The organism is Thioclava sp. NS-SX20, assembly GCF_057380695.1.
This window is the reverse complement of record NZ_JBXXRY010000002.1, coordinates 388968-446638: the sequence shown is the minus strand read 5'-3', so window position 1 is coordinate 446638 and position 57671 is coordinate 388968. Positions and strand designations below refer to the sequence as shown.

The 57671-nt window shown below is 63.1% G+C and carries 50 protein-coding genes (2 of these 50 cut by a window edge); 23 read left to right on the top strand and 27 right to left on the bottom strand.

From position 1 onward, the window contains the following. The 4 genes in view from pqqB to pqqE are tightly spaced (each overlapping or abutting the next) and all read left to right on the top strand, a layout consistent with a single transcriptional unit that may run on beyond the window. On the top strand, positions 1-81 hold the final stretch of the coding sequence (gene pqqB, locus AC2ISB_RS15660; protein WP_330629619.1) for a pyrroloquinoline quinone biosynthesis protein PqqB. It extends 816 nt beyond the left edge of the window; 81 of the gene's 897 nt are visible here — the last part of the coding sequence; the start codon falls outside the window, past its left edge; it ends in the stop codon at positions 79-81. Then, positions 78-824, top strand: a complete 747-nt coding sequence (gene pqqC, locus AC2ISB_RS15655) for a pyrroloquinoline-quinone synthase PqqC (RefSeq protein WP_330629618.1) — start codon at positions 78-80, stop codon at positions 822-824. Before pqqB ends, pqqC begins: the two co-directional genes overlap by 4 nt. Next, on the top strand, positions 821-1096 hold the full coding sequence (gene pqqD / locus AC2ISB_RS15650; protein ID WP_330629617.1) for a pyrroloquinoline quinone biosynthesis peptide chaperone PqqD: 276 nt from the start codon (positions 821-823) through the stop codon (positions 1094-1096). Before pqqC ends, pqqD begins: the two co-directional genes overlap by 4 nt. Next, on the top strand, positions 1093-2235 hold the full coding sequence (gene pqqE / locus AC2ISB_RS15645) for a pyrroloquinoline quinone biosynthesis protein PqqE (protein ID WP_486576929.1): 1143 nt from the start codon (positions 1093-1095) through the stop codon (positions 2233-2235). The genes pqqD and pqqE overlap by 4 nt, the downstream gene beginning before the upstream one ends. Before the next feature lie 118 nt (positions 2236-2353). Here the strand turns inward: pqqE and AC2ISB_RS15640 are convergent, their stop codons facing one another. The 4 genes from AC2ISB_RS15640 to AC2ISB_RS15625 form a co-directional block, all read right to left on the bottom strand. Beyond that, the gene (locus tag AC2ISB_RS15640; RefSeq protein ID WP_330629615.1) at positions 2354-3127 is read right to left on the bottom strand and encodes an L-iditol 2-dehydrogenase; all 774 of its coding nucleotides are present in this window, start codon (positions 3125-3127) and stop codon (positions 2354-2356) included. Positions 3128-3226: 99 nt separating this feature from the next. Continuing rightward, the gene (locus tag AC2ISB_RS15635) at positions 3227-3949 is read right to left on the bottom strand and encodes an EI24 domain-containing protein (RefSeq protein ID WP_330629614.1); all 723 of its coding nucleotides are present in this window, start codon (positions 3947-3949) and stop codon (positions 3227-3229) included. A gap of 10 nt (positions 3950-3959) precedes the next feature. Further along, entirely contained in the window at positions 3960-4565 is a 606-nt protein-coding gene (locus AC2ISB_RS15630; RefSeq protein ID WP_339109817.1) for a nitroreductase family protein, read from the bottom strand. Beyond that, the gene (locus AC2ISB_RS15625; RefSeq protein WP_486576928.1) at positions 4562-4750 is read right to left on the bottom strand and encodes a hypothetical protein; all 189 of its coding nucleotides are present in this window, start codon (positions 4748-4750) and stop codon (positions 4562-4564) included. The genes AC2ISB_RS15630 and AC2ISB_RS15625 overlap by 4 nt, the downstream gene beginning before the upstream one ends. 15 nt (positions 4751-4765) lie before the next feature. On the opposite strand from AC2ISB_RS15625, the gene AC2ISB_RS15620 reads away from it, so the two are divergent. The 7 genes from AC2ISB_RS15620 to AC2ISB_RS15590 all read left to right on the top strand — a co-directional run bounded on the left by AC2ISB_RS15620 (position 4766) and on the right by AC2ISB_RS15590 (position 12142). After that, on the top strand, positions 4766-6925 hold the full coding sequence (locus AC2ISB_RS15620; RefSeq protein ID WP_486576927.1) for a YjbH domain-containing protein: 2160 nt from the start codon (positions 4766-4768) through the stop codon (positions 6923-6925). Beyond that, positions 6922-7599, top strand: coding sequence for a YjbF family lipoprotein (locus AC2ISB_RS15615; RefSeq protein WP_486576926.1), 678 nt, complete (start codon positions 6922-6924; stop codon positions 7597-7599). The genes AC2ISB_RS15620 and AC2ISB_RS15615 overlap by 4 nt, the downstream gene beginning before the upstream one ends. 130 nt (positions 7600-7729) lie before the next feature. Beyond that, the gene (locus AC2ISB_RS15610; protein ID WP_330629609.1) at positions 7730-7933 is read left to right on the top strand and encodes a hypothetical protein; all 204 of its coding nucleotides are present in this window, start codon (positions 7730-7732) and stop codon (positions 7931-7933) included. Between the two features lie 296 nt (positions 7934-8229). Next, the gene (gene iolB, locus AC2ISB_RS15605; protein WP_486576925.1) at positions 8230-9024 is read left to right on the top strand and encodes a 5-deoxy-glucuronate isomerase; all 795 of its coding nucleotides are present in this window, start codon (positions 8230-8232) and stop codon (positions 9022-9024) included. Between the two features lie 203 nt (positions 9025-9227). After that, positions 9228-10460, top strand: a complete 1233-nt coding sequence (locus tag AC2ISB_RS15600; protein ID WP_486576924.1) for an NAD(P)/FAD-dependent oxidoreductase — start codon at positions 9228-9230, stop codon at positions 10458-10460. Positions 10461-10590: 130 nt separating this feature from the next. Further along, positions 10591-11349 carry an IclR family transcriptional regulator gene (locus AC2ISB_RS15595; RefSeq protein ID WP_330629606.1) on the top strand — a complete coding sequence of 253 codons (759 nt, stop codon included), beginning with the start codon at positions 10591-10593 and terminating at the stop codon, positions 11347-11349. Between the two features lie 352 nt (positions 11350-11701). Then, positions 11702-12142, top strand: coding sequence for a hypothetical protein (locus AC2ISB_RS15590; RefSeq protein ID WP_330629605.1), 441 nt, complete (start codon positions 11702-11704; stop codon positions 12140-12142). Positions 12143-12346: 204 nt separating this feature from the next. Here AC2ISB_RS15590 and AC2ISB_RS15585 read toward each other — a convergent pair whose 3' ends face one another. From AC2ISB_RS15585 to AC2ISB_RS15570, 4 genes are all read right to left on the bottom strand, one after another. Then, on the bottom strand, positions 12347-13024 hold the full coding sequence (locus AC2ISB_RS15585; RefSeq protein WP_330629604.1) for a type 1 glutamine amidotransferase: 678 nt from the start codon (positions 13022-13024) through the stop codon (positions 12347-12349). A 76-nt stretch (positions 13025-13100) separates the two neighbouring features. Then, positions 13101-14591: a Na+/H+ antiporter NhaC family protein gene (locus AC2ISB_RS15580; protein ID WP_330629603.1), complete on the bottom strand. Its 1491-nt coding sequence runs from the start codon at positions 14589-14591 to the stop codon at positions 13101-13103. 119 nt (positions 14592-14710) lie between these two features. Further along, complete coding sequence (locus AC2ISB_RS15575) at positions 14711-16021, bottom strand: NAD(P)/FAD-dependent oxidoreductase (protein ID WP_486576923.1); 1311 nt, start codon at positions 16019-16021, stop codon at positions 14711-14713. Next, a complete protein-coding gene (locus AC2ISB_RS15570; protein WP_341486019.1) occupies positions 16021-17370 on the bottom strand; it encodes a glutamine synthetase family protein in 1350 nt (449 codons plus the stop codon). Before AC2ISB_RS15570 ends, AC2ISB_RS15575 begins: the two co-directional genes overlap by 1 nt. Positions 17371-17501: 131 nt before the next feature. On the opposite strand from AC2ISB_RS15570, the gene AC2ISB_RS15565 reads away from it, so the two are divergent. Further along, positions 17502-18215 (top strand): GntR family transcriptional regulator, encoded by a 714-nt coding sequence (locus tag AC2ISB_RS15565; RefSeq protein ID WP_330629600.1) that lies wholly within the window; start codon positions 17502-17504, stop codon positions 18213-18215. A gap of 138 nt (positions 18216-18353) precedes the next feature. Continuing rightward, positions 18354-19853 carry an aldehyde dehydrogenase gene (locus AC2ISB_RS15560; protein ID WP_330629599.1) on the top strand — a complete coding sequence of 500 codons (1500 nt, stop codon included), beginning with the start codon at positions 18354-18356 and terminating at the stop codon, positions 19851-19853. A gap of 181 nt (positions 19854-20034) precedes the next feature. Here the strand turns inward: AC2ISB_RS15560 and AC2ISB_RS15555 are convergent, their stop codons facing one another. Genes AC2ISB_RS15555 through AC2ISB_RS15545 form a run of 3 tightly spaced genes read right to left on the bottom strand, consistent with a single transcriptional unit; the run spans position 20035 to position 23889 of the window. Further along, positions 20035-21378 carry a c-type cytochrome gene (locus tag AC2ISB_RS15555; RefSeq protein ID WP_486576922.1) on the bottom strand — a complete coding sequence of 448 codons (1344 nt, stop codon included), beginning with the start codon at positions 21376-21378 and terminating at the stop codon, positions 20035-20037. Positions 21379-21390: 12 nt separating this feature from the next. Further along, positions 21391-23160 (bottom strand): GMC family oxidoreductase, encoded by a 1770-nt coding sequence (locus tag AC2ISB_RS15550; protein ID WP_330629597.1) that lies wholly within the window; start codon positions 23158-23160, stop codon positions 21391-21393. Positions 23161-23163: 3 nt separating this feature from the next. Continuing rightward, entirely contained in the window at positions 23164-23889 is a 726-nt protein-coding gene (locus tag AC2ISB_RS15545; RefSeq protein WP_330629596.1) for a gluconate 2-dehydrogenase subunit 3 family protein, read from the bottom strand. 478 nt (positions 23890-24367) lie between these two features. Here AC2ISB_RS15545 and AC2ISB_RS15540 point away from each other — a divergent pair, with 478 nt between their 5' ends. The 7 genes from AC2ISB_RS15540 to AC2ISB_RS15510 all read left to right on the top strand — a co-directional run bounded on the left by AC2ISB_RS15540 (position 24368) and on the right by AC2ISB_RS15510 (position 37821). Continuing rightward, positions 24368-25768: a Glu/Leu/Phe/Val family dehydrogenase gene (locus AC2ISB_RS15540; protein ID WP_486576921.1), complete on the top strand. Its 1401-nt coding sequence runs from the start codon at positions 24368-24370 to the stop codon at positions 25766-25768. A 12-nt stretch (positions 25769-25780) separates the two neighbouring features. Continuing rightward, positions 25781-26689 carry a LysR family transcriptional regulator gene (locus AC2ISB_RS15535; protein ID WP_339110047.1) on the top strand — a complete coding sequence of 303 codons (909 nt, stop codon included), beginning with the start codon at positions 25781-25783 and terminating at the stop codon, positions 26687-26689. Then, a complete protein-coding gene (locus AC2ISB_RS15530) occupies positions 26679-27605 on the top strand; it encodes a glutaminase (RefSeq protein ID WP_330629593.1) in 927 nt (308 codons plus the stop codon). The genes AC2ISB_RS15535 and AC2ISB_RS15530 overlap by 11 nt, the downstream gene beginning before the upstream one ends. Before the next feature lie 164 nt (positions 27606-27769). Further along, the gene (locus AC2ISB_RS15525) at positions 27770-29113 is read left to right on the top strand and encodes a Hint domain-containing protein (RefSeq protein ID WP_341486023.1); all 1344 of its coding nucleotides are present in this window, start codon (positions 27770-27772) and stop codon (positions 29111-29113) included. Positions 29114-29183: 70 nt separating this feature from the next. Continuing rightward, entirely contained in the window at positions 29184-29690 is a 507-nt protein-coding gene (locus tag AC2ISB_RS15520; protein WP_330629591.1) for a GNAT family N-acetyltransferase, read from the top strand. 15 nt (positions 29691-29705) lie between these two features. Further along, positions 29706-36569, top strand: a complete 6864-nt coding sequence (locus tag AC2ISB_RS15515) for an SDR family NAD(P)-dependent oxidoreductase (RefSeq protein ID WP_486576920.1) — start codon at positions 29706-29708, stop codon at positions 36567-36569. Continuing rightward, positions 36562-37821, top strand: coding sequence for a glycosyltransferase (locus AC2ISB_RS15510; protein WP_330629587.1), 1260 nt, complete (start codon positions 36562-36564; stop codon positions 37819-37821). Before AC2ISB_RS15515 ends, AC2ISB_RS15510 begins: the two co-directional genes overlap by 8 nt. A 100-nt stretch (positions 37822-37921) precedes the next feature. Here the strand turns inward: AC2ISB_RS15510 and AC2ISB_RS15505 are convergent, their stop codons facing one another. Continuing rightward, positions 37922-38806 carry a LysR family transcriptional regulator gene (locus AC2ISB_RS15505; RefSeq protein ID WP_330629586.1) on the bottom strand — a complete coding sequence of 295 codons (885 nt, stop codon included), beginning with the start codon at positions 38804-38806 and terminating at the stop codon, positions 37922-37924. Between the two features lie 97 nt (positions 38807-38903). On the opposite strand from AC2ISB_RS15505, the gene AC2ISB_RS15500 reads away from it, so the two are divergent. Next, the gene (locus tag AC2ISB_RS15500; RefSeq protein ID WP_330629585.1) at positions 38904-39404 is read left to right on the top strand and encodes a lactoylglutathione lyase family protein; all 501 of its coding nucleotides are present in this window, start codon (positions 38904-38906) and stop codon (positions 39402-39404) included. Positions 39405-39470: 66 nt separating this feature from the next. On the opposite strand, the gene AC2ISB_RS15495 is transcribed toward AC2ISB_RS15500, so the two are convergent. Then, positions 39471-40112: a TetR/AcrR family transcriptional regulator gene (locus AC2ISB_RS15495; RefSeq protein ID WP_486576919.1), complete on the bottom strand. Its 642-nt coding sequence runs from the start codon at positions 40110-40112 to the stop codon at positions 39471-39473. A gap of 237 nt (positions 40113-40349) precedes the next feature. Here AC2ISB_RS15495 and hpbA point away from each other — a divergent pair, with 237 nt between their 5' ends. Then, entirely contained in the window at positions 40350-42386 is a 2037-nt protein-coding gene (gene hpbA / locus AC2ISB_RS15490) for an N-methyl-L-proline N-demethylase HpbA (protein ID WP_486576918.1), read from the top strand. A gap of 67 nt (positions 42387-42453) precedes the next feature. On the opposite strand, the gene AC2ISB_RS15485 is transcribed toward hpbA, so the two are convergent. The 12 genes from AC2ISB_RS15485 to AC2ISB_RS15430 form a co-directional block, all read right to left on the bottom strand. Then, on the bottom strand, positions 42454-42840 hold the full coding sequence (locus AC2ISB_RS15485) for a (R)-mandelonitrile lyase (protein ID WP_330629582.1): 387 nt from the start codon (positions 42838-42840) through the stop codon (positions 42454-42456). Between the two features lie 42 nt (positions 42841-42882). Continuing rightward, complete coding sequence (locus tag AC2ISB_RS15480; protein ID WP_486576917.1) at positions 42883-43746, bottom strand: aldo/keto reductase; 864 nt, start codon at positions 43744-43746, stop codon at positions 42883-42885. A 140-nt stretch (positions 43747-43886) separates the two neighbouring features. Then, positions 43887-44777: a LysR family transcriptional regulator gene (locus tag AC2ISB_RS15475; RefSeq protein ID WP_330629579.1), complete on the bottom strand. Its 891-nt coding sequence runs from the start codon at positions 44775-44777 to the stop codon at positions 43887-43889. Between the two features lie 151 nt (positions 44778-44928). Beyond that, the gene (locus tag AC2ISB_RS15470) at positions 44929-46944 is read right to left on the bottom strand and encodes a TonB-dependent receptor (protein WP_486576916.1); all 2016 of its coding nucleotides are present in this window, start codon (positions 46942-46944) and stop codon (positions 44929-44931) included. Between the two features lie 90 nt (positions 46945-47034). Further along, positions 47035-47847 carry a heme ABC transporter ATP-binding protein gene (locus tag AC2ISB_RS15465; RefSeq protein ID WP_339110036.1) on the bottom strand — a complete coding sequence of 271 codons (813 nt, stop codon included), beginning with the start codon at positions 47845-47847 and terminating at the stop codon, positions 47035-47037. Positions 47848-47849: 2 nt separating this feature from the next. Beyond that, entirely contained in the window at positions 47850-48953 is a 1104-nt protein-coding gene (locus tag AC2ISB_RS15460) for a FecCD family ABC transporter permease (protein ID WP_445268744.1), read from the bottom strand. Beyond that, the gene (locus tag AC2ISB_RS15455) at positions 48950-49819 is read right to left on the bottom strand and encodes a heme/hemin ABC transporter substrate-binding protein (protein ID WP_486576915.1); all 870 of its coding nucleotides are present in this window, start codon (positions 49817-49819) and stop codon (positions 48950-48952) included. The genes AC2ISB_RS15460 and AC2ISB_RS15455 overlap by 4 nt, the downstream gene beginning before the upstream one ends. Further along, complete coding sequence (locus tag AC2ISB_RS15450) at positions 49816-50877, bottom strand: hemin-degrading factor (RefSeq protein ID WP_486576914.1); 1062 nt, start codon at positions 50875-50877, stop codon at positions 49816-49818. Before AC2ISB_RS15450 ends, AC2ISB_RS15455 begins: the two co-directional genes overlap by 4 nt. 179 nt (positions 50878-51056) lie before the next feature. Further along, positions 51057-51503: a hypothetical protein gene (locus tag AC2ISB_RS15445; protein WP_339110033.1), complete on the bottom strand. Its 447-nt coding sequence runs from the start codon at positions 51501-51503 to the stop codon at positions 51057-51059. A gap of 148 nt (positions 51504-51651) precedes the next feature. Further along, on the bottom strand, positions 51652-51840 hold the full coding sequence (locus tag AC2ISB_RS15440; RefSeq protein WP_330629571.1) for a hypothetical protein: 189 nt from the start codon (positions 51838-51840) through the stop codon (positions 51652-51654). 275 nt (positions 51841-52115) lie between these two features. After that, positions 52116-54185, bottom strand: coding sequence for a TonB-dependent receptor domain-containing protein (locus AC2ISB_RS15435; protein WP_339110032.1), 2070 nt, complete (start codon positions 54183-54185; stop codon positions 52116-52118). A 104-nt stretch (positions 54186-54289) separates the two neighbouring features. Then, complete coding sequence (locus tag AC2ISB_RS15430) at positions 54290-54697, bottom strand: hypothetical protein (RefSeq protein WP_486576913.1); 408 nt, start codon at positions 54695-54697, stop codon at positions 54290-54292. A gap of 214 nt (positions 54698-54911) precedes the next feature. On the opposite strand from AC2ISB_RS15430, the gene AC2ISB_RS15425 reads away from it, so the two are divergent. Then, positions 54912-55997 carry an AbrB family transcriptional regulator gene (locus AC2ISB_RS15425; RefSeq protein WP_486576912.1) on the top strand — a complete coding sequence of 362 codons (1086 nt, stop codon included), beginning with the start codon at positions 54912-54914 and terminating at the stop codon, positions 55995-55997. A 19-nt stretch (positions 55998-56016) separates the two neighbouring features. On the opposite strand, the gene htpX is transcribed toward AC2ISB_RS15425, so the two are convergent. Continuing rightward, positions 56017-56994 (bottom strand): zinc metalloprotease HtpX, encoded by a 978-nt coding sequence (htpX, locus tag AC2ISB_RS15420; protein WP_486576911.1) that lies wholly within the window; start codon positions 56992-56994, stop codon positions 56017-56019. Positions 56995-57310: 316 nt separating this feature from the next. Further along, positions 57311-57671 carry the 3' portion of a hypothetical protein gene (locus tag AC2ISB_RS15415; RefSeq protein WP_330629566.1) on the bottom strand. 50 nt of this gene lie beyond the right edge of the window, so 361 of the gene's 411 nt are visible here — the last part of the coding sequence; the start codon falls outside the window, past its right edge; it ends in the stop codon at positions 57311-57313.

The following is a 57671-nucleotide window of genomic DNA, read 5'->3' as shown; positions in this document are numbered from 1 at the left end:
GACCCCGCCTCGCCCCAGACCGCCATCGCTCAGGCGCAGGGCTGGATCATCGGACGGGACGGGATGGAGGTGTCCTTATGACCCAGACACGCGAAGAGTTCGAAGCCCGCCTGCGCCAGATCGGGGCCGAACGCTATCATGACAAACATCCCTTTCACGACCTGCTGCATGGGGGCCGGTGCACCCCCGATCAGGTGCGGGCATGGGTGATCAACCGCTATTACTACCAGCACACGATCCCGATGAAGGATGCCGCGTTCATGAGCCGTGTCGAAGATCCTGCCCTGCGCCGCGCTTGGCGCTCGCGCATCGAAGATCATGACGGGCATGGCGAAAACGAGGGAGGGATTGAACGCTGGCTGCGTCTGGCCGATGCCGTCGGCCTCGACCGCGCCTATGTCGCCGCGCGGGAAGGGGTGCTTCCGGCGACCCGCTTCGCCTGCGACGCCTATCTGCGCTTTGTGCGGGACAAGACCCTGCTGGAGGCGGTGGCCTCTTCGCTCACCGAACTTTTTGCCCCGAAAATTCACGCCAACAGGATCGAAGGGCTTCTGCAACATTATGATTTTGCGGATGAACGCGCCCTGTCCTATTTCAAGCGCCGCCTGTCCGAGGCCCCGAAAGACGTGGCCTTCGGGCTGCAATGGGTGCTGGACCATGCCGACACGCAGGAAAAACAGGATGCGGCGGCGGCGGCGCTGGAGTTCAAGACGGATGTGCTCTGGGCGCAGCTGGATGCGCTTTATTCGGCCTATGTCACGCCTGCGCGCATCCCCCCCGGCGGCTGGCAGCCCGGCACATATCTGCGGGCGGTGGCGGCATGATCGCGGCGACAGCCGTGCCGGTGATCCCGCGCGGTGTGCGCCTGCACCGTGACCGCGTGCGCGACCGCTGGGTCCTGCTGGCACCGGAAAAAACCATTGCCTTGGACGAGATCGGCCATGCCATCCTGACCGAGATCGACAACCACACAGATTTCGCAACCCTTGTCGGGCGGCTGGCCACGAAATACGATGCGCCAGAAGACGAAATCGCACCGGATGTGGCGGGGTTCATCTCCACGCTTGCCGCGCGCCGTATTCTGGAGGTTGCATGAGCCAGATCCCGCCCCCGATGGCCATGCTGGCCGAACTGACCCATCGGTGCCCGCTTTCCTGCCCCTATTGTTCCAACCCGCTGGAACTGACCGCGAAAGACCGCGAGCTTGCGACAGAGGACTGGCTGCGTGTCTTCCACGAGGCCGCAGATCTGGGCGTCTTGCAGCTGCATCTCTCCGGTGGAGAACCCGCCGCGCGGCGGGATCTGGCCGATCTGGTTGCAGGGGCGCGGGCAGCGGGGCTTTATACCAACCTCATCACCTCGGGGATCGGCCTGACCGAAGCGCGGCTGACCGCGCTCGCAGAGGCCGGGCTGGACCATGTGCAGCTCTCGTTGCAGGGAATGGATGCCGCCACAGCCGACAGGATCGGTGGTTATCGCGGCGGGTTCGACCGCAAGATGCAGACGGCAGAATGGATCGGTGCGCTTGGCCTGCCGCTCACGCTGAACTGCGTCTTGCATCGTCAGAACCTGCACCAGCTGCCCCGTGCCCTGGAGATGGCCGTCGAACTGGGCGCGCGCCGGATCGAGGTGGCCATCGTGCAGTTCTATGGCTGGGCCATGCGCAACCGCGCCCCTCTCATGCCCACCCGCGAACAGGCCCGCGAGGCAGAGCGCCTTGTCCGCGAGGCGCGCATCAGGCTGAAAGGCACGCTGGTTGTGGATTTCGTACCCGCCGATTACCACGGTGACTTCCCGAAACGCTGCATGAATGGCTGGGGCTCTGTCGGGCTGAACATCACGCCGGAGGGCACCGTTCTGCCATGTCATGCGGCCCAGACCCTGACCCATCTGACCTTCCAGTCGGTCAGGGACCATGGGCTGCGGGAGATCTGGTATGACAGCCCCGCCTTCAACGCCTATCGCGGCACCGAATGGATGCAGGAGCCCTGCCGGTCCTGTGAACACAAGCTCAAGGATCTCGGTGGCTGCCGGTGTCAGGCGCTGGCCATCGCCGGAGATGCGGCCGCCGCAGACCCTGTCTGCCAGAAATCTCCGGCCCATGCACAGATGCAGGCCCTCGCGGAACAGTATTCCACACAGGCCCCCTCACCGGCTTCCTCACGGGCCGCAGGCATGGCAGACCACACCGATCTGGTCTTTCGCGAAAACGCGGCCAGCGTCACGGTATCCTGACGCGCCCCGAGGCGATCGGTCTGCGCGCACGCGGCCCCGAACGCTTTCGGGAAACGCAAAAAGGCACGACATGCAGAAGGCCTGCCGTGCCTTGGATGCGCCGCAGCGCGTCAGAGCCTCAGCTCATCCACTGGCCACCATCGACATTATAGGTTTGCGAGACGATGTAATTCGCCTCTTCGGAGGCCAGAAACACCGCCATCCCCGACAGATCCGACGGTTCTGCATAGCGGCCTGCGGGCACACCGGCCTCGACCTCGGCCTTTTTCTGGCCAAGCGGCTTGCCCTCCAGCTTGGCAAACATCGCATCCACATGCGCCCAATGTTCGCCATTCACCACACCGGGGGCGATGGCGTTGACATTGATCCCGTGCTTGATGAGGTTCAGCCCTGCCGATTGCGTCATCGAGATCACCGCCGCCTTGGTCGAACAATAGACCAGCACCAGCGGCTCGCCACGGCGTCCCGCCTGCGAGGCCATGTTGATGATCTTGCCACCATGCCCCTGCGCGATCATCTGCTTTGCCGCCGCCTGCATGGTGAACAGGGTCCCCGCGACATTGACGGCATAAAGCTTGTCATAGCTTGCGCGGGTAATATCAACCGTTTCCGCCGCATCGAACAGCGCGGCATTGTTGATCAGGATATCCAGCTTGCCCGCCGTCGCCACGACAGCGGCAATCGCGGCGTCGATACTGTCCTGCGAGGTCACATCCAGCTCGACCGCATAGGCCTGCGGCCCCAGCTCGGCGGCGGTCGCCTCGGCGGCGGCCAGATTGATATCGGCAATCGCCACCCTTGCGCCTTCGCGGATATAGGCTTCGGCAAAGCCCCGCCCGATGCCGCGCGCCGAGCCGGTGATCAGGGCGGATTTGCCCTCGAGTCGTTTCATAGATGATCCTCCAAACGGGCCCAAACCGCCCCTTGGCGGCCAGTTTTATGCGACCGCCAGAAAATGGCAACATGGCGCGGGCCCCTGCCGTGAAGGCAGCTAGAGCGAGGAGAGAACCCGCGGCCTCGGCACCTGCCCTGTCAGGCGGTGATAGAGATGGGTAAAGGTCGCCGCCCCGAGCACCGGCACCACCAGATTGACCACCGGAATGGTCAACACCACGGCCATCAGCGCGCCGGTCATCCAGACCGTCCAGCGATGCTTGAGATACAGGGCCTGCACCTGTTCCTTGCGCAGACGGCGCGCCGCCGCCATCTGGAAATATTCCCGCCCGAGCAGATAGCCGTTCAGCCCGAAAAACAGCAGCGGTGCAAAGGGCAGAATGAAAAAATAGACCGTGAAAGCGACAAGGTTCGCCACGATCACCACGCCCAGAAAGCGCAAACTATCGGCGATGGTCTCGGCCAGCGTGAATTTGCGGATCTGCGGCAGGTCGGGGTAATGGGCCTCTTCGACCAGCGCCGCCACATCCTCCAGAAAGAGGCCGGTAAACGCCGAGGCAACGGGGATCATCAGGAAGATCGACAGCACCAGCATCAGCCCGATGGTGGCCAGCGACGCGACATCATTGACGAAGCCGATCTGGTAATGGGTGAAAGGCAAGGTGAAATGGTCGGGGGTGATCGCCCCCACAACCCATGTGAACAGCACCGTGACAAGCACCAGCAGCCCGACCGAAAGCCCGACGCCCAGCCCCAGCACTTTCAAGGCGCCGGGCCGGAACACATCTTCCACAGCATGGCGGATCGACGAAAAGATCATGGGCTGGCCCTTACTCGGTCACATAGCTGGTGATGCGCGCCAGATCGGGGCGCGGGCGGTCAACGGGCGTAACGCCCTCGGTGCCGATATGGACAAAGCCCGCCACCCATTCCCCGTCTGCCAGCCCCAGCACATCGCGCCCGAAAGCCGCATTATGCGCGGCCCAGCCCGACAGCCAGCTTGCCCCCCACCCCGACGCCAGCGCGGCGCAGAGCAGCCCGTAACAGACAGCCCCTGCCGACAGGGTCTGCTCGATCTGCGGAATCTTGGCGCTGTCAACGGGGGCGCTGATCACGGCCACGCAAAGATGGCTGTCCCCGAACTGCTTGGCCGCCTTTTCGACGTCAACGGGGGCAAGACCTTCGGCCTGTGCAGCCGCCGTCGCGGCCTTGGCCAGACGTTCAAGCGCCGCACGACGCAATACGATAAAGCGCCAAGGCTCCAGCTTGCCATGATCGGGCGAACGCGCCGCGATCTCCAGCATCGGCTGCAATGCCGCGTCATCGGGCACCGGCGCCACAAGCGTCTTGGCCGGACGCGAGCGGCGGGTTTTCAGAAACTCCAGCACTTGCGGATGCATGATTGCCGGATTGATTGCTGCCTCTTGCACGGTCATTGTCGGGCCTCCTGTCCATCATCCGCCCAGATATCGGGGGCTTTGTCCCCGAATTCAACCGCTTCATTTATCGGCGCCACAACAACACGCCCCGCCAGCAAGGCCCCTGCGAAGGGCGAAAACGCATCGCAGCGGTTGCGCTGCTTCACGGCTTCGTGCTCTATGGTGAACAGCACGTCTGGCAATGAAGGTTGAACCTTGTGAAAAACCACCCGTCCGCATGGCGCAGCGCGATTACGGCTGCCCTTCTTTGTGGGGCCTGTCTGCCGGCGCGGGCACAGGACAGTCGCGACCTGCATTTCACCCAGCCTCCGGCCGCATCGCTGAACATGTACGGGGTGCCCGGCGGAATCGACATGCCATCCGCCGAGATGCTGCCCGACGGCCAGACCGCATTCAGCTATTCCTATACCAGTGGCATTTCGCGCTATAACCTGACCTTTCAAGCCTTCCCGTGGCTCTCGGCCACCTTCCGCTATAGCGGGATCAAGGATCTCGATCTTTACGGGTTCGACACCTATTACGACCGCAGCTTCGATCTGCGCCTGCGCCTGCTGAAAGAGGGGCATTACACGCCCCAGATCACGCTGGGGCTACAGGATTTCGCCGGAACCGGCCTGAATGCCTCGGAATATATCGTCGCGGGGAAAAGCTTTGCCACGCCCGGCTTCGGCCCGAATAGCGAAGGCCGCCTGCATGTCAGCGCGGGGCTTGGCTGGGGGCGGCTCGGGTCTTTCGGGGCGATCACCTCGACCGGCGACCGTCCGTCCTATGACAGCAACAGCCGCGGCGGCAAACTGTCGACCGATCAGTGGTTCCGTGGCGATGTCGCCCCTTTTGCGGGGCTGGAATGGGACAGCGGCGCGAATTGGAGCGTGAAGGCCGAATATTCCTCGGACCGCTATGAAACCGAAACAGAGGCCTCGGATGTGTTCGAGCGCAAGAGCGCCTTCAATTTCGGGGCCGAGTATCAGGTCTCGGACCAGCTACGCGTCGGGGCCTATTACCTTTACGGCTCGATCGTGGGGGTGAATGCGCAACTCCAGCTCAATCCGCGCCATGCCATCACCCCGATTGCCGTGGCCGCCCCCGATCCGGTGCCGCCGCGCCGCCAATGGGCCGATGCCAGCGATTGGGATCCCTCCTGGGTCCAGAGCGAGGCGGTACATGACGAAATCTACACCGATCTGAAAGCGGCGCTTGCCAAAGACGGCCTGATTCTTGAATCGGTGACGCTGCATCTGCGCAGCGCCGAGCTGCGCTACCGCAATACCCGCCATCAGGCCGAAACGCTGGCTGTGGGGCGGGTTGCACGGGCACTGGCGCGCTATCTGCCTGCGACGGTTGAGGAATTCCACATCGTTCCGATGGTGGACGGGATGGCGGGCTCGGAGTTCAACATTGACCGCAGCACGCTGGAGAACACCGAATATCTTCCCGACGCAACCGACGCGCTTTGGGCCAAGGCCCGCATCACGGATGCCCCTGCCCTTGCCGCACAGGCACGCCGGAACGAGGATCTCTACCCGAAATTCTCGTGGTCGCTGACCCCCTATACCAAGCCCGGCTATTTCGACCCTTCCAAACCGTTCCGGCTGGATGTCGGGGCGCAGCTCGGCGCCAGCTGGCAATTCGCACAGGGCTGGACGCTGGCGGGCACGCTGCGCCAGCGCGCTTGGGGCAATATCAAGGACGGGCGCGGCTCGGATTCGGTGCTGCCGCATGTGCGCACCGACCAGACCGAATATGCGAAATATGACAGCACGGTGCAGAACCTCTATCTACAGCACAACTGGAAACTGGCCCCCGATCTTTACGCCCGTGCCAGCGCGGGCCTGTTTGAACAGATGTATGGCGGGGTCTCGGGCGAAGTGCTGTGGAAACAGGCCGACAATCCCCTCGGGCTGGGGATCGAGCTGAACTATGCCAAGCAACGCGACTATGACCAGCTTCTGGGCTTCCGCGATTATGACGTGGTGACCGGCCATGTCTCGGCCTATTACCGCTTTGACGACTATCTGCTGGAGGTCGATGCTGGGCGCTATCTGGCGGGCGATTATGGCGCGACCCTGTCGATTGACCGCATCTTCGACAATGGCTGGTCCGTGGGTGGTTTTGTGACCGTGACCGATGTCTCGTCCGACGACTTCGGCGAGGGGTCTTTCGACAAGGGTATCCGCTTCAGCATTCCGATCGACTGGCTGACGGGGGATGCCAATCGCAGCAACTATGGCCTGACCATCCGTCCGGTCCAGCGCGATGGCGGTCAGCGGCTCGATGTGCCCGGACGGCTTTACAACTCTGTTCGTGGCAAGGATGCAACGAGCTTGACACAACAGAAGGCAGGGTTCTGGCAATGAAGTTCTCCGCTCTCCTACCGGTCATGTTGCTGGCCGCCCTTGCCGCCTGCTCGGGCGGGGTCGAGGCCCCCAAAGGCGAAGAGGTGATCGGCAAGAGCCTGATGACCGCCCTGAAACAGTCGCGCCAGCCTGCCCCGCCGCAGCTTTCGCGCGCCCAGCTTGCACAGGTCGGCCTGCCGGTCATGGAGGTCACCCCCGACCGGACCGGCCTGACAGGCTATGTCACCCCCGCCACGCGGCAGAGTGATTCGCTGCCCGGAACCGTGGTGACATGGCAAAGCTCCGACAAAGCGACCTTTACTTTTCGGAATGGTGTGTTGATTGCGTCACGCGGGCTGGGCTTCGATCTGCTCTCGGCCTCAGCGCCGATCGGCGCACAGGGCCGGATGGGTCCGGCACATGGCGGCGAACGCCACTACGTCATCCGCGCCGACGACTATTCCGAAATCCGCCTGACACTACAATGCACCTTGACGGCACAACCAGACGAGACGGTTGAAATTCTTGGTGAAAATCACGCCACGCGTCACCTTGAGGAACGCTGCACATCGCCCGAGGGTGGGCGGATCGTCAATGATTACTGGCTGGGTAAGGCGGATGGGGCGCTCTGGCAGTCCCGCCAATGGGGCGGGCCGCGGCTTGGCTATGTCCGCTTCCGGCAGATTATCCGCTGAAAGACCGGGCAATAGGACACAGGCATTTTCTGCATGAGCGAAAAAACGCGCGCCGCTGCACAAGAAAAATTGAAAGTGACCCTAAGCCTGCTACCCTAATCGTGATTGCTGTCCAAACTGGAGTGTACCCATGAAAAAAGTTCTCGCCGCTCTCGCGCTGTTGACTGCCGCTTCCACCGCACATGCTCAAGGCGCAGACAGCCTTGCCGGTCCGACCAGCCTGCCGGGCGTGGGCGCTGGTGCCTATATTGCGGGCGGTCTGGTTCTGGCCGTTGCTGTCGGGATCGCTGTGGCTGAAGACGACTCGTCCTCGACCACCACCACGACCAACTGATCTCCCTGCGGGCAAACCCGCCTGCTTTTCAGACGCAAGCCCGGCCTTTTGGCCGGGCTTTTGCGTAGGCGTTTGCATGAGCTTTTGCATGGGCCTTCCTCACAGACCTTGCTGAAGGCGCCTTGCTGATAGGGCCTTCCAAAACGACCTTCCACAATCGGGCTTTGCAAAAACAGGCCAACGACACCTTTGCGATACCCGCCCTGCGCGGGTTGAAGCCACGCGGACCCCATGTTCTAACCTGAAACAGGAGGAGGCCCGGCAGCGGAAACGCGCCGGAGCAAGAGGAGAGTAGAATGTCGAATTTGCAGCACAAGCCGTTCGGAACACGCGGCAAGGTCCATGACATCACACCGGCTTCGGCAGGGTGGCGCTATGTGGGGTTCTCGCTTTACCGGCTGAAAGCGGGCGACCGCGCGCATGAGGCGACAGGGTCAAACGAAGTGATCCTTGTCATGGTCGAGGGCCGCGCTGCGGTGAGCGGCGCAGGGAAGGACTGGGGGGTTCTGGGCGAGCGGATGGATGTCTTCGAGAAGACCCCGCCGCATTGCCTCTATCTGCCCAATGGCAGCGATTGGGAGGCCGTCGCTCAGACCGATTGCACCATCGCCATCTGTCAGGCACCGGGCAAGGGCGGCCATGAAGCACGCCGGATCGGGCCGGACAACATCACCCTCACCCAACGCGGGGAAGGGTCCAACAGCCGGTTCATCAACAATATCGCGATGGAGGCCGAACCGTATTGTGACAGCCTGCTGGTGACCGAGGTCTTCACCCCTGCGGGCAACTGGTCGTCCTATCCCAGCCACCGCCATGACGAGGATGACTTCCCCCGCATCACCTATCTCGAAGAGACCTATTATCACCGGCTCAATCCGGCGCAGGGCTGGGGGGTGCAGCGCGTCTATACCGATGACGGCACCCTGGACGAGGTGATGGCGGTCAGGGATGGCGATGTGGTCTGTGTGCCGCGCGGACACCATCCCTGCGGTGCGCCGCACGGGTTCGAGATGTATTATCTCAACGTCATGGCAGGCCCCCGCCGCAACTGGCGCTTCGTCCCCGCGCCAGAGGTCGAGCATCTGTTTTAAACGACGGGTATGAACGACGGGCCCATAGGGGCCTGAAACACAGCTCCGCGCCCTGCGCGGACCACGCCGCCACACCCTGCCTGTGGCGGCGTGGTCCGGCCCATTACCGCGCCTTGTGACGGGGCGGCAAACAATCGGCTTGATGGTTATGGCGAATACAGGGATACATATTCAGCCGCATTCAGGCCGGAAAGACTGTATAGATGACTGACTTTATTGTTTTAGGCGCAGGAATGGTGGGCGTCGGATCGGCCCTTGCCCTGCAGGCACGCGGACATGAGGTATGCCTGATCGACCGTCAGGCCCCCGGCCTGGAGACGAGCCACGGCAATGCGGGCGTCATCCAGTCCGAAGCGGTCGAACCCTATGCCATCCCCCGCGATCTGGCGACATTGTGGAGCTATGCCAGCGGGCAAAGCAATGATGTCGTCTGGCATCTCGGACATGTGCTGCCGATGCTGCCGAACCTGTGGCGCTATTTCCGTGCCTCGGCTCCGGCCGCGCATAAGCGCGCAGCGGCCAGCTATGTCGAGCTGATACGGCGCGCGCTGTTCGACCATGCGCCGCTGATCTCTGCCTCGGGCGCGGAACCGCTGATCCGGCGCAGCGGAATGGGCGAACTGTATCGCAGCCCCAAGGCGCTGGAGGCGGCACAGGCCCATGCCACAAGGATCGAAGCGGAATATGGCATCCCCTTCGAAACCCATAGCCGCGCCGAGCTTCAGGCCGCCGAACCCGCCCTGACCGGCGAGGTCGCGGGTATGGTGCTCTGGACCAGCCCGTGGAGCAGCATGGACCCGGGCGCGCTGACCCGCGCCTATGCCGACCTCTTCGTGGAACGCGGCGGGCAGATCGTCACCGGCGAGGCCATGACCCTGACCCGAGAGCCTGCGCAGGGCTGGTCGGTCATGACCTCCGACGGCAAGATCCATGCCGAACAGGCGGTAGTGTCCCTGGGGCCGTGGTCGCCTGCGCTGCTGGCGCGGTTCGGGCGGCGGGTTCCGATGATCCTCAAACGCGGCTATCACGGGCATTACCGGACCTCCCAGACCCTGAGCCGCCCCTATGTGGATGTCGATAGCGGCATCGTGCTGAGTTCGATGACGCGCGGGCTGCGCATCACCACCGGCGCCGAGCTGACCGCCGCCTCGGCCCCGCGCTGCCTCAGGCAGCTGGAACGCGGCCGTCAGGCGGCGGGTGAGTTGATGGAGATCGGCGAGGCCGTTCCCGACAGCCTGTGGCACGGGCACCGCCCCTGCCTTGCGGGCATGTTGCCGATGGTCGGGCCGGTCGCCGGAGAGGCGGGGCTATGGCTCAATACCGGCCACGGCCATCAGGGCTTCACCCTTGGACCGACCACAGGCGAGATTCTGGCCCAGATCGTTGAGGGGCGGCAGGATGCGCTGACTCAGGCGCTTGCACCGCAATTCTTGTAAGATCCTGCCGGTTTCCGGCGCTTGCGGCAAGAATCCGGCGCGTTTTCTGCGTTCCGGCGGCGGGATGCTTGCGTTCACCCTAGGGGCGCGATAGCTGGAACACAGATCAAGCCGCGCAAAGGAGAGTCAGGTGAGCGATAAGGACCGGGTCAGAGATGGCCAGTCGATCAGTCGGGCGGTCTTCGTTCTGCGCGTGGTAGCGGACAATCCGGGAGCCAGTCTGGGCGAGATCGCCAAAGCCACAGGGCTGGCGCGATCGACCGTGCAAAGACTGGTCGCCGCTCTGCATGCCGAGGGGCTTCTGGCCAAGACGGCAGGCCATCAGGGCGTTTCGCTGGGCATGGAACTGGCGCGTCTCGGGGCGAAGGTCCAGATCGACATCCGCCAGCTTCTGCGCCCGCTGATGGAAGATCTGCATCGCGAGGTGGGCGAGAATATCGACCTCACCCTGTTTGATCATGGCAAGGCCATCGTGATCGAACAGCTGGCCGCGCATGAAGGCATCCGCGTGCTGTCCTATGTCGGACGCGAACACCCCATCCATTCCAGCGCCAATGGCAAGGCGCATCTGTCCCAGATGGGCCGCGAAAGCGCCCTTGCCCGTCTGGGCGCGGCTCCCGAGCGCTTTACCGAACACACGCTGACCGATCCGCAGGCCATTCTGGACCAGGTCGGCACCCAGGCGCAGTCGGGACTGTTTCTGGATAACGAGGAATTCTCGGAACAGACCTGCGCCATCGCGATCACCCTGCCGGTGATCAACGGCCAGAACCTCGCCTTGGGCGTGGCGATGCCGAAATTCCGTTTTGAACGCCATGCCGCTGCCGTCAAGGCGGCGCTTCTGCTGTTCCGCAAGCGGGTGCAGGACGCCTTCGGCGCCACCGTCTGAACACCCACCCCGATCCACTGTATTGCCAAGCGGTCCCCCAGAGCCTCGTGCCCTGCGGGGCTGTCCTGCGCCCTGCGCGCACCCTGCGGGGCCCCAAAATCCTTCCGCCGCGCCGCCGCCCCCGCATAGGGCAAAAGGCCCTTTTTTGTGGCGAATTCTTCGCAACTTACCGAGATTCAAGGCAGCAACAGGCCCCGTTCCGCGTCCCCACCGGCGCGGAGAAATTTGATCTATCTCAAAAACTGTCGCTTGACATCACTTCGCGATTTTACCACATTGCGATACAGTGCACCACATTACGGTGCAGAGCCGTTGAGGAGCGGCCCATATATAGCATCTGGGAGGATCACCTATGCTTTTGGCAGCCAAGATTTTGCTGACCGTATCGACGCTGGGCTACAGCGCGATTCCCTTCGCGTTCGACACCAATAAAACCCATTGGTTCAACCATTCCTGGACCTCGCATGCGCGCTTCCACTGCGTCTGGCAGGTGATGTCCTATGTGTATATCGGGCTTGTCTCGCTGTATCTGATCTGGACAGCAGGCGATGACAGCTGGCGGCTTTGGGTGCCCGCCATTCTGGCCCTTTGCGCCTATGGCGGCTTCTGGACAGCGGTTTTCCTGCGCAAGCGCCTTCAGCTTTCGCTGGTGGACGAGGTGAACGGTGTCACCCCCTTCATGCTGCCCATTCTGGGCGAATGCGATGCGAATGTGACGCTGTTCTCGTCTGCAGTCCTGCTGCTGGGATCGGCCTCTGCCGTGCTGGCGGTGGCGACCTTCCCCAGCGTGTAAGGGCGCGGCCCAAGACACTCCCGTGCGATCGGCGCTCCCCCCGCCGGTCCGCACCTGTCGGGCGCGGGGGCTGTCCCCAGATTGGCCAGCCCCCCGCCCTATAACAGCGCCGATCCGCACCAGACAGCGGCCCCTATGGCAGACACAAAAATGCGCGCGGTCCTTGGCAAGACCGCGCGCATCGCGTTTTCAAACCGGCAGAACCTATCTGGGCATCTTGAAGAAATCCGCAATCTTCTCGCCAAAGCGGTCCGAGCTGAGCGGGACATCCAGACGCTGATAGGCGCGTTCTGCAATCTCGGGCGGCAGGACCGCCTGACGGGCTTCGAGGAGATCGCTCAGGAAGCTCGGGCTGAATTCGGGATGCGGCTGGACGCTCAGGGCTTTCGTACCATAGGCCAGCATCGCATTGGCACAGAAGTCGGATTGCCCGATCACATGCGCCTCGGGCGGCGGCACCACGACCTGGTCCTGATGCCAGGCCATCATCATCTGCTTACTGCCATCTTCCATCCGGTATTCGGTGGCCCCGACGGACCAGCCGCCCGCGAATTTCTCGACCTTGCCCCCAAGGGCCTGCGCCAGAATCTGGTGCCCGAAACACACGCCCACAATCGGCACTTGCGCCGCATAGGCCGCACGCAGAAAGGCCTCGAGCGGGGCGATCCAGGGGTGATCCTCATAGACCCCGAATTTGGACCCCGTGATCAGCCAGCCATCCGCGTCATGCACCGAGTGCGGCAGTTCGCCATCCAGAACGCGCCATGTCGCGAAGCTGAAGCCCTTGCCTGCCAAGAGCCGCTTGAACAGGTCATCATAATCGCCGTGAATAGGCTTCAGCTCATCAGGCGAGGTGCCCGTCTGCAAAATTCCGATTTTCATGGCCACTCCTTTGAAACTCACTGCCAGAAAGACCAGAGGCGGAGACCTGCCCGCGCAGCCCTCCGCCCCATTCGTGTCAGGCCATCACGTAGCCCAGCACGAGAAAGACGCCCACCGTGACAACCGCGCCGAACAACGCATAGGGGAATTGCGTGAAGGCGTGGGAAATGGGTGAGCATCCTGCCCCTTGTGCGGCAAGCACGGTCGAGTCACTGAAGAAACACGCGTGGCTGCCGAAGGAAGATGCGGAAAGGAGCGCGCCGATCACCAGCGCCATATTGGCATGGATGCCCTGTGCAACCGGTGCGACAATCGGAATGGCGATGATGAACACGCCCCAGCTCGATGCGGTGCCAAACACCACGAGAGCCAGCGAGACAAAGACCAGCGCGGGCAGAAGTTCCTTGCTCATCAAGGGGGTCAGCGACTCGATGACATATTGCGTCATGCCCAGAGCGTCATTGATATCCTTGAGCAGGAAGCCCGCGATCACCGTCGACAACGGATAGAGCATGACCTTGAAACCGTCGAAGATGGCTTCCATCTGGCGCTCGAAGCTTAGCAGGCCCTGCAGGTAATACAGTCCGACCGTGGCCACCAGTGTCAGCAGCACGCCGCGCAGAAGGTCGATTTCGTAATAGATCGTCGCCACAACCAGCAGCACCATCGGGAAGAGGAAGTTGAACATGCCGACGCCATTGCTCATCTTCTTGCCGTCATAGATCACGGCTTCGATTTCGGTGCCCTGAAAATCGGGCGGGATCGGCTGTCCGGCCTTGGCACGGGCTTCGGCTTTTTTCATCGGGCCGAAATCCTTGATGACGCCGAAAGCCACCAGAAACACGAGGATCAGCGCGACCCATGCATAGATCATGAAAGGGATCGCCGAGAGATAGAGCGACAGGCCCTTGCCGCTTGCGGCAATCCCGTTTTCTTCCAGCAGCCCCGCAAAGAACACCGCCCAAGTCGAGACCGGCACGATGACGCACATCGGCGCTGCGGTGGAATCGATGATATAGGCGAGCTTCTCGCGCGAGACCTTGTAATGGTCGGTCAGCTTCTTGACCGAGGACGAGACGGCCAGACAGTTCAGATAGTCATCGATAAATACGATCACCCCGATCATGGCCGTCACCACCAGTGACTGGCGCTGGGATTTGATCTTGGTGCGCAGCCATGACGAGAAGCTGCCAAGACAGCCCGAATGCTCCAGCAGCGCGATCAGCCCGCCCATCAAGCCGCAGACCAGAATGATCCAGACGATGGTCTCGCTGCCCATCACGCTGGAAAGCCGGTCTGAGAAATGCGCGATCAGATCGCCCCCGCCCAGCATGATCAGGCCGGCAAAGCCGCCAATGATCAGCGCCTCGAAGGGACGGCGCGTGACAATGGCCATGACAAGAACCAGCAGCGTGGGCAAAAGGCTCAGCGCGCCCCAGGACGTGTCAGGGGTATGGGTGACGTAGAGATAATAGAAAAAGGCAATCACCGCGAGCACACTGGCAAGAACCCATGCCGCTTTCGGATGATTACGATACGCAAGAATGGTGCGCGTCATTTGTTCCATGGTTAGTTCCTCTCTGGCCCTTTGTTTTTGTTGCGGCACGCGTCGGGCAGTGGCGTGCCGCTTTGGGGTGTCGGCCCCTTCGGGGCGCGAGGGTTGAAAAACGAGGTAACGGACGGTGGTCAGATACCCAGACGATCGCGCAGCGCATACCACCACGCGCCCATGACCGTGTAAGGCACGCGGAAGGTCCGCCCGCCGGGGAACGGAATCCACGGGATTTTGGCAAAGGTATCAAAGCGCGACAGATCGGCATCCACGGCCTCGGACAGGATCCGCCCGAACAGATGCGCGCCAGTGACCCCGTGACCGGAATAGCCATGCGCGAAATAGGTGTTGCTACCGATCCGGCCCATCTGCGGCACGCGCGAGAAAGACAGTGCGAAATTGCCCGACCAGCGGTAATCGATCTTCACATTGGACAGCTGCGGGAAGACCTTCTTGAGGTTCGGCACGATCTTGGCCTCGATATCCGCCGGATCGGTGCCGCCATAGACAAGCCCGCCGCCAAAAATCAGCCGCTTATCCCCCGAAAGGCGGAAGTAATCGAGGATATAGCGGATATCTTCGATACATTCGTCCCCCGGCAGGATTTCCTGCGCCAGTGCCTCGCCCAGAGGTTCGGTGGCGATCATCTGCGTCGAGACCGGCATCACCCGCCATTCCAGCGTCGGCACCACCTTCCCCAGATAGGCATTGCCACACAGGATCAGCGTCTTGCAGGTCAGGCTGCCGTTGGCGGTGCGCACGACGGGCCGCGCGGCCTCGGTATCGACCGAGGTTACCGGCGAATGCTCGTAGATCACGCCACCATTCTGTTCGAATGCCGCAGCCTCTCCCAACGCCAGATTGAGCGGATGCATATGCCCGCCGGTATGGTCGATCATCCCACCGGAGAACACATCCGAACCGATTTTCTCGCGCAGCTGCGCTTTGCTCAGGATTTCCTGATTATGATGGCCATAGCTCTCCCAAAGCGCCTTGCGCTCTTCGAGTTCGCGCATATGCGCAGCGGTATAGCCCGCAAAGATATTGCCGTTTTTCAGATCGCAACGGATGTCATAAGTGGCAATCCGGTCCCGGATGATCTCCTGCCCCTCCTGCACGAGCCCCGCCACGAAAGAGGCCGTATCGCGGCCATAGCGCCGTTCGATGGTCTGCAAGGAGGCGTTCAGACCGTTCACGATCTGCCCGCCATTGCGCCCCGAGGCCCCCCAGCCGACCTGCGCGCCCTCGACAATCGCCACACGATGGCCCTTCTCGGCCAGAAACAGCCCCGCCGACAGCCCGCTATATCCCGCACCGACAATACAGATATCGATATCCTGATCGCCGGTCAGTTGCGGGCGACGGGGCGCCGGATTGGCCGAGGCAGCATAATAGCTGCCGGTGTGCTGGCCCGCGCCAGCATAGGAAGCGGTCATCGCATTCATCAGACGGTCTCCAGATAGGTGTGATATTCGAAATCGGTCACGCGGCGGTTGAACACACGCAATTCCTGCGTCTTGCAGGCCGTCAGCATACGCTGAAGCTGCGGGTTGTAGATCGCGGGCACATGCGCCCCGACCTTGAAGGCCTCGATTGCAGAGGCCCAGTCCAGCGGCAGATGAGGCAGATCCTGATCATAGGCATTGCCGGTAATCGGGGCGGCGGGGTCCCATTTGCCCTCGATCCCCATCAGGGCCCCGCCCAGAATGCTGGCCAGCACCAGATAGGGGTTGGCATCCGCACCGGCAACGCGATGTTCGATCCGGCGTGCCTTGTGGCTGCCGCCCGGAATACGCACCGCGACCGTGCGGTTTTCATAGCCCCATGCAATGGCGGAAGGCGCGTGCGACCCCGGCGCCAGACGGCGATAGGAATTTTCGTGCGGCGCAAAGGTCAATGTGCATTCGGCCATCGTATGCAAAAGCCCCGCCACCGCATGCCAGAGCAGATCCGTACCCTGCGGCCCGCCATCGTCAAACACATTGCGACCGTCTTTGTCGATCAGCGAGAAATGGACATGGAAGCCGCTGCCCGACAGCGCACCATAGGGCTTGGCCATGAAGGTCGCCGCAAGGCCGTGCTTGCGGGCCACCCCCCGCACCGTCTGCTTGAACAAGATCGCATCATCGGCGGCGCGCAGCGGGTCGGGGACATGCATCATATTGATTTCAAACTGTCCCGCGCCATTTTCGGAAATCGCCGCATCGGCGGGAATGCCCTGCTCGCGACAGGCATCGAAAACATCGCTGAGAAAATCATCGAAATGCAGCAGCTCATCGACGGAATAGACATCATCGGAGTGAAGCTGCTTGCCCGAAACCGGCGAATTCGGAGGTTCCGGTAGATCGGGTTCGGGATTGACGAGGTAGAATTCCAGCTCGGTCGCGACAACGGGGGTCAGGCCAAGCGCGGCGAAACGGCGGGTGATCTCTTCAAGGGCGCGCCGTGGATCCGCCGGAAAGGGATCGCCATTCGCGCAGGAAAGCGTCATCGGGGCAAGGATGGCGGGCGGATCGGCCCATGTCATCGGTAACAGCCCGCGCTCGATCATGCCACCGCGTCCGATGGCCTCGCGGGAGGGGAAAAGCGGATCTTGCTGCGCGATCTCCTCCCCCCAGACATCCACCCCCAAAGCCGCAAGAGGTATCCGCAATCCGGCATCGCAGAGCTTGCCGATCTGCGCGACAGGAACGCGCGTTCCACGCAGCATCCCGTTCAGATCGCAGACCGTCACAAGGGCGCTTTCGATCTCCGGATGGTCTTGCAACCACAGATTCGCATCCTGTCGTTCCATCGCTCCCCCCAAATGCGATACTGATTCGAAAAATGTGATATCATTTTTCTGACTTGTATCTTCTTTTCACTTCCAGTCAACTGACACGGTGGTGACATAACATTTCAAGGCACGGAAAAGCGTAGCGCTTAATGAGCAAGACAAGCGACCTGAACCTCCCCGATATCAAAGCAGCCCCCGGATTGACCGTGCAGGAATATGCGTATCTGCGCTTGCGCAATGCCATCATGCTGGGCGCGATTGCTCCGGGAACCAACCTGACCATACGCGGTCTGGCCTCCTATCTGGATCTGAGCCCAACCCCTGTGCGCGAGGCGATCCGGCGGCTCAGCTCGGAGAATGCGCTCGAGGTTCTCAACAATCGCCGCCTGTCGATCCCGCATATGAAAGCGGGGCGTTTCGAGGAGCTGATCCAGCTCCGGATCACCTTGGAAACCCACGCGGCCGAACGTGCCCTTCCCTATTTTTCTGACGTCATTATCAACGACTTGACCAGAATGGACGATGAAATGGATCAGGCCGTTCTGGAGCATCGCACGGAAGATCTGACCCAGTTGAACCATGATTTCCACCGCCGTCTCTATGCCGCCAACCCCAATTCCCAAGCGATCCCGCTGATTGAAAGTGTGTGGTTGCAATTAGGGCCGTTCCAGCGGCAGGTGGTGCGCGAGGTAAAGCAATATTACAGCGTGGACCGCCATAAAGAGATCCTGAATGCCTTGCGCCAGCGGGACCCGATGGCGCTTGTGGTGGCCATCGAGAATGATATCCGCGACGGGATTGTGCGCTCGGGTCGCGAGAAGCTACAAAAAGAGGCGCAGCGCACCCAGCCGCTTTTGCACTAAACCGCGCCGCCCGTATCGGGATCACCATGTTTGACCCGAAACCGCAGCCATGAGCAGCGGATATAATGATATTGCTTTCTAAAAAATGTGATACTATTTTTGAAAATGTAATACCAATTTCAACATGGGGGTCTTCAGATGGCACTCAAAACGCATCAGGACTGGCTTGATGCCCGTCAGAATCTGACGATCCGTGCACAGGCGCTGATTGACGGGAAATTTGTGGCGGCGTCTTCGGGGCGCAGCTTTGCCTCGGTCTCGCCGGTTGATGGCAGCACCCTCGCGCAGGTCGCGGATTGCGGTCAGGAAGATGTCGATCTGGCCGTCGCGGCAGCACGACGCGCCTTCGAGGACGGCCGCTGGTCCAAGCGCGCGCCTGCCGAACGCAAGGCCGTGCTGTGCCGTCTGGGCGATCTGGTCCGCGCCCATCGCGACGAACTGGCCCTGCTGGAAACGCTGGACATGGGCAAGCCGATTGCCGACAGCACCTCGATTGATGTGCGCGCGGTGGCGAATTGCTTTGCATGGTATGGCGAGGCGATCGACAAGATCTATGACGAGATCGCCCCCACCCCTTCGGACACGCTGGCGCTGGTCAGCCGCGAGCCTCTGGGCGTGGTTGCTGCGGTTGTGCCGTGGAATTTCCCGATGCTCATGGCCAGCTGGAAAGTCGCGCCCGCATTGGCGGCAGGCAATTCGGTTGTGCTGAAACCATCGGAAAACTCGTCGCTCTCTGCGCTCCGGCTGGCCGAACTGGCACTGGAAGCGGGTGTGCCGCCCGGCGTGTTCAACGTGGTGACCGGCTGGGGTCCGGAAACGGGCAAGGCGCTGGGGCTGCATATGGATGTGGACGGGCTGTTCTTTACCGGCTCGACCGCGGTGGGGCGCTTCTATATGGAATATGCCGCGCGTTCGAACCTGAAAAAGATCGGGCTGGAACTGGGCGGCAAAAGCCCCAACATCATCCTGTCAAGCTATCACGACATCCGCCACGCCGCCGAAACCTCGGCCAATTCCGCCTTCTTCAACCAAGGGGAAATGTGCACCTGCCCCAGCCGCCTGATCGTCGAGGAAAGCGTTCATGACGAGGTGGTCGATGTGCTTCTTGCGCAAAGCAAAGCCTTCGCCCCCGGTCATCCGCTTGATCCGGCAACCCGTTTTGGTGCGATGGTGGACGAACGCCACACGACGCGCGTTCTGGGCTTCGTCGATATCGCGCAGGAAGACGGCGCGACCCTTGCAACGGGGGGCAAACGTGTCTGCATGGACAGCGGAGGCTGCTATCTGGAACCCACGATCTTCGACCATGTGCGCAATGACATGCGGATCGCGCAGGAAGAGGTCTTCGGGCCGGTGCTGTCGGTCATCACCGTCAAGGATGTGGACGAGGCACTCCGCGTGGCCAATGACACGCCCTTCGGGCTGGCCTCCTCGATCTGGACGGATGACCTGAGCACCGCCCATCGCGCCGCGAAGGAATTGCGGGCCGGTCTGACCTATGTGAACTGCTATGACTGCGACGACATGACCGTGCCGTTCGGCGGCTTCAAGGAAAGCGGGATCGGGCGGGACAAGTCCTTGCATGCGCTGGATAAATATACCGAGCTCAAGACCACATGGATCAAGTTGTCGAAGTAATCGAAAGGCCCCGTCCTTGCGCCGACTGACCCACTTGGACTGACCAACTTGGACTGACCGGCTTGGGGCGCAGGGCCTGCCGATATAGCCCGGAACACGCCAAGGGACAAAGACCGGAAATTGAAAACGGGGCGCCTGCTGGGCGCCCCGTTCCTGTTGCAATCGATCCCGATGGCGCGGGTCAGCGCAAGGCGCTGACATCCTTGGCGCTGACAGGATCGGCAGAATTGCCCCATGCGCTGCGCAGGAAGCTGGCCAGTGCCGCAACATCGTCATCGGACAGGCGGTCGGCAAATCCGGGCATTTTCAGTTCTGCCGGTCGCTGCGCGGTCGACGGTATGGCCGCGCCATGCAGAATGGTGTCCACCAGCCCGTTCGACTGTTTCGCCGTCACAGTGGCATTGCCTGCCAGAGCCGGGAAGATCCCCGCAGCCCCTTTGCCATCGGCAAAATGGCAGGCCGCGCAATTATCCATGAACAGGCGCGCACCCAAAGGCTGGTTCTCGGGCGTCAACAACAGCTTGCGCGTGGCGTCATCCAGACCGGCTTTCAGCTCTGCCGGTCGTGCCACAGCCGCTTTCGGGGCCGCCTCGCCGGTCACCGCCACAGGCTGGTATGCAGCGATCGACCGCAGATAGGCGACCATCGCGGCGCGGTCTTCATCGCTGAGATATTGCAGCGAATCGCGGATCGCCAGCGCCATCTCGCCCGAGACCCCCGCATGGGCATTGCGTCCCGAAGCAAGGAACAGGTCCAGATCGGCCGCCGACCACGATTTGATCGTCGCATCGGCGCTGCGCAGATCGGGGGCGGTCCAGCCATCGATCACACCGCCCGACAGGAAATCGGGATCGGAGGCGTCCGTGCCATTCTGCGCGAAGGCCAGATTGCGCGGACTATGGCAGGCCGCACAATGGCCCGGCCCTTCCACCAGATAGGCCCCCCGCGCGATCTGCGCATCCTGCGAGGGCGGCACGAAACCGACCTTCGGAAGCCCCACCCATTTCCATGCGCGAATGCCCCAACGCTGGTTGAAGGGGAAGCTTAACGCCGTCGCCTGCACCTTGTTCTCGACCGGTTCCAGCGTGTCATGGAAATAGGTATAGAGCGCCTCTATATCGGCCTCGGACAGTTTGCGATAATTGTCGTAAGGCATGGCCGGATAAAGGTTTTCGCCATGTTTACCGATGCCGTCCACCAAGGCGGCACGGAACTCGTCCAGTGTCCAGTCGCCAATCCCCGTCGCCTTATCGGGGGTGATATTGGAGGCATAGATCGTGCCGAAGGGGCTGGCGATCGCGCGCCCGCCCGCATAGGGCGTGCCGCCTTCCGCCGTGTGGCAGGCCGCGCAATCGGCCACACGCGCCACATATTCGCCGGTCTTGTCCTGATGCGCGGGCAACCATTGCGCATCGAAAGACAGGTCCTTCGCCGAACTGCGGTGCTGGGGCACCAGAATCATGGCGGCGATCACAATGATCGCGGCAATGGCCAGCCACATGATGAGGCGTAGAAACTTAAGCATCTTTCATCCTCCTCACATCAAAGGCCGCGGATTGGGCAGATAGTCCTTGCGGAGGTGATCCACCGCCCAATAGGCCAGCCCGCCGACCGCTCCGGTGGGGTTGTATTGCAGGTTCTGCGGGAAGGCCGAGGCCCCCATCACGAAGACATTGTGGCAGTCCCAGCTTTGCAGGTAGCGGTTGATCGCAGAAGTCTTGGGATCGGTGCCCATGATCACGCCACCGGTATTATGCGTCGTCTGGTACGGACGCACATCATATTGCGCCCCCGCCTCCTTGTAGGAGGATTTCATCATATCGGGATTGAGGCTCTGGGCGATGGGCTCGATCTTCGATTTCATGAACTGTGTCATGCGGATATCGTTGTCCTGCCAGTTATAGGTCATCCGCATCAGCGGGCGCCCGTGACGGTCTTTATAGGTCGGGTCCAGATCCAGATAGACATCGCGATAGGCCATATTCGACCCGTGCGAAGCAATCGACATCGAATGGCCATACCATTCCTGCGTCGCCGCCTTCCATTCCGCCCCCCAGCTTGGCGTTCCCTGCGGCAGGGACATCTGCTGGATCGGGCGACCGCCGGTATGCCCGCCGGTGATATAGCTCCCACCGATAAAGCCTTCCTTGGCAAAATCGATCTGGCCGATAGAATAATCATCCAGCGAATAGCCAACCGATCCCGTGCCGATAAAGGGGTCGAAATTATGCTCTTTGAAGAACAGGCTCGTGCCGCCGGTCACCTGATAGGCATAGTTCTTGCCCACCACCCCCTCGCCCGTTACCGGATCGTAAGGCTGGCCGATGCCCGAAAGCAGCATCAGATGCACGTTATGCAGCGAAAAGGCCGCCACGATCACCAGATCTGCGGGCTGGAAGACTTCCTCACCGGCTTTTTCGTCCCAATAGGTGACGCCGGTTGCGGTCTTGCCATCTTCGGCCTTCTCGATCTTCAGAACTTCGGAATTGACCCGATATTCGAAATTCGGCATCCGCTTGAGAGCCCCCAGAACGCATGTCTGCGGCGAGGATTTCGAATAGTTCAGACAGCCGAACCGTTCACAGAAGCCGCAATAATTGCACGGACCAAGCTGCATGCCATATTCGTTCACATAGGCCGCAGAGGCGTTGGCCGACGGGCGCGGGAAGGGATGCAGCCCCTGCGCGCGGGCGGCCTGCGCGAACATCTCGCCATCAAGGTTCTGCACCAGCGGCGGCAGCGGGTAATCGGTCGAGCGCGGGGCCTCGAACGGATTGCCGCCCTCAATGATATTGCCGTTGATATTGCCCGCCTTGCCGGAAATCCCCGCCATATTCTCGAAACGCGTCAGATAGGGCTCCATCTCTTCGGCGGTCACACCCCAATCCTGAATGGTCATGCCCTCGGGGATGGTCTGCGCGCCGAAGGTCTCCTCGACATAGGATTTCAGCCGCCATTCCACCTCTTGCGGACGCCATGTCTGGCCGTTCCAGTGGATCCCCGCACCGCCCACACCATCCCCGGGCAGGAAAGAGCCCAGATGCCGGTAGGGCAAGGCGGTCTCTTGCAGCGTGCGCCGGATGGTCAGCGTCGATTTGGCCGGTTTTTGCATGAATTTGTAGCGGATACCGTATTTCAGCTCGTCCGCCACATCGGGATATTTGAAATCGGGCACGGTATCGCGGTCCTCGCCGCGTTCCAGTGCCAGCACATCCAGCCCTTCCTTGCACAGTTCTATCGAAAGGATCGAACCGGTCCAGCCAAGCCCGATCACAACAACGTCTTTTTTGGGTGCCTGACGTGTCATGGATTACCCCCTCTCGCCTTTGATCGACACCGGCCCGAGCGGATAGGGCTGGTCGCGCATCTCCACCCATTCGGTGTAGGACGCCCGCGCGCCGGGAAAGCCGATATGCTTCCAGCCCGCCATCTTGTAATTGCCGCCATACATCGGATCGGCAAAGAACCCCTCTTTGGTATTGCTCAGCAAAATGGTGAAGAAGTCACGCAGCTCGGGGGGAAGGATCTCGGCGCGCCCGCCTCCGGTGCCGTCTCCTTTGTTGTTTTGCAAGGCGGTCAGCGCGGCATCCTGATCGGCAGAAGACAGCTCAACGAAAGACGCGCCGAATTGGGCCCGACACCATGTGTCGAATTCCGGAATGGCCTTGCGATAGACCTGAGCCGGGGTCAGGGGCGTCTGCCAGCCCAGCAGCGGATCGGCGGCGGCATCATGCGGGCCGTCCATATACCAGTCATCGGCATTGCCATACTCACCGGCAAGCTGCCGGTCGATGAACACCGGCACCCGCGCCTCGATCGCGCCGGGAGCCGCCTCGTCACCGGGGATCAGCCGTGCGCAGGCCGCCATCAGGAACGACCATTCCGCCGCCGTCAGATAAACGGGTTCGTACTGGTCAAGCGGCGGAGCGTCCTTGGTCTGGGCGGCAGCTGGGTTGGTCACCTGGCTTAGGGCGAAACCCGCAGCGCCCGCTTTCAAAAACCCGCGTCGCGTCGCGGCGAAAGAGGAACTGGGCATCGGATACCTTTCTGACAATAGGTTGGGTCTTATGTGGCGCGCCCTGCAACATGGCGCATTTCCCGTCAGAAGCTGCGACAAATTGTCTGGCTAAGGCTGGTTTTAGGGCATGTTCACAGTTTGAAAAGCAAAATTGATCGGTTTTGTGGGAAAATTTCTGTGTTTCGAGGCAATCCCTTAGCGCCGGTCGCACATATTAGCCGCCCGTTCTGCCCGCCCGTCCGGCGGAAATGTGCCGCAAGGTAACAAATGCCTATCCCCGCGCCCCGCCCGCACGAAAATACAGGCGGCGCACGCGGGGGCCCAGGCATACGGCCTCTGCTGGCGGGTGGAAAACCGCGCAAGTTCAGCCGCTAACGCTATTTCCTGCATCAACCATGCAGGATACGCATTAGACTTTACCTCCGGCCACGCGCTTGGTGGCGCAACCGGTGCCCGCTCAGGGCATCGCGCTTCTCACAGGGACCGGACCAGACGCATGTCGGATCAAAAATTCTTCGCCAATATCGAACGTTTCATCGCCAACGCGACGCCGCATCTTGCCTTGCCCGAAGGGCTGGACGAGCGGATCACCCAATGCAATTCCACCTATGCGGTGCGCTTCGGGGTGAAATTGCGGGGCCGGATCTACAGCTTCGAGGGCTGGCGCTCGGTCCATAGCGAACATATCGAACCGGCCAAAGGCGGCATCCGCTATGCGCCCGACGCGAATATGGACGAGGTCGAGGCGCTGGCCGCGCTCATGAGCCTTAAATGCGCGCTGGTCAATGTGCCCTTCGGCGGCTCCAAGGGTGCCTTGCGCATCAACCCCTCCGACTGGAGCGAGGACGAGCTGGAGCGCATCACCCGCCGCTTCACACAGGAACTGGCGCGCCGCGACCTGATCCATCCCGGTCGCAACGTTCCCGCCCCCGACATGGGCACCAGCGAACGCGAAATGGCATGGATCGCCGATGAATACCGCAAGACCGGCCGTGCCGATGCCATGAATGTCAATGCCTGCGTAACCGGCAAACCCGTGGCGCGTGGCGGCATCGAAGGCCGTGTCGAGGCGACGGGCCGTGGCGTGCAATATGCCGTGCGCGCCTATCTCGCCCATCCCGAAATGCCCGCCGTTTCGGGCCAGAAAACCGTCGAGGGCCTAAGCGTTGTCGTACAGGGCTTCGGCAATGTGGGCTATCACGCGGCAAAATTCCTTGCCGAGGACGGTGCTAAGATCGTCGGGATCGTCGAGCATGACGCGGCCATTTTCACCGCCGAAGGTCTGGATGTCGAGGCCGTGGCCGCCCATCGCCGCGCGACCGGTTCGATCGGCGGGTTTGCCGGTGCCGAAACCGTGCCAAGCGCCGAAGGCCTGACCCATATGGCCGCCGATATCCTGATCCCCGCCGCCAAAGAAGCCGCCATCACCGAGGCGAATTGCGAAGACATCAACTACAAGCTGATCGTCGAGGCCGCGAACGGGCCGGTGACCGCTGCCGCCGAAGACTGCCTTGGTCGCCGTGGCATCCATATCCTGCCCGATCTCTTCGTCAATGCGGGCGGGGTTGTGGTAAGCTATTTCGAATGGGTCAAAAACATCACCCATATCCCCTTCGGCCTGATGGAACGCCGCCAGAAAATCGCGAACGGGCTGTCGATGGTGAATGCGCTCGAGCAGGTCTCCGGTCACACTCTGGCCGAGGAACTGCGCGCCAGCATCGCCCGCGACACGCAGGAAATCGACCTTGTGCGCTCGGGTCTGGAAGAGATCATGACCCGCGCCTTCAACGAGATCGCCACCCAGAAACAGGCCCTGCCCGACGCAAATCTGCGCACTGCCGCCTATGCCGTTTCCATTGCCCGAATTGCGGATTATTATCGCGCGATCGGACTGTAACGGGTGCACTGAATGGATATGCGTTGGCTGGAGGATTTCCTCGCGCTTGTCGAAATGCGGAATTTCACCCGTGCGGCAGAATTCCGCAATGTTTCGCAGGCCGCCTTCAGCCGGCGCATACAATCGCTGGAGCACTGGGTCGGCTCCGCCCTGATCGTCAAGGGGGCGGTGCCCGTGCGCCTGACCGAGGCGGGCGAGCAGTTCCGCGAGGATGCCGCCGCCTCTGTCGAGCGCCTGCTGGGGGCGCGTTCCAAGATCCGCTGCAACCAGTTCGAGCTGATGTCACAGGTGCGTATCGCCACGCCCAACTGTCTGGCACGGTCGGATTTCAAGCGCGTGCTGCAGATGCTGCGCGGGCGGGTCAAATCCTCTTTCTCGGTGATTGTGGGCAATACGCAGGATGTGACGGCCCGCTATATGGCCGGAGATGCCGATATCCTGCTGTGCCATGACAATCTGGCCCTGCCCAGCCCCGTGCATTCGGACGCACAGGAGCGGCTTGTCGTGCGCCGCGACCGCTTCATGCCCTATGCCGTGCTGAACGAGGACAAACGCGCCGCCTTCGGCTTTCCGGGCAATGCGCGCCATCCTTTCCCGCTGATTTCCTATTCGCACAAGGCCTATTTCATGCGCCTGTTCGAACATGTCCTTGAACGCGCGCCCGCCCTGCCCGCCTACAAGATCACCGTGCAATGCGACATGTCCGACGTGCTCAAGGAGATCATCATGGAGGGGCATGGCGTCGGCTGGTTGCCCGCCTCTGCGGTCGATGCCTCGGCCGCGCAGGTCATCGGGCCGATTGGCGGGCCGGAATGGGCGCTGGATGTCGAGATCTGCGCCTATCGCCCGCGCCGCGATCTTGCGCCGGAAATCGAGGCGCTTTGGGATGCGCTCAGACAGGAGGTCGGAAGTGACCGTTGACGCTCAGGCCCTACAGGCTTTTCTGGACAGGCTGACCGCCGATATCCACGCCCGCCACGATTGGGGCGAAGTGGCCAATTACATCCCCGAACTGGCCAAGGTCGATCCGGCGCAATTCGCCGTGTCGATTGCGCTGGCCGATGGCCGCCTGCTGCATGCGGGCGCCAGTGCGCGCCGCTTCTCGATCCAGAGCGTCTCGAAGGTCTTCACGCTGGCCTGCGTTCTGGGGCGGCATGGCGAACAGATCTGGACCCGCGTGGGCCGCGAACCCTCGGGGACGCGCTTCGATTCCATCCTGCTGCTGGAGCAGGAGAAAGGCCGCCCGCGCAACCCGTTCATCAATGCGGGCGCGCTGGTGACCACCGATGCCCTGCTGACAGGGCGTGCGCCGCGCGAAGCCCTGAGCGAAGTGCTGGCCTTCCTGCGCGAGGCCGCGGAAGAGGATGACATCCATATCGACCCCGCAGTGGCCCTCTCGGAGGAACGGACCGGGTTTCGCAATATCGCATTAGCCAACTACCTGAAATCCTTCGACAACCTGCAAAACGCGCCCGAGCTGACACTGGGCACCTATTTCCATCAATGCGCCATAGAGATGACCACAGACCAACTGGCACGCGCAGGCCGGATCATTGCACAACTGCCCGGGGTCTCGCCGCTGCTGACCGCCGAAAAGGCGCGGCGGCTCAATGCTCTGATGATGACCTGCGGCCATTATGACGGGTCGGGCGATTTCGCGTTCCGTGTCGGCCTGCCAGGGAAAAGCGGCGTGGGCGGCGGCATTCTGGTGATCGCCCCAGGCGTCGCCTCGATTGCCGTCTGGTCGCCCGGCCTCAATCTTTACGGCAATTCCCATATGGGCACATATGCCGCAGAACAGATCGCGAAATTCACCGGCTGGTCCGTCTTCGGCTAAAAGCCCCCCCACAGGCCAAGGCCGCAGGGCGGAAAATCGGTCTGCACGGGGGGCCTGCGCTGCGTAGTTAACTGAATAGTCACCCTATTCCCGTTCTATTCATCTCACCTTTCGCGTCGCTTTGACCCGAGGGGCCGACCTCAAGGGGACAGGCGGAATTCGGGATGGCCAATGCAACACTGACCGGCAATAGCGGGGCCAATGGCGCCACGCTGACAAACGCCGCCGATGGCAGCGGCAAGCCCTCCCAGAACCAGTCCGATGTCACATTGCAAACCTCCAGCGCGACGGTGACCGGCACCGGTCGTTTCTATGACGTCAATTTTCTTGGTGGCAATGACACGCTTGTGGCCACCAACATGCCTTGGGTGCATCCCGATAGCGGATCGACCATCGGGTTTGACAATATCAGCATGGGCACCGGCAATGACCTTGTCGAACTGCATCGCAGCGCCTTTTACGACACGCTCGATATGGGCGATGGCGATGACACGCTGATCCTCGACAATTCCGGTGGCCGCGATGTCGTCATGGGGGCAGGCAATGACCGTGTGCAGCTCGATATGTCGCAAGCCGGTGCCGCCTCGGAAGAGGAACTGGCCCAGAAAGTCGGACAGGCCGCGATTGATCTGGATGGCGGCACGGGGTCGGATACGCTCAATCTGGTGGGAGACTGGACGCTGACACTGGCGGCGGGCAGCATCACGCTCGACACCAATAATGACGGCATTGGCGACAGCGTCACCAATGTATTGCGCTCGGATCAATACGGGCAGGTGCTGGGCATGCCCACGGTGCTGTCGGGCACCGTGCGCTGGGGCGACACGATCACCCTCAGCAATGGCGACACGGTTCTGGCCGAGGCGACATTCTCGAATTTCGAGGCGCTGGAGGCGGTATGTTTCGCCGCGGGCACCCGCATCGCCACACCGCAGGGAGAGATCGCCGTGGAGCAGCTTCGCGAAGGCGATCTGGTGACTACCCGCAACGGGCCGCGCCCGATCCGCTGGATCGGCAAAAGGCGGCTGGACCTGATCGACCTGATGACAAACCCCAAGCTCCTGCCGATCCGCATCCCCGCCGGAGCCTTCGGCACAGGCCGTCCGCATAGCGACCTGCGCGTATCGCCGCAGCACCGGCTGGCCGTCCGGTCAAAGATTGCCGAGCGGATCTTCGGCACGCCCGAAGTTCTGGTTCCCGCCAAGCTGCTGGTGGGCGTGGGCGATATCCGTATCGAGGGCGAGACACAGGAGATCCGGTATTACCACTTCATGCTGGATCACCATGCGGTGGTCATGGCCGAGGGCATGGAGGCCGAAACGCTTTATCCCGGCCTCCATGCGCTCAACTTCCTGACACCGGACGGGCGCGCCGAAGTCCTGTCTCTCTTTCCCGAACTGGCAGATCCCGGACATCAGGCCGTGCCCGCGCTGCCCCTCGTGAAAAACCGCGAGGCGCGGGCGCTGGTCGAACGGCATCGGCGCAATGCCAAACCCCTCTGGTCATGAGGTGAACCAGAAGGTAACCTTATGAAACCACACACAGGACCGGTCGGGCACCATCTGCGAGGTACAGCCATTGGAAAGCAGCCTTTCCGAAGAAGAGCGCGGCAAAGTCCGTATCGTTTTGGGCGAGGATGTCGCCGATGTCCCGCATGTGTTGCCGCTGGTACGGCAGATGCACAAGGAAAGCCTGTTTTCCGATCTGCCCTTCGACCAGCCGCAATTCGACCAGATCATCGGCTTCATCCGCGACAATCCCGGCTATAACGGTGCGCTCTATGTCGAATATGACGGCGAGCCGGTGGCCTTTGCCTATTACGTCTTCCGCCCCTTCATGGGCAGCCGGAAATCATGGGTCACGGTGATGCATACGCTCTATCTGCGGGCCGATATCCGGTCGACAGCCGTCGGCAGCTATATCTGGCAGCGCATCATGATGGCCGTGCGTGGCTGGTCGGCCCCGCGCGGGTCGAAAGGGGTGATGTTCAACGTCACCTCCGGCATCGCGGTCGAAGAAACCGATACGGTGCTGCGCTCTGGTGGGGCCACCCATCTGGGCGGCAACTATTTCATGCGGATCTGACATGAAGGCGGCCCGATGAATTGTGACCATGACAACGCGCCCATCGTGGCGGGAATCGGACTGCGCCTGCCCGGCGCGCGTGGTCTGGCCGCCGCATGGTCCGTGCTCTCCGAGGGGCGCTGCACCGTCACAACCGTTTCCGCGCGCAGCTTCGATCCGGCCTTCTACCACGATCCGGCGCAGGGCCGTCGCGGCAAGACCTATTCGCTGGCCGCAGGACAACTGGACAACCTCTACCATTTCGATGCCGCCTTCTTCGGCATAAGCCCGCGCGAGGCCGCCGAAATGGACCCCCAGCAACGCCAGATGCTGGTTGCGACATGGGAAGCGGTAGAGGATGCGGGCCTTGACATGGCCGACCTGTCGGGGCCGCGCACCGGCGTGTTTATCGGGTCTTCCATCGTCGAGAACCTCTCGTCCTACTACTACGACACCGCGCGCGGCGGCTCGACCTTCACACTTGGCAACACGCTGGCCATCATCGCCAACCGGATCTCGGCCCGTTTCGATTTCGGCGGCCCGAGTCAAGTCATCGATACCGCCTGTTCCTCCGGCCTGACGGCGCTGGACACCGCCACAAAGGCGCTGTCGCGGGGGGATCTGGATATCGCCATTGTCGGCGGCGTGCATGTGCTGCGCGCACCGGGCGGCTTTGTCGGCTTTTCCCAGGCGCGGATGCTCAGCCCCAGCGGGCGCTGCAGGGCCTTTGATGCGGGCGCGGATGGCTATGTCCGTTCGGAAGCGGCGATCGCACTGGTCCTTCTGCGGCCCGAAATCGCGGCCCGCCTGCACGCACGGCACAGGGGGCGCATCCTTGCAACCGGCGTCAATACCGATGGCGGGGCCTCGCCGCTTCTGGTGCCCTCCAGCGACCGTCAGGAGACATTGATCCGCTCGGTGCTGGACCAGGCGGGCCGGGCCCCCGAAGACCTTGCCTTCTACGAGGCGCATGGCACCGGCACACAGGTCGGCGACCCTGCCGAGGCGCACTCCATCGGTCGGGCGGTCGCATCGCTCAGGCGGGCTCCGCTGCTGATCGGCTCGGCCAAGAGCAATTTCGGCCATACCGAGCCCGCCTCCGGTCTGGTCGGGCTGGTCAAGGCCTTGCTGGCCATGCAGCACAGGGTTCTGCCCGCATCGCTGCATTTCAACACGCCGAACCCGAATATCGATTTCGACGGTCTCAATCTGGCGGTGGCCGCAACGCCAATGCCCTTGCCGGAGGGCCCCCTGCTGGCGGGGGTCAACGCGTTCGGCTTTGGTGGCACCAATGCCGTTGCCCTGATCGAGGGCGGGACACAAGCCACGCCTGCCCGCCGTTTCGTGCCGGTGTCATCGGGGACGCCTTGGCTGTGCCTGTCTGCCGCCTCACCCGACAGCCTCGCAAAGCTTGCGGGGCACTGGTCGGCCCGACTGGACGCCAGCCCGCACGCCCGCGAGGCCCTTGCCGCCGCCGCCACGCGCCGCACCGCCCTGCCGCACCGGCTGGCGTTGCGCTGCGATGAAACCGCCAGCGCGCGGCTGCGTGACATCGCCCTTGGTCAGGCCGCAGCCCTTGGCGGGCGCGCGGCCTTCGAGCGCCCGCAGACCGTCTTCGCCTTTCCTGGCAACGGGGCGCAGATCATGGGGATGGGGCAGGACGCCTATCGCCATGATGCCCGTTTCCGCGACGGATTCGACCAGATCGCTGCGGCCTTTGCACAGGAAGGGATCGACGCTCTGGCCGAGCAGCTCTTTGCCGCAGATCTCGACCAGCGTCTGGCCAGCCCGCTGGTGGCCCAGCCGCTGCTGGTGGCCTGTCAGGTGGCACAGGCGCAAAGCCTTATGGCCGCAGGGCTGCGCCCCGATGCGGTGATCGGCCATTCGGTGGGCGAACTCTCGGCGCTGACGGTTGCGGGATGCCTCACTCCCCAAGGGCTGGCGCGGGTTGTCGCCTCGCGCTCGCGCCGGTTCGAGGCGCTGCGCGGCAGCGGCGGCATGGCCGCACTGGCCCTGTCCGAGGCCGAGGCCAGCCGTGCCATTGCCGGATTGGGGGCGCCGCTGCTGGCCCTTGCCGCCGTCAATGCCCCGCGCTCGGTCACGGTCTCGGGGCCGCAGAAGGCGCTGGAACAACTGGCAAAGGTCAGTATCGGCGGCAAACGGATTGCCATGATGCCGCTCGGGGTCGAGGTGCCCTACCATTCCCCCGCCGTCGCACCGCTGCGCGCCGCGTTCATGGCCGACATCGCGGGGCTACAGCTTGCCGCGCCGACCTGCCGGATTGCGGGATCGGCCTTGGGGCGCCTTCTGGAGACGCAGGATCTGACCGCCGACTATCTGTGGCGCAATGCACGGGACACCGTGCGGTTTTCCGATGCGCTGAAAAGCCTGTGTGCCGAAGCGCCCGCCGTGGTGGTCGAACTCTCGCCCCGTCGCCTGCTGGCGGCCAATATCCGCGATCTGGCACGGCTTGAGGGGCAGCCGCTCAGCTATTGCGCGGCGACACCCGCACAGGGCACAGAACCTGCCGAGGCCACCGTCCTGCGCTGCTGGTGCCACGGCGCGCGCATCGACCGCACGCAGCTTTCGGGCCTCCCCGAGGCCCCCCCGCCCGATCTGCCGCTTTACCCGTGGCAGGAGGTGGAACATGCCACGCAGCTTTCGCCGGACGGCTATGACGCTTGGGGGGAGGCCGGACAGAGGCATTTCGCCGGACGCAGGCCGGACCGCGAACTGCCGGTCTGGACAACCGAAATCACCCCGACCGCCCCCGAATGGCTGGCCGATCACCGGATCGGCGGGGCGCAGGTGCTGCCCGCTGCGGCGCTGGTCGAGCTGGCCCTGTCTGCCGCGCAGGAAACATGGCCCGAGACGCCGCTGACGCTGTCGGGGTTCGATCTGCTGCACCCTGCCGATATCGCGGGCGAGGGCCTCCGCCTGCGGACCAAGCTGCTGGATGGCGGGCGTGTCGGGATCGACATGCGCCCACGGCTTGCAAAAACCGACTGGACGCCGCTCGCGCGTGGCACCTTGCGCCCCGACGCGATTGCCCCGCCGCCGCGTCGGGACAGACCCACCCACGAGAGCATCCCCACCGAGGCGCTTTATACGGCACTGGCGGCGCAGGGGCTGCATTATGGTCCGGCTTTCCGGCGGCTGGGCCGGATCTGGGCAGAGGAGGCCGGTGGTCTGGGCGCGACCCTTACGGGAGACCCGCCAGCGGGACAGTTCCTTTTGGATCCGACGGCGCTGGATGCCGCGTTCCACCTTCTGGCCCCCTATGCCGGACAGGTGGCTCTTGCGGGGGATACACCGCCTGCACTGGCCAAGGCCCTTGCGGCGGGTGCGGCGCTTTTGCCCACCCGTATCGGGCGGCTGACCCTCTGGCCCGAGGCCGGACCCGCGGCCACTGTGCGGCTTGTTCCGGGGCGGCTATGGCAGCGCGGACTAGAGGCGTCCTTCACGCTTGAAACCGCTGACGGCCGGACACTGGCGGCGCTGGACGCGGTGGAGTTTACCCTTGCGCGGCCCGATGCCTTACCGATCGCCCCCGCCTTATGGCACAGACGCGCCGTCCGGCTGCGCCCGCCAGAACAGCCGGTCACAGGCCCCGAAAGCTGGCATGAGCCCAAGGCCGCGCTGGCCCGTCTGGGCTATGGTACGCCCCCGCCCCGCGCCGAAACGGACCTGTCCGATGCCGGAACCGTGCTGCGTCTGCACCCCGACCGCGCCAGCGACCTGCAACTGGCCATGCTTCAGGCCCGCGGGATGGACCAGCCCGATATCCGCCGCCACTCCGCGGCAACGCGCGCCTGCTGGCAGACAGCAGAGCGACTGCTCGACGATCTGCTCGGGCAATGGCCCGCAGAAGAACGCTGCGCCTTGCTGCTGGTCGGACTGCCCCCCGGCTGGCTTGTCACCCGTCTTGCCGCCGATCCGCGCCTTGACGACCTCAGGCTGTCCCATCCTGACGAGACGGCGCGTGAAAGCCTGCGCCGCCTGTTGCCTGCGGCCTGCACGCCCCTGCTGTGCGATTCTCCCGAGGCAGGGATGTTCGACATCATGGTGACGGCCCTGCCCCATAGCCCGCCTCTCCTGACACCGCTGGCCGCAGGTGGCATTTGCGTCGCGCTCTCCACCGAGCCGGTCTGCGGGCCCCCGCCCGACGGGCGCGATCAACACGGGGCGACGCCACCGGTCGCACCACCACCGACCGAGCCGCTGTTTTACGATGGAACAGGCCCCGTGCCGGTGACCATTTCCGCCTGCCGCAGCCCCGTCCCCAAGCCCCCGTCCCTCTCCGTGGCACCAACGAGCACAGACAGGCCGGCGGCAGCCACGCCGCCTCAGGGCCCGCCCGAGCTGCGCGGGCTGGACACCGGCGGACGCAATCTGCGCCTCATCGTGCGGCTGCATCAGGGCGCAGATGATCCGGTCACGGCGCTGGCCGATATGCTGGCGGAGCTGCGTCGTGCCACCTTGGATGCAGACGACATGCGCCCGCTGCGTCTGGTGGTGATGGGGGACGGCGATACAGACGGATTTGCGCAGCTGACAGCGGGTCTCGGGGCCGCCGTGATGGTGCTGCGCAACGAGGCTCCGGCAGCCGCTGCCTCACTGATTTCGGTGCAGACCGACGGCCTGCCGGACTGGGAGGCGCTCTTTGCCCTTGCCGACCGCGAACCCTGGGTCGATTGCGCCGGTTCCGCTTTGCGCGCGCCGCGCCTGCTGCCGCAGCCCCGCCCCGCAGAACCCGCCGCAGCATTGGGCCTGAATGACAGAGCGAACGGGGCCCAAAATGAGGCCCTGAACGGGGGCCAAACCCACAGCTCGGCCTTCTCGTGGCAACCCAGACCGCGCCAACGTCCCCGCGCCGACGAGGTCGAAATCGCGGTGGCCGCGACAGGGCTCAACTTCCGCGATGTGATGCTGGCCAAAGGTCTTTTGCCCGAGCGGCTGATCCGTAGCGGGGCGTCCGGTGGCGGTCTGGGTATGGAATTTGCCGGTATCGTGCAGCGGGTGGGCCGCGATGCCCCGCTGGCGAAAGGCATGGCCGTCATGGGCTTTGCAGCCGATGCCTTCGCCACACATCTGACCGTGCCCGCAGCGGCAGTCATGCCCCTGCCCGAGGGGCTGGACCTGCATCAGGCGGCGGCCCTGCCGGTGGCCTATGTCACCGCATGGGAGGCACTGCGCGGTGTGGGGCGTGTCTCGGATGGCGACATCGTGCTGGTGCATGGCGGCGCGGGGGGCCTGGGGCTGGCGGCGATCCGTGTGGCGCGGCTTTTCGGGGCGCGGGTCTTTGCCACAGCCTCGAGCGCAGAGCGGCAGGCACTGGCGGTTGCCGCAGGGGCGGAGGCCTGTTTTGACAGCCGCACACTGGACTTTGCCGATGCGTTGCGCGCCGCGACCGGCGGACATGGGGCCGATATCGTGCTCAACAGCCTCGCGGGGGAGGCAATGCTGCGCTCGGTCGAGGCACTGGCCCCTTTCGGCCGTTTCATCGAACTGGGCAAGCGTGGCTTTGTCGAGAATGCGATCCTGCCGCTCGGACAGTTGCCCGAAGAGGCCAGCTATCACAGCTTCGATCTGGACCGGCGTCTGGCGGCCCGCCCCGCACAACTGGCCGGAACGCTGCACAAGATCGGCGCGGCGCTTGCCGAAGGCCGCCTGCCCGCATTGCCGGTGACCCCTTTTGCGGCAGAAGACGCCGCCGAAGCCTTCGGGCATATGTTTGCCGCAAGACAGGTGGGCAAGATCATCATCACCCCGCCGCCACTTCCCACGGGCCCCGCCGCACCCTACCGGCCCATCCGCGACGACTGGGTGATCCTAGGCGGCACAGGGGGCGTGGGGCTGGCTCTGGCCAAAACCCTGCGCGAGAACGGGGCCAAACGGGTCCATCTGCTGTCACGCTCGGGCACGCCGAACCTTGGCAGCGGGGCGGCGGGCGCATGGGTTGCCGCCGATCAGGGCACGGTGCTCCACGCGCTGGATGGTCGCGACGCCGCCGCGCTTTCGGCCTATATGGCGCAGATCGATGCCGACGGCCACCGTCTGGGCGGCGTGATCCATGCGGCAATGGTGCTGCGAGACCGGTTGATCCGCGACCTCGACCCCGTCGAGACGGCGCTGGTGCTGCGCGCCAAACTGGGGGTGGCCCGCAGCCTTGATCAGGTGCTGCGCCAGCGGGCGGAGTCCCCCGATGCGGTGCTGTTTCTGTCTTCCGTGGCGGCCTGTCTCGGCAATCCGGGACAAGCCGCCTATGCCGCTGCCAATGCGGCGATGGAGGCGCTGGCCGAGCGCCGCCGCGCCGATGGCCACCCGGCCTCGGTGCTGGCACTGGGCCCGATCGGGGACGGGGGCGCGCTGGCACGCAATGCGGCCCTGTCGGCGCAGTTGGGACGGCTGGACGGGCTTGCGATGCTGCCGATGCGCACCGCCGTGGCAGAGATCCTGTCGACCCTGCGCGACCCCACCGCCCGAAACCGCCTTTTCGCCCCGCTGAACTGGGCGCGTCTGGCACCGCATCTACCGGCGCTTGCCGCCCCGCCTTTCTCGTGGATCGTGCCCGAGGGCGCGGCACAGGCCGCAAAACCCGGCGATCTGGCGCGCGCTCTGCGCGGCCTCGAATGGCCCGAGGCTCTGGCCCATGTCGAACGGGAACTGGCCGATATCCTATGCGATATCCTGCGCCTTCCAGCGGCAGAATATGACCCGCATCGCCCGTTGGGGCGCTATGGGATCGACTCGCTTATGGCACTGGAATTGCGGCTGGAAATCGAACGGCGACTGGGGCTGCAACTGGCAAGCTTCCCGCTGTCCGAAAGCACGACCCCCGCGCGCTTCGCCGTTGCGCTGCTGACACGCCTGCACGCACAGGAGGCGCCGGATGGCTGACGGCCCGCGCATTCTGCTGCTCCACCGCAACCAACCCGCGCAGTTCGAATTCTTCGGCAGGTGGCTGGCCCGTCGGGGCTGGCAGGTGACCTATATCCATGCCGGAGCCGCCTCGGACAGCACGGATGCGCTCGGCATCCGCACGCTGCGCTTTCCGGTGGCGGCCATGGAGCGCCCCGAGACCGATTTCCGCTATGCGCTGGATTATGCCGCCGCCACCGCGATGGGGGCCGCGGTGCTGTTCGAGCATCTGCGCAATCACGAGGGCTACCGCCCCGATGTGGTCATGGCGCATGCAGGCTGGGGGATCGGGCTCGGGGTGCGACAGATCTGGCCGCAGACCCGCTACATCGCCTATCACGAGTGGTATTATACCGATCTGGACTGGACCACCGGCAGGATCGAGCGCCCCAGCACGCCTCCCGTCGCGATGACCAACCGGATGCGGAACTTGCCGATCTCGGCCGAATTCGACAGCGCCGATGCCAACTGGTGTCCGACACAGTTTCAGGCCAACCGTTTCCCGCCCCCGCTGCGGCAGCAGATTTCCGTTCTGGCGGATGGCGTGGATTGCCGGTTCCATCACCCCGATCCGACCGCCAAGATGGATTTCGACTGGCTCTCCCTGCCCGACCGGCCAAAGCTGCTGACCTATGCGACCCGTGGTCTGGAGCCTTTGCGCGGCTTTCCGCAATTCATGATGGCGCTGGCCCGTTTGCAAAAACAGCGGCAGGATTTCCATACCGTGGTGCTGGCGCAGGACAGCGTCTCCTATGGTCCGCGCCTGCCCGAAGGGGAAAGCTGGGGCAAACGCGCGCTGGCGGCGCTGGACCTCGACCGGAGCAGACTGCATCTGGAAAGCATGAAGCCCCGCAGCGACTATCTGCGCACGCTACAGGCCTCGAGCGCGCATATTTATTTCACCGAACCTTTCGTCACCTCCTGGTCGCTTTCGGAGGCCCTTGCAAGCGGCTGCCTTGTGATCGGGTCACGCACGGGGCCGGTGATGGAGCTGGTCGAGGACATGCAGACAGGCATTCTGGTGGACATGGACGACCCCGAGGAGGTTTCCGACATGATCGGCTGGGTCTTCGACCACCCCGAAGAGGCACAGGCGATCCGGCGGCGGGCACGGCAGCAGATGCTCGATCTCTATGACAGCGAGGCGGTCTTCCGGCGTAAGGAGGCCCTGTTGCGCCAGATGATTTCGCGCGTGGCGGACACGACCGGACCCTATCAGCCCGTCCTGTAAGCGCCTGTGAGGCCGACACCGCCGCGCGCCATCTGCCCGCCCGTGCAGGCCCTGCCGACACGCGGGCCGCAGCCGGAAAGACGGGACGTGTCGCGGGCCTCTATAGCTTTGCCAGCACCTGCGCGATCACGTCACGGACACGGCGCGCGCGGGCCGGAAGCTGCCGGTTGCGGCGATAGGTCAGCCAGAGTGCGTGCCGGACCGGAACTGGCAGCACCATCACCTGAAGGCGGTGGCGCTGCGGATGGGCCTGAACCCCGCTGCGCGGCAGGATCGTGTAGCCCAAGCCCCTGAGGACAGGCGCGGGAATCTGACCGATCTGGTTGATGAAACTCCGCGCCCGGATATGTTCAGCGCCCTGAAAACTGTCCGGAAAGTTTGCGCCAAGCACCTCTTCGGCATAGGCGAACCCGTCTGGATGGGCAATGAAGCCCAAAGCGTCCAACCCTGCCAGATCCTGCGGTGGCGAGACCTGTTCCGGCAGGATCAGACACAGCTCGTCCTGCCCGACGATATCTCCGTCGAGCCGCATATGGGCGGGCGAGTGATCCACGATCCCCATATCACACTGCCCGCCCAGAAGGCCGTCGATGATACGCGGTTGCGGCATCGCCTCAAGGCGGATCGACAGGCCCGGGGCCTGCTCCATCAGATCCATGAAACGCGGATAGAGCAGCAGGGCAAGCGACCCCGAGCAAGCCACACAGACATCGCCATGATCCGGATCGTCATACTGCAACCGCCTGCGCAAATCGGCCTCTTCCGCACGCCTGCGGCGCGCAAGGGCCAGAACCGTTTCTCCGGCGGGGGTCGGGGCAAAGCTCTTGCCGTCGCGCGACAGAAGCGGCTGCCCGACCTGTGCCTCGAGCTTGCGGACCTGCTGGCTGACACCGGGCTGGGTCATGTTCAGGGCCTGCGCGGCGCGTGTGAAATGACCGATATCGCAAAGCGTCGCAAAGGTTTCGAGCCAGCGGGCGTTCAACATCAGATCATTCCGGCATGTTATGAAATTCAGAATGAATGATAATTTGATGATTTTTGTGCTGCAACACATATCAACGGGACCAATCAAGGAGCTTTCCATGACCCGACCAACCCCCCGCACGTTCTCCCATATCGGCCTCTCGGTCCCCGATCTTGATCGCGCTGTCGAATTCTACCGCGATGTCATGGGCTTCTATGTCATCATGGAACCGACCGAGATTGCGCAGGACGATAGCGATATCGGCATCATGTGTGATGATGTTTTCGGCGCGGGCTGGGGCAAATTCCGCATCGCCCATCTATCGACCGCCGACCGGATCGGCTTCGAACTGTTCGAATTTCCCGAAAACTACCAGCCCGAAAACACCCTGCCCTATCGCCAGACGGGCCTGTTCCACTTTGCGATTCAGGATCCCGACCTTGAAGGGCTGCTGGCCAAGATCGTGGCGGCAGGCGGCAAGCAGCGTATGCCCGTGCGCCATTATTTCCCGGGCGAGAAACCCTATCGCATGGTCTATGTCGAGGATCCTTTCGGCATCGTTTTCGAGCTATATTCGCATAGCTACGAGCTGACCTATTCGGCGGGGGCCTATAACTAAGGCCCCGCATAGGCCTGCGGCGCGACCAGCCCGATGCCGCGCGCAGGCCGCCACATCCCCGAGCGCTCAGGTCGGCGTGGGGGTATCATACCCGATTGCCGCGCAAAAGCGGGCCATTTCTTCCGCACTCGGGCGCTCGCCGATATAGACCTCGACATAATAGGGATGGCGCGCCACACGCTCGGCCAGATCCTCCTGCACCCGCATCGAGATATACCCGATCTGCACCAGATAGATCGTGCGGGCACGGACATCGGCATCTGCCGGTGCGAACCCCCAACGCAGCAACATCGCGCGAAGGGCCTCAAGGCGACGGGCATCATTGGCCTGCAACCGCGCCAGCACGGACGGATCCCGCTGCGCCCATGCCCGGACCGCCAGTTCGAGGGCGGTATCGAATTGCGCCTCCGACATGAAAATCGCGATCACGTTCAGCATCGCCTCGGGGCGGCTGGCGGCATAGCTTTCGGTGGCGGCAATCAGAGCCGCCGTCGTGGCCTTCTCCCAACGCTCCAGAAGCGCCGCCAGAAGCTGCCCGCGGTCTTTGAAAAACCAGTAAAAGCTCGTGCGCGACAATTTCAGGCTATTGGCCAGCGGCATGATCTTGACGGCATCCACCCCCTTGGAAACGAGGGCCTGATAGGCGGCATCCAACCATAGCTCGGAAGAGCCGCGCCAGCCGCGCTCGGGGGGGGGATCATCTGTCATCAGGCATTCTCGTCATGGGTGGAGGCGAATTGTCCATAAAATGTGCAATACTGTCCAGAGGCATTTCCCCTCAGGATCTACAAGGCGGCCCCATCCCGCCGCTGACCAAAAATCCGGCGCGCGCAATGAATGCCATCTCGGAATAGAGTACATGCGTGAACTCATAGTTGACACATGTGAACATTTTGCCGCACCCTCCCGCTATGGCCCCAAGGCACCGCAGGGAAAGGTACCCAGATGTCGCATGATCCGCTGTTGCAGCCCTATCAGCTCAAGCATCTCACTCTTAAAAACCGTATCATGATCACCAGCCACGAACCGGCCTATCCCGAAGACGGCATGCCAAAAGAGCGCTATCGGGCCTATCATCTGGAACGGGCGAAGGCGGGGGTGGCCCTGACCATGACGGCAGGCTCGGCCTCTGTGGCGCGCGACAGCCCGCCGGTGTTCAACAATATCCTTGCGTGGAAAGACGAGGTGGTGGGCCATATGGCCAAGCTCGCGCAGGAATGCCATGACGAGGGCTGTGCGGTGATGATCCAGCTGACCCATCTGGGCCGCCGGACCCGGTGGGACAAGGCCGACTGGCTGCCCGTTGTCTCGGCGGGGCATGAACGCGAGGCCGCCCATCGCGCCTTTCCGAAAAAGCTGGAAGACTGGGACATCGCCCGCATCATCGAAGATTATGTCGATGCGGCAGAGCGTATGAAGGCGGCGGGGCTCGACGGGATCGAGCTGCAAGCCTATGGCCATTTGATGGACCAGTTCTGGTCACCGCTGACCAATACGCTTGACGGGCCTTATGGCGGCTCTGTGGACAACCGGCTGCGCTTTACCTTCGACATCCTTTCCAAGATCCGCCAGCGCTGTGGCGCGGAATTTCTGGTGGGCCTGCGCTATACCGGCGATGAGGACCTGCCGGGTGGTCTGACCGAAACTGACGGGATAGAGATCTCGCGCCGCCTGCGAGACAGTGGTCTGGTCGATTTTCTCAACGTGGTGCGCGGCCATATCGATACGGATGCGGGCCTGACCGATACCATTCCGATTCAGGGAATGAAAAACGCGCCGCATCTGGAATTTGCCGGACGGATCCGTGCCGCGACCGATTTTCCGACCTTCCATGCCGCGAAAATTCCGGATGTGGCCACCGCGCGCCACGCGATTGCCAGTGGCAAGATCGACATGGTCGGGATGACCCGCGCCCATATGGCGGACCCGCATCTGGCGCGGAAGGTGATCGAAGGCCGCGAAGACGATATCCGCCCCTGTGTCGGCGCGAATTACTGCCTCGACCGGATCTATCAAGGCGGGATGGCGCTGTGTTTGCACAATCCCTCGACCGGACGCGAAATCGAACAGCCCCACAGTATTGCGAAAGCCGAGACCGCGAAACGGGTCACCATTGTCGGGGCGGGCCCTGCAGGGCTTGAGGCGGCGCGCGTCGCGGCAGAACGCGGGCATCATGTGACGGTCTTCGAGGCGGCGGACCAGCCCGGAGGGCAAATCCGTCTGGCGGCACGGCAGGACCGCCGCCGCGAGATGTCATCGATCATCGCATGGCGTTACGAGCAATGCCTCAAACACGCCGTAACATTCCATTTCAACAGCTTCGCCGATGAAACCGATGTCGAGGCGACGCAGCCCGACGAGGTGATCATCGCGACGGGCGGCCTGCCCCATACCGAGGTGCTGGCACGCGGCAATGATCTTGTTGTCTCGGCATGGGATATTCTTGCAGGGGATGTGAAGCCCGGACAGAATGTGCTGATCTTCGACGATGCGGGCGATCACGCAGGGCTTCAGGCGGCGGATCTTGTGTCCGCGACCGGCGCGAAAGTCGAAATAGTCACCCCCGATCGCGCCTTCGCCCCCGAGGTGATGGCCATGAATCTGGTGCCCTACATGCGCGCCCTGCAAAAACGCGACACGACCTTCACCGTGACATGGCGCCTCAGATCGGTGACCCGCGCAGGCAATCAGCTGACGGCCTGTCTCGGGTCCGATTACGGTGACATCACCCGCGAACGACAGGTGGATCAGGTCATCGTCAATCATGGCACCCGTCCTCTGGACGAGATCTATTTTGCGCTCAAGCCCCGCTCCCGCAATCTGGGCGCGGTCGATTACGACGCGCTGGCAACCGGTGGCCTGCAGGAACGGACACCCAACCCCGAGGCCGCATTCCGCCTGTTCCGCATTGGCGATGCCGTCTCGGCCCGCAATACCCATGCGGCCATCTATGATGCCTTGCGCCTGATGCGCACATTATAGACCACGCCTCTTTGGCCGCGACCTCTGTCGTGGTGTCGCGGCCCTCTGCCCGGGCATGCACGCCGTTCTACGCGTCGTCCCGCACCTTCTCGAGCCATGTCACAGCGGTTCCATCAAGGCTTTCCTGAATGGCGATATGGCTCATGGCCGTGCTGTCGCAGGCCCCGTGCCAGTGCTTTTCTCCGGCAGGAAACCAGACGACATCCCCTTGCGAGACCTCCTCCACGGGACCGCCCTCACGCTGCACGCGCCCACGCCCGAAGGTGATCAGGAGGGTCTGCCCCGCCGGATGGGTGTGCCATGCCGTGCGCGCGCCCGGCTCGAATGTGACATGCGCCCCCGAGCAGCGACCGGGCGCTTCGGCCTGAAACAGCGGATCGATACGCACGGTGCCGCTGAACCAGTCTTCCGGCCCCTGCATCGACGGGGTCTCACCGGAACGGGTAATTTTCATAATGCTTTCCTTTCTATGGGGTTTCTATCGGACGTCCCCGGATTACAACCGGCCACCATAGACGGGAAAGACGCCAGCTTCGCCATAATCGCGGATCGTCTCGAACGCCTTCAGAACCGCCATATCTTCCGGCGTGATGGTGAAATCGAGCTGCGCATTGCGGCGCATATGGTCGGGATTGGCGGTCTTGGGCAGGGCGATCATTCCCAGTTGCAGCACATAGCGGATGCTCAGTTGCGCGACCCCCACCCCGTAGGTTTCCGCCATCGCCTGCAGATCGGGATGCGACAGGATCTGCCCGTGCCCGATGGGCGAATAGGCCTCGGCCAGCATGTCGTGCCCCTGAATATAGGAAATCAGATCAAAGGGCGTGTTCGAGATATGCGCAAGGATCTGGTTGATCATCGGCTTGATCTTTGCATTTTGCAACAGATTGTCCAGATCCGCCTGCTGGAAATTCGACACCCCGATCGCGCGCAGCTTGCCTGCCTCGTAAGCCTCTTCCAAGGCGCGCCAAGCGGCCAGATTACCCTCGGAATAGGGATCGGCCTCATGGAAGACGGCCCAGGGTTTCGGGCTATGGATGATCATCAGGTCGATGTAATCCAGCCCGAGCGTCTGTAACGACCCGTCAATCGCCTTCACGGCATCCGGATAGGATTTGATCTCTGCGGCCAGCTTCGTGGTCACGAAGACCTCGTCGCGCGCGATGCCACTGTCGCGCACACCCTTCCCGACGCCCGCTTCATTGGCATAGGCCTGCGCGGTGTCGATATGGCGATAGCCCAGTTCCAGCGCGGCCTGCACCGCGGCGGCCGCCTCCGCATTCTCGATCATCCATGTGCCCAAGCCAAGCTTCGGGATCGCGACCCCGTTCGGCAAAGTCAGGGTTTCGGTCATACCCATCTCGCAGTCCTCACATCATCCTATGGCGCCCGCGCAGGCTGGGCCAGCGGGCTCTGCACGGCACTTTAGAGCGATAAGCCAAGAGGGATAATCGGCGCGATACTTATAGGACTAATGAGCCAGCCACATAAATCCTTCCTTCACAACCGCAGCGCCTCCAGCACTGCGCCAAAGGCCGAAGAGGGGCGCTGGCGGCTGGGGTAATACAGATGGAACCCCGGAAAAGCGGGGGAAAACGTCTCGAGGCAGGACTGTAGCGCACCGCTTTCCAGATAGGGCGCCGCCAGACAGTCCGGCACCAGAGCCAGACCGTGCCCGTCAAGCACCGCTGGCAGCAGGACGCCAACCGTATTGAAACAGAGCTGCCCTGACACCTTGATACGGATGTCATGGCCCGCCGCATCCTGAAACTCCCACGCATAGAGGCCGCCATGCGTGCTGAGACGCAGGTTGATACAGGCATGACGGGTCAGATCCTGCGGGACCTGCGGCACACCGGCTGCGGCAAAATAGGCGGGCGCCCCCACGCAGAGCATCCGCTCGTCCGGACCGATGCGCAAAGCGATCATCCCGTCACTGACATCCTCGCCATAGCGCACACCCGCATCACATTGCGCCGATGCAAGATCGGTAAAGCCGTAATCCATCACCAGTTCGAGACGGATCGAGGGGTACTGCTTCAGCAACGGAGAGAGTTTGGGCCAGAGCAAGGTCTCGATCGCATATTCGGTGGCCACGATCCGCACCGTACCTGTCGGATGTTGCCGCCCCTCGTCCAGCGCCCGCAACCGCGCCTCGATAGTCTCGAAACAGGGGGTCAATGTGGCCAGCAGGTCCTCGCCTTCCAGAGTCGGTGCCACAGAGCGCGTGGTCCGCGTCAGAAGGCGCAACCCAAGACGGTGTTCCAGTGCCTTGATGGTGTGGCTCAGCGCCGATTGCGAGACATTGAGCCGCGCCGCCGCCCGCGTGAAGCTGCGCTCTTCGGCAACCGCTGCCAAAGCGATAAGGTCCTGAATATTCTCGCGCAGCATCCTGATCTCCTTCGCGGGGGCGTCTTCCGAAGGATATATGCGCACCACTCATAAGGTCTACAGAGTGATGCGCCCATTGCAGCAATCGGGCCCGAACCCCGTCTGAAGCCCCGAACCCCGTCCGGAACCCCGTCCGGCGGGCCGCCCCGCGTCAGAAGGTTTTCGACAGCGTCAGACGGACATCGCGCCCCGCTTCGGGATAGGAGGCACTGCTGGTGGTATATTGGCGGATATACTGCTTGTCGAAGATGTTATCGACCGCGAAATCGACCCGCAGCCCCTCCAGACGGCCCTGCGCAACCGTATAACCCACGGCCAGATCGTTCACGCCCCAGCCTGCCTGTTCGACACCGTCAATCGTCTGTGCCCGCCCTGCCCGCAGGGTCCAGCTCAGATCCCAGCCAGAGGCGAACTGACGGCCCAAGGTCAGCCGCGCCTGATCGGTCAGCGCATAGTTATACGCGCTATACGCCGACAGGCTGTCATTGCTGTAGTCATTGTAGAAACTGGTGGTCAGGCTGGCCTGCGCATAGACCCCGTTTGCCAGCCGGTATTGCAGCGCCGCTTCCAGACCCGCGCTGCGCAGGTCTTGATAGGTCGTGCTGGGATAGGCATTATTGTCATCGATATCAGTCCGGTAAAGCCCGATGGACGCCGTCATCTGGTCGCCCTGCTGCAGCGCTTTGGTTGACTGCTGCTTTACGCCAATCTCCCACGAACGGCTCTTGGACACCGTCTCCCCCCAATAGGTGCCATCCGCCCATTGGCGGCCCGCATATTCGGGAAGGGCCAAGGCTTCGGAATAGGTGAAAGAGCCATAGAGGCTCAGATCATGGCCAAGCCCTTTCTCGAACCCCGCCCCCAGACTGCGCGCGGTGCTTGACATATCCTCCAGCGCGGCACCGGTGTTGGAGGACAGATCGCTCAGCCGCTGATGCTCGACCCGCCCGCCCAGCGACACCGTCAGATCACGCCCGAAATCCATCTCGTCAATGGCAAAAAGGGCGGTGCGGCGCGAGGTGCCCTCGCCCGCGACGCCGCGCATGATCCCGTCATGTTCCTGCCGGATCAGCGCCACGCCGCCCCGCAGCCTATGCTGGATCGCGCCGGTGGAGAATTGCGCGGTATTGGTTGCCTGCAGCGTATCGGTATCGACCGTATAGCTGCCCGAAAAGGCAAGGGACGCCCCGCCCAGCCCCTCGATGTCGAACTCCTGCCGCGACTGGGAATAGCTCAGCTTGACATCCACCAGCGGATTGCCCTCCGGCTGGTAGCTATAGGCGACCGAGGCCACATGGCCATCGCGGGTCCGGTTGACATTGCCGAAGGCCGCAATCTCGGACGAGGTGGCAAAGGGCACATTCTGCTGCACGCTTTCGGACCTGTCATAGGTAAAGGTCAGCGCCTGCTCGTTTGCGGCCCCGAAGCGGTAGCGCCCCTTCAGCAGATAGGAGGGCACGTTATAGGCCCCCAGGTCGATCTCCTCGCCCTTGCCATCCTTGCTGTTATCCTTGGCGCTGCGGGCATAGCTTGCCAGAAAATCGACGCTTTCATTGGGGGCCCATGCCAGCGTGGACGCCGTTTTCCACCCCTCGCCATTGGAGCTGGCCCCCAGCACCTGACGATAGCGGAACCCGCCTTCCGCACCGGTCAGGTCACGGCCATTGATCGTCTCCATCGCGATGGTGCCCCCCACGATCCCCGAGCCGTATTCCAGCGAGGCCAGTGGCCCCTTGAGCACGGAAACCGATTTCAGCAGGGCCGGATCGACCGCCTGTCCGCTGGAATTGCGATAGATCGAGCTGCCCGCAATCGAGATGCCGTCCAGCGCATAGACCACCTGCTGCGAACTGGGCATGGCGGCATTCCCGCCGAAATTGCGGATCGAGATATTGGAGGTCAGCAGATCGTTCTCGCGCGTGACCGACACGCCGGGCACCGATGCCACCGCCTCGGCCACCGACTGGGCCTGACGGTGCGCCATGTCCTGTGCGGTGACACGCTCGGTCGCCGGTGCGCCCGCGGGCGCCTGCGACATATCCTCGACGCGGATCGTCTCCAGCAGAACGGGGTCGTCCTCCTGCGCCATTGCCTGCGGCGCGAATGCCACCATCATTATCAGCCCCAAAGCGGTGCTTCTGTGCCAAGGCTGTGTCGAACAGGCCATATCTGTCTCTCCATAGGGTCCGCCTTTTCTGCGGCGGTATTGCTGTTTCGGCGGGCGATGGCTGGCCTTCAGGATCATCGGGGGACGGCGTTAGCGGTCCCGTGCGGTTTGCGGCAACAACCAGGGCCGTCCGTCCTGCGGCGCGGTATTGATGCGCAACGGGCAGCCGTAGCAGGCACTGAGATCCCCATCGGTCAGCACCGCCTGCGGCGGCCCCTGCCGATAGATCCGGCCCTGCGACATCAAGGCGATCTGGTCGGCAAACATCGATGTCAGATTGAGGTCATGCATCACCGCCACCACACCGCCGCCTGCATCGGCAAAGTCGCGCGCGATCTGCATGATGGAAAGCTGATGGCCGATATCGAGCGCCGAGACCGGTTCATCCAGCAGGAGCCAGCGCGGCTGTCCCTCATGCATGGGGTGCCAGATCTGCGCCAGAACGCGCGCCAGCTGTGCCCGCTGGCGTTCGCCCCCCGACAGTTCCTGCACCAGCCGCCCGCCATAGCCCGCCAGCCCCACGCGCCGGATCGCCGCCTCGACGATCCCCAAAGGGCCGGTCCCCTCTGCCCCCTGTTCGGCGATATGGCGGCTCAGCCCCGCGCCCAGCCCCAACCGGACCAGCTCGAACACGGTAAAGGGAAAGGCCACCTGCCCCGATTGCGGCAGCACCGCCCGCCAGCTTGCCTGCTCGGCGGGGCGCAGGGCGGAAAGCGCCCTGCCATTCAGATACACCTGCCCCTGATGGGACAGCTCCCCCGCGAGACAGCGCAAGAGGGTCGTCTTGCCTGACCCGTTCGGGCCGACAATGGCCGTCACCGCAGCAGGTCGGGCCTGAAAACTGACCCTCTCAAGCACCTGCCGCCTGCCGAATTGCACCGAAACCGTTTCTGCCACCAGCATGATCAGACATCCACCAAGGCGCGATTGCGCAGCAGGATCCACAGGAAAAACGGTCCGCCCAAGGCGGCTGTCACAATCCCGATCGGCAATTCCGCCGGTGCGATCACCACGCGGCTCAGGCAATCGGCAAGCAAAAGGGTGATCGCGCCCAGCAGGGCGGCATTGGGCAGCAGAAACCGGTGTGCAGGCCCCTGAACCAGCCGCAGCAAATGCGGCACCACAATCCCGACAAATCCGATCCCGCCGGTCAGCGCAACAGAGGCCCCCACCGTGGCCGCCACCAGCACGATGGCCCGCCGCTTCAGCCGCTGGGGATCAACCCCCAGATGCACGGCCACCGCCTCGCCCAAAGACACCGCATCCAGCCCGCGCGCCAGAGCGGGGGCCAGACAGAGCCCCGCCAAGATCACCGGCGCGGCCACCACCAGCTTGGCCCAGCTGGCCCCCGCCACCGATCCCATATTCCAGAAGGTCAGATCGCGCAGCTGGCTGTCGCTGGCGCGATACACCAGCACTCCGGTCAGCGCCCCCGTCAACGCGCCAAGCGCGATGCCCGCCAGCAGCAGGGTCGCGACCGAGGTCCGCCCGCCCTGTGTGGCAATCCGATACAGCACGAAGGTCGACAGCCAGCCGCCCAGAAAGGCCGCCACAGGGGTCAGCCCCGCGCTTGCAGGCCCGAGCAGCGCAACCGGCAGCAGCCCGCCCAGCACAATGGCCGCCACCGCCCCGAGCCCGGCCCCCGCAGAAACCCCGACCAGCCCCGGATCGGCCAGAGGGTTGCGGAAAAGACCCTGCATCACGGTGCCCGACACCGCCAACGCCGCCCCCACAAGCGCCGCCGTCACCATGCGCGGCAGGCGGATATTCCAGATGATCAGACTGTCGCGGGGATCGGCCACACCCAGCCCTGCCTTGGCGGCGAGAACGCCCAGCACATCGCTGGCCCCTGCCGCCCCCAGATGTAGCGACAGCGCCATCACCCCGATCAGGGTCGCGCATAATCCCAGCCCGAGCAGACGGGCACGGAGATGCCGGTCCCCCGCAGGGCGCGGCGCAGCCATGCGCCACCGGCCCGAAACGGCCCCGAAGCCACAGCGCAGGATCATTGCGGTGCAGCCGCGGCCAGAAGGTCCTGCCGCAAATGCGCGGCCATCTCGGCGGTGCGCGGCCCGAAGGCCAAGGCCGCAGGCGCGACCCGCACCAAGGCCTGCCGCTGCCCTGCCGGTGTGCCCGCCAAGGCCGCATTGCGCCAGAGATCGGCCGCAGGGGCGTCCATCTCGGGGCGGCCGGTATGATCAAGCATCACGACGATATCGGGGGCGGCCTGCAGGATCGCCTCGTCCGACACAAGGCGATAGCCCGTATAAGCGTCCGCCATCACGTTCTCCGCACCCGCAAGGCGCAGGATCCCGTCGGCGCCAGTGCCGGCCCCTGCCACATTCAACCGTCCGGCCTGATCGGACAGCACGAACATCACCCGCGGATGCGGGCCTTGGGCCACCATATCGCCCAGCTGTGCAAAGGCCGCCTGCTGCGAACGGGCCAATGCGTCGGCCTGTGGCGCACGCCCCAGCGCCGCCCCGATCAGACGGATATTGTCCAGCACCTGTGCCGGATCGAACCCGCCTTCCAGCGTCACAAGCGGCAGGCCGGTGGCGCGCAACTGCTGCAGCGTTTCCGGCGGTCCCGCCCCCGCCTGCAAGAGGATCAGATCGGGCGTCACCGACAGCACGCCCTCGGGCGAAAGCTGGCGCATATAGCCGATATCGGGCAAAGACAGCACCTCGGGCGGGAAACGCGATGTGCTGTCACGCGCCACCACCTGATCCCCCGCCCCCAGCGCGAAGACAAATTCTGTCGCCGCATCGCCCACCGGCAGAATACGTGCGGGCTCTTGCGCCTGAGCCGCCCTGACACAGACCAAGGCGACGCTGACCAAGGCGAGAACGGCGGCCCGTAGACTCCGGCTCATTCTGCGGCCTCGGCGGAACAGGAGGGCAGCGCATCCAGCAGATGATGCCATTGCGCCAGATCGTCGCTGTCACTCTCGCGCTCGCCAAAGCACTGGAAGATCAGCTCGCCCGCCGCATCGAAAGCCTCCAGCGACACCGCCAGACCGCGACGGGTCGGCTTTTCGACCACATAGCATTCCGCAATATGATCGCCGCGCAGATGCAGGTTGAACCTTTCATCCAGCACATTCAGCCACGGTCCCAGCGGGCGGACAGTGCGGATTGCGCCCCAATGAATCTGGATATGCCCACGGTTGCCGACGAAAAAGATCACCTTCTGGCCCGTCATCGACAGATCCCGCAACCAGCCGCCGACCGATGCCGGATCCACCGCGCGCACGAAGGGATGGCCAGCCATACGATAGGCCCCCAGACGGTTCATGCCCAACCTGTGGGTGAGCCGGTTGAACTGATGGGTGTCGGTCATCTCCTGCCAGCCCGCAATCAGCGCGGGCCGCTTGGCCGGATCGCCCTTGGGGCCTTCGGGGGCGGGCAGCGGCAGCGGCGCCAGCTCGGTGGCGGGGTCGGGCAGGCGCAGCCGGTCAACCAGCGGCTGCCAGGCCGCAAGCTGCGATTGTGCCAAGAGGTAGATCTTCTGTAGCGCCTCGCCATAGAGATCATAGAACTGCAAAGAGCGGCGCGGACCTTCGGGACGAAGCTCGGTCACGGCAAAGCCATAAGCCCAGTATTTGGGAAAGATCCGCGTGTCGATCTCGCGGCCCAGAACCATCGCGGCATGAGGCCCCGCCTTATAGGTGCCAAAGCGCCCGACGCGTTCATGCACGCAAGACCCGTTGCGTGTCAGCGTCATGACCTCGCCCAGATCGGGCAGAAGCGGCATGACCTCGTCGGGATGGGCCGTGATGGGAGAGGCCGCAGAATCCCCCGGCACATCCAGCGCCGCCCCGATATGGGCGGCCACGAAAGCGGCCTCGGACAGGCCAAGCTCTGCCGCCATATCCCGTTGCCGTTTGCCCGACGCCTTGCGGAAGTCCCGAATACTCTGCACCGTTCGCATGATATCCCTCATGTGAAAATATCGGGCTCGCAATCAATATGCTGGCGGTTTCATCTGGAAAAGGACGGGATCAGGCGCCGGACATGGGGAAAAATTCCCATGCCCCATCAGGGGCGCCCCCCAAGGCGAAATAAAGCGCATACAGAAAAGACGGCCTCTGCGCGCCAAGCCGGTCTGCCTTATAGGGCGGCAGGTTTCGGCAGCAGAGCGGCCAGACGTGCCGCCGTTTTCACGATCTGCTCATGGGCATTGGCTTCCGACAGGAAAATCGCGAACGGCTCGGCATTGGCGGGCTTGCCCTCCCAATGGGCCGCAACCACCCGCAGCAGATAATTCTCCAGCGGATTGATCTTATGCGCGCAGCAGTCGCAATCGGGATTGCCATAGCGCATCGGTGACTTGCGCGCCGTCAGCACCCGATCCATCAGCACGGCCATATCGGCGAACACCTCGGCCCCCTTGCCACGCCCCCAGATCTTCTGGGCAAAAGCCAACCCCCGCAACCAGCCATTTTTGGGCGGATTATCAAGGCTTTGCATCTGCAACCGGAACAATCGCAGCAACTCGGCCTGCGGAAACTCTGCTTGGGTCTGATCCGAATGGTGGGTGCTTTGGATATGTGACAAGATCTGTGACTCCATTGTTGCGGGCAGAACTTGACAAAAATACTCGGAAAAATCAAGAGACGATTTCCTTGCGGCGGAGAAAACGAAAAAGGCCCCCGCGAACGGAGGCCTTTTATAGGCATTTCAATACCTTAAAGAAGAACGCGGATCATTCTTCCTCGAAATGGCCGCACCAGTCATCGGTTTTCACAACCGGCCAGAGGCCATGCGAGGAGGCTTCCGGCTGCGACACCGGCGGGTTGAAACGGCACAGACCCGCATCATCGGCGGCTGCAACGGTTTCGGAATTGGTTTTGTGGTCTTCGAAGAAGGCGCAATCGGCGCAGGACTTGCTCATGATATTTCCTCTCCTTTTTATGGCGGTCCGGACAGGACGCGGCCTTGCATAGGGGAAATATATGGCACAAAAAATAAAAGTCAATAAAAACAAATACTTGAGCATAAATGTCAGGGATAAAAACCCGACCATTTCACTTGCAAAACGTCACCCAATCCCCAAGCCGCACGCCCATAAGAACCGCTTTGGGATGCCCCCCGAAGGCAAAGACAGGGAGATGTGGGCCCATCCCCCTGCCTGCCCTTACAAACGCCCCATCAGGAGGCGATTGCAGATCAGAATGTCATCTGCACCGACAGATACGCCGTCCGGCCCGGCTCGTTGACGCGGGGAACGGTGGTGTCGAATACGCTTTTGCGGTTGAGATGGCGGGCATAGGTTTTGTCCAGCAGGTTATCCACCCCGCCCATCAGGCGCACATTATCGCGCAACTGGTAGCTGCCGAACAGATCCAGCGTCGCCCAGCCCGCGGTTTTGCCCGGATCGATCGACGGGTCGATCCGGTTCTGGCGGCTGGCCCAGTTCACCCGCGCCCCTGCCGACCACAGATCGGCGGACCATGTCGCGCTCAGGCTGCCCGATAGCGGCGGGATCTGCGCCAAGGCCGTGTCATCGCTGGTATTCTCGCCATGCGTCCATGTCGCATCCCCTGCAAAAAGCCATGCGCCATAGCTGTAGCTTCCCAAGACCTCGACCCCCGAGAGGTCCGCCCCGACATTGCGATATTGGGTGCGCGAGCTGCCTGTCGAGGTCGTGACGATCTCTTGCAGGATATAGTCATCCACACGGTCATAGAAAGCGGACGCATTCAGCGACCAGTTCTCCCGCGTGGTCTGGAAACCGATATCCAGCTGGTTGTGCTTTTCCGGCGCGATATCGGGATTGCCGACATAGCTTGCAACCCCCATCGACCCGCGCGCCATCGCGCGTTCATTCGCATCCGCCGTGCGCACCGCCCGCGACAGGCCGATAAAGGCTTTGGTCTGCGCATCGAACTGGTGTTCGTACCGCAAGAGCCCGCCGACATTGTCCTCGCTGCGGGCATGATCATAGCTGGTGCCATACACCTCGGTGTAATAGTCGTTGGGCGAATAGCCATTGACCGACTGATCGGCCTTGCCCACATCGGCATGCACGTGATCATAGCGCAGCCCCGCCCTGAGCGTGTCGCTGGCGCTCAGCATGGTTTCGGTCTGCACATAAAGGCCGGTCTGGGCGATGGTGACATCGGGCCATGTCAGCGAATAGGGGCTGTCCAGGTCGATCATCGCCGAAGACATCGCCATATAGCCCAAGGCCGTGCGGGAATTGGACTGGTAGTCGATGCCGACCGTCGCTTTGGTGCGCCCGAAATCCAGCTTGCCTTCCAGTTTCCCCCCATGCGTATCCGAAGTGGTGGGCGACAGCATGGCCATATTTGTGGGGCTGCGGAGCGAGTAGTTATCCATCCGGTGATCGACATCCGACCGGTAGACCGAGCCTTCGATCCGCGTCAGCGGCCCGTAGCTGAGGTCGACACCGCCCCGCAGACGGATCGTTTCGGTTTTCGACAGCGGGCTGTCCATCGCCGCGCCTGCAAATTCGACATCCTCGGCACGGTCATGTTCGACATCCAGCGCCAGATCCACACCATTGTTCTTGTAGCCCAGCGTAACGCCGGTGCTTTTCTGGGTATAGCCCGCGCGGACATCCCTGCCGCTGCCGTCCTTATAGTCATTGGCCGTCTTATACTCGCCCGAGGTTTCCAGATAGAACCCGTGCCCCAGATCGAAGGCCAGCGTGCCCGAAATCTCTTTCGCCTCGGAATTGCTGGACCCGCCAACCGTCAACGACCCCGAGACCTTCTTGCCCGCCTCGAATTCGGGGGCGTCGCGCTCCAGCCGCACCGTGCCTGCCGGTGCTCCCGGCCCGTTGGTCACACTGGAATAGCCCTTTTCCACCACGATCCGGTCCGCCCGGTAAAAGCTGGCAATCGAGGTGGGCGGGTCCATCCGGCTGGGGCAGCCGCCATAGGTAAACGAGCCCGCATCAATGATATTGATCTGGTTCTTCGACATGCCCCGCAAGATGATGTCGATCCCGTGCCCCCCCATACGCGACCCTTCGATGCCGGGAATGGTGGACATCAGCGCCCCGCCATCCAGCGCAGGTGCCGTGGCAAGGGCCTCCTTGTCGAGAGTGACGGTGGTGCCGTCGGTCTGCATCGCAGCCCCTTCGACATAGATCGTGTCCAGATCGACGGTTGTCGCGTCCTTCTTTGCGGTTTCCGCAAAGGCAGGCAGGGCAATGGAACAAAGCAAAAAGGCGGTCACGCTACGGCGTGCCGTGAAAGACAGAATAGTCATGGAGAAGCTCCGGAAAGTAACGAAACATGCACAAGGGGGCCACGCCCTGCTGCGCAAGACATCTTGAGGGCAGAGCCTGCCCTGTCAGCGGTTGTCAGTTGATGTCACGCCACAAACGGAGGGCCACGGATCCACAGCCGCACAGGATGGGCCGCCGGAACGATCCCCGCCAGCCGCACGGGTCCGAAACCGATCCCCCGCGCCAGTGCCACGAAATCCGGCGAGCCGCCCAGAACCGGCAAGGCGGTCAGGCCAAGAACACAGAACGGACATTTCGCAGCCGCCCTGCCCTCGGTCTCGGGCAGATCGCGCACCGCGCCGGTGACCGGATCATAAGCCACGCGATGCAGCCCCGCCCCGTCGCAGAGCTGCACGATCACCTCATCGGCGCGCAAACTGGCATCGGGCAAGGCGGGCTGATAGGCAAATGCCACCTGCAGCCCCAGAAGCGACGCAAGAAGAACGGCCAGAATGCCGTGAAATCCCTTCCCGATATGCGCCGCTTTTTTCATGACGCGAAGTAATCGCGTCACCCGAATGTGATCAAGGGGGCGAAGGCATTCCGTGCCGCAACGTGACATCACAACCACAGGCAGAACGCCGCGCCTTTTTCTGTGCGCAAGAGGGGCCGCCCCTGCGCGGCGGATGGAATGGTCCGTCAGGCTGTCATGTTGCAAGATGGCCCGAGAAAAGAACGACCCACCCAAACGGGGCAGACCCAACGTGATGCAGACCACTCCGAGACAGGCAAGGCAGATCCTCCACTGGGCAGGGCTTGGGGCGGCCTGTATCCTCTCGGGCATTGTCCTTTCGGCACTGGCGGTGCCGGCAGGGCTGCTGATCGGGCCGATCCTTGTGGGGATGTGTTTCGGCCTGTCCGGCCATGTGCTGACCTTCAACCGTGACCTGCGGGCGCTGGCACAAGGGGCGACGGGAGTGCTGATTGCCACCAGCTACCGCCCCGACACCCTTGCCCGTCTTGGCGAGGTCTGGCCTCAGGCGCTGGCCACACTGGCGGGCACGATGCTGGTGGCGATCCTCGCAGGGGTGATTGTGGGACGGCTCGGGGTCATTGCCCGCGAAGAGGCGATCTGGGGGTTCCTGCCGGGCATGGCCAGCGCCGTCATCGCCATCAGCGAGGAACGCAATCTGGATGCACGGGCCGTTGCCATCATTCAGGTGCTCCGGATTCTGGTGGTCATCCTGTCGATGTCGGCACTGGCGGCGATTTTGCATATGACGGGCCTGCATGTGACGGGCCTGTCCGATCCGGCCCAAGCAGCCCCCGCCCGAAGCACCCCGCACGGGCCAGTCTGGATCACATGTCTGCTGGTGGTGCTGGCCCCGCTGTCACAGCGCTTCCTGCGTTTTGTCCCCGCCGGAGGGATGATGGTGCCACTGATTGCCGCCATCGCGCTGAAATCCGCAGGCGTTCCGGTCGGCATCCCCCACGAGATGCTGGTCGCCGCCTATCTGGTCATCGGCGCGAATGTCGGCCTGCGCTTCGACCGCCCCCTTCTGCGTCAGGCCGGTCGGGCCATGCCCGCAATCATCGGTGCGGCGATAGGGATGGTGCTGCTGGGCGGCGGGATCGGGCTGGCTCTGGGCTGGACGGTCGGGCTCGACCCGCTCAGCGGGGTGCTGGCCGCCGTGCCCGGAAGCATCGATGCCGTGGCCGCGCTCGCCTATTCCAGCAATGCCGATATGTCTTTCGTGATGACCTTGCAGATCCTGCGGCTGTTTGTCGTGCTGATTGCCGGACCGCCCCTTGCGGCCTGGGCCGCCCGACACTCCGCCCCGCGCCGCAGATAGCGGCGCAGGCCTGCACAGCTCAGGTCCAAGGGCTGTTTTTATCCCGCTGGCGGTTCACCTTGGGCAACGATGACGGGCGCGCTTGCAAAGGGCTGGCGGCTTCGGCCGGACGCGGCGCCGCCGCGCGAGGCGCGGCAGAGCGTTCGCCCCGATCGCCCATCTGCACAGCCAGTTCCCGCAGCGCGGCCACACGGTTTTCGGTGGCGGGGTGCGTCGAGAACAGCTTGTCACGCCCGCCCCCGTGCAGCGGATTGATGATGAACATATGCGCGCTGGCCGGATTGCGCTCGGCGGTCAGGTTATCGACCTGCGCAGCCCCCTGCTGGATCCGCTGCAAAGCCGACGCCAGCCACAAAGGATGGCCACAGATCTGCGCCCCCTGCTTGTCGGCGGCATATTCCCGCGTGCGGGAAATCGCCATCTGCACCAGAGAGGCCGCCAGAGGGGCAAGGAACATCATCGCCAATGTCCCCACAATGCCCAGCCGGTTCTCGTCGCGGCTGCCACCGAAGAATAACGCAAAATTCGCCAGCATCGAAATTGCCCCCGCGAAGGTCGCGGTAATGGTCATGATCAGCGTGTCACGGTTCTTGATATGGGCCAGTTCGTGGGCCACCACGCCCGACAGCTCTTCGCGCGACAGCACGCGCATCAGACCCGTGGTCACCGCAACAGCAGCGTTCTCGGGGTTGCGCCCTGTCGCAAACGCATTGGGCTGGGGCGTGTCGATCAGATAGACCGCAGGCATCGGCAGGCCCGCATTGCGCGCCAGCCCCGCCACCAGCTCGGTCAGTCCCGACGGATCGCGCGGACCGATAGGCTGGGCGTTATGCATCCGCAGCACCATCTTGTCGGAATTCCAGTAGCTGAACAGGTTCATCGCGGCGGCAATGGCCAATGCGATCACCATCCCCGTGCTGCCGCCAAGCAGATAGCCAAGGCCCAAAAACAGCGCCGTGACAGCGGCCATCAACATTCCGGTTTTTACATATCCCATTGCCTTGATCCTAATCCGGTCTCCTCTGGAGGGGTTCAACTGGATATAGGTGTCAAACCGGACGGCACAATGGGGCACAGGGATTACGCAGGACCGAAGGGGCGCAGGACCGAAGGGGCGCTGCGCCCTTCAGGCCGGTGGCCAAAGATATCGGCCGAATTTCGTTAGCGCGCTGTTGAATATTCCACAAACCCCGCCATCACATTGCCGAAGCAGAGGGGGGCGCCGGAATTGGAAGAAGGGCAACCCGAAACCGGATCACCCTTCCTCACTGGAGATGCACATCAGTGATGTGCAACGGTAGCGACGGAGCCGATTACGAACGGCCAGCGCCGCGATAGGGGCGCTCGATCGGCGCAACGGTATTGCGCGATGCGCCGGTTTCGATGAAGCGCGCTTCTTGGTCATCATCTGCGGTCGACATCGACACGAGTTCTGCCATCGAATATTTCGATGCATCAACGCCAAGCTGAGCTGCCAGCTGTGCTTTACCTTGAGAAACCGAGGTATTTTCCGAAGTACGGTTTTCGTGCTTCAGGAAGTAATTCGCGGTTTGCGTGTCGCCGTTGATTTTTGCATCGCGGATATTGGTCAATTCAGCGGTGGTGAAATCTGCGCCGTTCAGGCCGAGCTGCGCTGCGAGCTGTGCGTGACCTGCGGATTCTGCCGAAGCGATC

Excerpts from the sequence above, each read along its gene's own strand:
- AC2ISB_RS15495 (WP_486576919.1), bottom strand. The coding sequence starts at position 40,112 with ATGACAGATGATCCCCCCCCCGAGCGCGGCTGGCGCGGCTCTTCCGAG.
- AC2ISB_RS15550 (WP_330629597.1), bottom strand. The coding sequence starts at position 23,160 with ATGACACGTCAGGCACCCAAAAAAGACGTTGTTGTGATCGGGCTTGGC.
- AC2ISB_RS15505 (WP_330629586.1), bottom strand. The coding sequence starts at position 38,806 with ATGTTGAACGCCCGCTGGCTCGAAACCTTTGCGACGCTTTGCGATATC.
- AC2ISB_RS15470 (WP_486576916.1), bottom strand. The coding sequence starts at position 46,944 with ATGGCCTGTTCGACACAGCCTTGGCACAGAAGCACCGCTTTGGGGCTG.
- htpX (WP_486576911.1), bottom strand. The coding sequence starts at position 56,994 with ATGGGATATGTAAAAACCGGAATGTTGATGGCCGCTGTCACGGCGCTG.
- AC2ISB_RS15545 (WP_330629596.1), bottom strand. The coding sequence starts at position 23,889 with ATGCCCAGTTCCTCTTTCGCCGCGACGCGACGCGGGTTTTTGAAAGCG.
- AC2ISB_RS15500 (WP_330629585.1), top strand. The coding sequence starts at position 38,904 with ATGACCCGACCAACCCCCCGCACGTTCTCCCATATCGGCCTCTCGGTC.
- AC2ISB_RS15440 (WP_330629571.1), bottom strand. The coding sequence starts at position 51,840 with ATGAGCAAGTCCTGCGCCGATTGCGCCTTCTTCGAAGACCACAAAACC.
- pqqE (WP_486576929.1), top strand. The coding sequence starts at position 1,093 with ATGAGCCAGATCCCGCCCCCGATGGCCATGCTGGCCGAACTGACCCAT.
- AC2ISB_RS15560 (WP_330629599.1), top strand. The coding sequence starts at position 18,354 with ATGGCACTCAAAACGCATCAGGACTGGCTTGATGCCCGTCAGAATCTG.
- AC2ISB_RS15535 (WP_339110047.1), top strand. The coding sequence starts at position 25,781 with ATGGATATGCGTTGGCTGGAGGATTTCCTCGCGCTTGTCGAAATGCGG.
- AC2ISB_RS15510 (WP_330629587.1), top strand. The coding sequence starts at position 36,562 with ATGGCTGACGGCCCGCGCATTCTGCTGCTCCACCGCAACCAACCCGCG.
- AC2ISB_RS15480 (WP_486576917.1), bottom strand. The coding sequence starts at position 43,746 with ATGGGTATGACCGAAACCCTGACTTTGCCGAACGGGGTCGCGATCCCG.
- AC2ISB_RS15580 (WP_330629603.1), bottom strand. The coding sequence starts at position 14,591 with ATGGAACAAATGACGCGCACCATTCTTGCGTATCGTAATCATCCGAAA.
- pqqC (WP_330629618.1), top strand. The coding sequence starts at position 78 with ATGACCCAGACACGCGAAGAGTTCGAAGCCCGCCTGCGCCAGATCGGG.
- AC2ISB_RS15515 (WP_486576920.1), top strand. The coding sequence starts at position 29,706 with ATGAATTGTGACCATGACAACGCGCCCATCGTGGCGGGAATCGGACTG.
- AC2ISB_RS15610 (WP_330629609.1), top strand. The coding sequence starts at position 7,730 with ATGAAAAAAGTTCTCGCCGCTCTCGCGCTGTTGACTGCCGCTTCCACC.
- AC2ISB_RS15585 (WP_330629604.1), bottom strand. The coding sequence starts at position 13,024 with ATGAAAATCGGAATTTTGCAGACGGGCACCTCGCCTGATGAGCTGAAG.
- AC2ISB_RS15630 (WP_339109817.1), bottom strand. The coding sequence starts at position 4,565 with ATGACCGTGCAAGAGGCAGCAATCAATCCGGCAATCATGCATCCGCAA.
- AC2ISB_RS15475 (WP_330629579.1), bottom strand. The coding sequence starts at position 44,777 with ATGCTGCGCGAGAATATTCAGGACCTTATCGCTTTGGCAGCGGTTGCC.
- AC2ISB_RS15485 (WP_330629582.1), bottom strand. The coding sequence starts at position 42,840 with ATGAAAATTACCCGTTCCGGTGAGACCCCGTCGATGCAGGGGCCGGAA.
- AC2ISB_RS15540 (WP_486576921.1), top strand. The coding sequence starts at position 24,368 with ATGTCGGATCAAAAATTCTTCGCCAATATCGAACGTTTCATCGCCAAC.
- hpbA (WP_486576918.1), top strand. The coding sequence starts at position 40,350 with ATGTCGCATGATCCGCTGTTGCAGCCCTATCAGCTCAAGCATCTCACT.
- AC2ISB_RS15615 (WP_486576926.1), top strand. The coding sequence starts at position 6,922 with ATGAAGTTCTCCGCTCTCCTACCGGTCATGTTGCTGGCCGCCCTTGCC.
- AC2ISB_RS15565 (WP_330629600.1), top strand. The coding sequence starts at position 17,502 with ATGAGCAAGACAAGCGACCTGAACCTCCCCGATATCAAAGCAGCCCCC.
- AC2ISB_RS15460 (WP_445268744.1), bottom strand. The coding sequence starts at position 48,953 with ATGATCCTGCGCTGTGGCTTCGGGGCCGTTTCGGGCCGGTGGCGCATG.
- AC2ISB_RS15555 (WP_486576922.1), bottom strand. The coding sequence starts at position 21,378 with ATGCTTAAGTTTCTACGCCTCATCATGTGGCTGGCCATTGCCGCGATC.
- AC2ISB_RS15430 (WP_486576913.1), bottom strand. The coding sequence starts at position 54,697 with ATGAAAAAAGCGGCGCATATCGGGAAGGGATTTCACGGCATTCTGGCC.
- AC2ISB_RS15465 (WP_339110036.1), bottom strand. The coding sequence starts at position 47,847 with ATGCTGGTGGCAGAAACGGTTTCGGTGCAATTCGGCAGGCGGCAGGTG.
- AC2ISB_RS15590 (WP_330629605.1), top strand. The coding sequence starts at position 11,702 with ATGCTTTTGGCAGCCAAGATTTTGCTGACCGTATCGACGCTGGGCTAC.
- AC2ISB_RS15435 (WP_339110032.1), bottom strand. The coding sequence starts at position 54,185 with ATGACTATTCTGTCTTTCACGGCACGCCGTAGCGTGACCGCCTTTTTG.
- AC2ISB_RS15425 (WP_486576912.1), top strand. The coding sequence starts at position 54,912 with ATGCAGACCACTCCGAGACAGGCAAGGCAGATCCTCCACTGGGCAGGG.
- AC2ISB_RS15600 (WP_486576924.1), top strand. The coding sequence starts at position 9,228 with ATGACTGACTTTATTGTTTTAGGCGCAGGAATGGTGGGCGTCGGATCG.
- AC2ISB_RS15525 (WP_341486023.1), top strand. The coding sequence starts at position 27,770 with ATGGCCAATGCAACACTGACCGGCAATAGCGGGGCCAATGGCGCCACG.
- iolB (WP_486576925.1), top strand. The coding sequence starts at position 8,230 with ATGTCGAATTTGCAGCACAAGCCGTTCGGAACACGCGGCAAGGTCCAT.
- AC2ISB_RS15575 (WP_486576923.1), bottom strand. The coding sequence starts at position 16,021 with ATGAATGCGATGACCGCTTCCTATGCTGGCGCGGGCCAGCACACCGGC.
- AC2ISB_RS15455 (WP_486576915.1), bottom strand. The coding sequence starts at position 49,819 with ATGAGCCGGAGTCTACGGGCCGCCGTTCTCGCCTTGGTCAGCGTCGCC.
- AC2ISB_RS15635 (WP_330629614.1), bottom strand. The coding sequence starts at position 3,949 with ATGATCTTTTCGTCGATCCGCCATGCTGTGGAAGATGTGTTCCGGCCC.
- AC2ISB_RS15570 (WP_341486019.1), bottom strand. The coding sequence starts at position 17,370 with ATGGAACGACAGGATGCGAATCTGTGGTTGCAAGACCATCCGGAGATC.
- AC2ISB_RS15450 (WP_486576914.1), bottom strand. The coding sequence starts at position 50,877 with ATGCGAACGGTGCAGAGTATTCGGGACTTCCGCAAGGCGTCGGGCAAA.
- pqqD (WP_330629617.1), top strand. The coding sequence starts at position 821 with ATGATCGCGGCGACAGCCGTGCCGGTGATCCCGCGCGGTGTGCGCCTG.
- AC2ISB_RS15640 (WP_330629615.1), bottom strand. The coding sequence starts at position 3,127 with ATGAAACGACTCGAGGGCAAATCCGCCCTGATCACCGGCTCGGCGCGC.